This is a genomic window from Nocardiopsis codii, from assembly GCF_036327455.1.
Lineage (GTDB): Bacteria > Actinomycetota > Actinomycetes > Streptosporangiales > Streptosporangiaceae > Nocardiopsis > Nocardiopsis codii.
Genome location: NZ_JAUZMY010000007.1, coordinates 170,413 through 228,083, shown reverse-complemented (window position 1 = coordinate 228,083; position 57,671 = coordinate 170,413). Strand labels below are relative to the sequence as shown.

Annotated in this window: 50 protein-coding genes (2 of these 50 only partly in view); 32 read left to right on the top strand and 18 right to left on the bottom strand. The window is 73.8% G+C overall.

Annotated features, from left to right (window positions below; genetic code table 11):
- Positions 1-689: the 3' portion of an AraC family transcriptional regulator gene (locus Q8791_RS09865; protein WP_330091317.1), read on the top strand. 298 nt of this gene lie to the left of the window's left edge; the window shows 689 of its 987 coding nt (coding positions 299-987); its start codon lies off the left edge, out of view; it ends in the stop codon at positions 687-689.
- Between the two features lie 247 nt (positions 690-936).
- Positions 937-1,290, top strand: coding sequence for a hypothetical protein (locus tag Q8791_RS09860; RefSeq protein ID WP_330091316.1), 354 nt, complete (start codon positions 937-939; stop codon positions 1,288-1,290).
- Between the two features lie 142 nt (positions 1,291-1,432).
- On the opposite strand, the gene Q8791_RS09855 is transcribed toward Q8791_RS09860, so the two are convergent.
- Positions 1,433-2,365 (bottom strand): LysR family transcriptional regulator ArgP, encoded by a 933-nt coding sequence (locus Q8791_RS09855; RefSeq protein WP_330091315.1) that lies wholly within the window; start codon positions 2,363-2,365, stop codon positions 1,433-1,435.
- A gap of 72 nt (positions 2,366-2,437) precedes the next feature.
- Between Q8791_RS09855 and Q8791_RS09850 the strand changes: the two genes are divergently transcribed.
- The 5 genes from Q8791_RS09850 to Q8791_RS09830 all read left to right on the top strand — a co-directional run bounded on the left by Q8791_RS09850 (position 2,438) and on the right by Q8791_RS09830 (position 9,834).
- On the top strand, positions 2,438-3,058 hold the full coding sequence (locus Q8791_RS09850) for a LysE/ArgO family amino acid transporter (RefSeq protein WP_330091314.1): 621 nt from the start codon (positions 2,438-2,440) through the stop codon (positions 3,056-3,058).
- A 251-nt stretch (positions 3,059-3,309) separates the two neighbouring features.
- On the top strand, positions 3,310-4,488 hold the full coding sequence (rhaI, locus tag Q8791_RS09845) for an L-rhamnose isomerase (RefSeq protein WP_330091313.1): 1,179 nt from the start codon (positions 3,310-3,312) through the stop codon (positions 4,486-4,488).
- On the top strand, positions 4,476-6,572 hold the full coding sequence (locus Q8791_RS09840) for a bifunctional aldolase/short-chain dehydrogenase (protein ID WP_330091312.1): 2,097 nt from the start codon (positions 4,476-4,478) through the stop codon (positions 6,570-6,572). The genes rhaI and Q8791_RS09840 overlap by 13 nt, the downstream gene beginning before the upstream one ends.
- Positions 6,569-8,083: a rhamnulokinase gene (locus tag Q8791_RS09835; protein ID WP_330091311.1), complete on the top strand. Its 1,515-nt coding sequence runs from the start codon at positions 6,569-6,571 to the stop codon at positions 8,081-8,083. The genes Q8791_RS09840 and Q8791_RS09835 overlap by 4 nt, the downstream gene beginning before the upstream one ends.
- 353 nt (positions 8,084-8,436) lie before the next feature.
- A complete protein-coding gene (locus Q8791_RS09830) occupies positions 8,437-9,834 on the top strand; it encodes a condensation domain-containing protein (protein WP_330091310.1) in 1,398 nt (465 codons plus the stop codon).
- Positions 9,835-9,928: 94 nt separating this feature from the next.
- Here Q8791_RS09830 and Q8791_RS09825 read toward each other — a convergent pair whose 3' ends face one another.
- The 3 genes from Q8791_RS09825 to Q8791_RS09815 form a co-directional block, all read right to left on the bottom strand.
- The gene (locus Q8791_RS09825; protein ID WP_330091309.1) at positions 9,929-11,584 is read right to left on the bottom strand and encodes a serine/threonine-protein kinase; all 1,656 of its coding nucleotides are present in this window, start codon (positions 11,582-11,584) and stop codon (positions 9,929-9,931) included.
- 230 nt (positions 11,585-11,814) lie between these two features.
- Positions 11,815-12,519 (bottom strand): helix-turn-helix domain-containing protein, encoded by a 705-nt coding sequence (locus Q8791_RS09820; RefSeq protein ID WP_330091308.1) that lies wholly within the window; start codon positions 12,517-12,519, stop codon positions 11,815-11,817.
- A 314-nt stretch (positions 12,520-12,833) separates the two neighbouring features.
- The gene (locus Q8791_RS09815; protein WP_330091335.1) at positions 12,834-14,474 is read right to left on the bottom strand and encodes an MFS transporter; all 1,641 of its coding nucleotides are present in this window, start codon (positions 14,472-14,474) and stop codon (positions 12,834-12,836) included.
- Between the two features lie 219 nt (positions 14,475-14,693).
- Between Q8791_RS09815 and Q8791_RS09810 the strand changes: the two genes are divergently transcribed.
- The 6 genes from Q8791_RS09810 (at position 14,694) to Q8791_RS09785 (ending at position 21,217) form a co-directional block, all read left to right on the top strand.
- Entirely contained in the window at positions 14,694-15,212 is a 519-nt protein-coding gene (locus Q8791_RS09810) for a TetR family transcriptional regulator (RefSeq protein ID WP_330091307.1), read from the top strand.
- A gap of 119 nt (positions 15,213-15,331) precedes the next feature.
- Positions 15,332-16,075: a creatininase family protein gene (locus Q8791_RS09805; protein WP_330091306.1), complete on the top strand. Its 744-nt coding sequence runs from the start codon at positions 15,332-15,334 to the stop codon at positions 16,073-16,075.
- 182 nt (positions 16,076-16,257) lie between these two features.
- Complete coding sequence (locus tag Q8791_RS09800; RefSeq protein WP_330091305.1) at positions 16,258-16,923, top strand: hypothetical protein; 666 nt, start codon at positions 16,258-16,260, stop codon at positions 16,921-16,923.
- 567 nt (positions 16,924-17,490) lie between these two features.
- Entirely contained in the window at positions 17,491-19,737 is a 2,247-nt protein-coding gene (locus Q8791_RS09795; protein ID WP_330091304.1) for a polyprenyl synthetase family protein, read from the top strand.
- A 14-nt stretch (positions 19,738-19,751) separates the two neighbouring features.
- Positions 19,752-20,420 carry an ABC transporter ATP-binding protein gene (locus tag Q8791_RS09790; RefSeq protein ID WP_330091303.1) on the top strand — a complete coding sequence of 223 codons (669 nt, stop codon included), beginning with the start codon at positions 19,752-19,754 and terminating at the stop codon, positions 20,418-20,420.
- Positions 20,417-21,217 carry an ABC transporter permease gene (locus tag Q8791_RS09785; protein WP_330091302.1) on the top strand — a complete coding sequence of 267 codons (801 nt, stop codon included), beginning with the start codon at positions 20,417-20,419 and terminating at the stop codon, positions 21,215-21,217. The genes Q8791_RS09790 and Q8791_RS09785 overlap by 4 nt, the downstream gene beginning before the upstream one ends.
- Before the next feature lie 205 nt (positions 21,218-21,422).
- Here Q8791_RS09785 and Q8791_RS09780 read toward each other — a convergent pair whose 3' ends face one another.
- The 8 genes from Q8791_RS09780 to Q8791_RS09745 all read right to left on the bottom strand — a co-directional run bounded on the left by Q8791_RS09780 (position 21,423) and on the right by Q8791_RS09745 (position 28,773).
- Entirely contained in the window at positions 21,423-22,502 is a 1,080-nt protein-coding gene (locus tag Q8791_RS09780; RefSeq protein ID WP_330091301.1) for a lysylphosphatidylglycerol synthase transmembrane domain-containing protein, read from the bottom strand.
- 313 nt (positions 22,503-22,815) lie between these two features.
- A complete protein-coding gene (locus tag Q8791_RS09775; protein WP_330091300.1) occupies positions 22,816-23,604 on the bottom strand; it encodes a class I SAM-dependent methyltransferase in 789 nt (262 codons plus the stop codon).
- The gene (locus Q8791_RS09770; protein WP_330091299.1) at positions 23,601-24,683 is read right to left on the bottom strand and encodes a glycosyltransferase family 4 protein; all 1,083 of its coding nucleotides are present in this window, start codon (positions 24,681-24,683) and stop codon (positions 23,601-23,603) included. The genes Q8791_RS09775 and Q8791_RS09770 overlap by 4 nt, the downstream gene beginning before the upstream one ends.
- Positions 24,680-25,063 carry a 6-pyruvoyl trahydropterin synthase family protein gene (locus Q8791_RS09765; protein WP_330091298.1) on the bottom strand — a complete coding sequence of 128 codons (384 nt, stop codon included), beginning with the start codon at positions 25,061-25,063 and terminating at the stop codon, positions 24,680-24,682. The genes Q8791_RS09770 and Q8791_RS09765 overlap by 4 nt, the downstream gene beginning before the upstream one ends.
- Positions 25,064-25,113: 50 nt before the next feature.
- On the bottom strand, positions 25,114-26,094 hold the full coding sequence (locus Q8791_RS09760) for a zinc-dependent alcohol dehydrogenase (RefSeq protein WP_330091297.1): 981 nt from the start codon (positions 26,092-26,094) through the stop codon (positions 25,114-25,116).
- On the bottom strand, positions 26,091-26,825 hold the full coding sequence (locus Q8791_RS09755) for a CDP-alcohol phosphatidyltransferase family protein (RefSeq protein ID WP_330091296.1): 735 nt from the start codon (positions 26,823-26,825) through the stop codon (positions 26,091-26,093). The genes Q8791_RS09760 and Q8791_RS09755 overlap by 4 nt, the downstream gene beginning before the upstream one ends.
- The gene (locus tag Q8791_RS09750) at positions 26,818-27,522 is read right to left on the bottom strand and encodes a GTP cyclohydrolase II (protein WP_330091295.1); all 705 of its coding nucleotides are present in this window, start codon (positions 27,520-27,522) and stop codon (positions 26,818-26,820) included. The genes Q8791_RS09755 and Q8791_RS09750 overlap by 8 nt, the downstream gene beginning before the upstream one ends.
- A 201-nt stretch (positions 27,523-27,723) precedes the next feature.
- On the bottom strand, positions 27,724-28,773 hold the full coding sequence (locus tag Q8791_RS09745; RefSeq protein ID WP_330091294.1) for a LacI family DNA-binding transcriptional regulator: 1,050 nt from the start codon (positions 28,771-28,773) through the stop codon (positions 27,724-27,726).
- A 326-nt stretch (positions 28,774-29,099) separates the two neighbouring features.
- Here Q8791_RS09745 and Q8791_RS09740 point away from each other — a divergent pair, with 326 nt between their 5' ends.
- The 5 genes from Q8791_RS09740 to Q8791_RS09720 all read left to right on the top strand — a co-directional run bounded on the left by Q8791_RS09740 (position 29,100) and on the right by Q8791_RS09720 (position 34,223).
- Positions 29,100-30,617 carry a sugar ABC transporter ATP-binding protein gene (locus tag Q8791_RS09740; RefSeq protein ID WP_330091293.1) on the top strand — a complete coding sequence of 506 codons (1,518 nt, stop codon included), beginning with the start codon at positions 29,100-29,102 and terminating at the stop codon, positions 30,615-30,617.
- Positions 30,617-31,666: an ABC transporter permease gene (locus tag Q8791_RS09735; RefSeq protein ID WP_330091292.1), complete on the top strand. Its 1,050-nt coding sequence runs from the start codon at positions 30,617-30,619 to the stop codon at positions 31,664-31,666. Before Q8791_RS09740 ends, Q8791_RS09735 begins: the two co-directional genes overlap by 1 nt.
- Entirely contained in the window at positions 31,650-32,774 is a 1,125-nt protein-coding gene (locus Q8791_RS09730) for an ABC transporter permease (protein ID WP_330091291.1), read from the top strand. The genes Q8791_RS09735 and Q8791_RS09730 overlap by 17 nt, the downstream gene beginning before the upstream one ends.
- Entirely contained in the window at positions 32,771-33,835 is a 1,065-nt protein-coding gene (gene rhaS, locus Q8791_RS09725) for a rhamnose ABC transporter substrate-binding protein (protein ID WP_330091290.1), read from the top strand. The genes Q8791_RS09730 and rhaS overlap by 4 nt, the downstream gene beginning before the upstream one ends.
- Before the next feature lie 70 nt (positions 33,836-33,905).
- Positions 33,906-34,223, top strand: coding sequence for an L-rhamnose mutarotase (locus Q8791_RS09720; protein ID WP_330091289.1), 318 nt, complete (start codon positions 33,906-33,908; stop codon positions 34,221-34,223).
- A gap of 46 nt (positions 34,224-34,269) precedes the next feature.
- Here Q8791_RS09720 and Q8791_RS09715 read toward each other — a convergent pair whose 3' ends face one another.
- Complete coding sequence (locus tag Q8791_RS09715; protein WP_330091334.1) at positions 34,270-34,905, bottom strand: hypothetical protein; 636 nt, start codon at positions 34,903-34,905, stop codon at positions 34,270-34,272.
- Positions 34,906-34,937: 32 nt separating this feature from the next.
- Between Q8791_RS09715 and Q8791_RS09710 the strand changes: the two genes are divergently transcribed.
- On the top strand, positions 34,938-35,249 hold the full coding sequence (locus Q8791_RS09710; RefSeq protein ID WP_330091288.1) for a hypothetical protein: 312 nt from the start codon (positions 34,938-34,940) through the stop codon (positions 35,247-35,249).
- A gap of 403 nt (positions 35,250-35,652) precedes the next feature.
- Entirely contained in the window at positions 35,653-36,522 is an 870-nt protein-coding gene (locus Q8791_RS09705; RefSeq protein WP_330091287.1) for an amidohydrolase family protein, read from the top strand.
- Positions 36,523-36,574: 52 nt separating this feature from the next.
- On the opposite strand, the gene Q8791_RS09700 is transcribed toward Q8791_RS09705, so the two are convergent.
- Positions 36,575-37,993: an SLC13 family permease gene (locus Q8791_RS09700; protein WP_330091286.1), complete on the bottom strand. Its 1,419-nt coding sequence runs from the start codon at positions 37,991-37,993 to the stop codon at positions 36,575-36,577.
- A 329-nt stretch (positions 37,994-38,322) separates the two neighbouring features.
- Here Q8791_RS09700 and Q8791_RS09695 point away from each other — a divergent pair, with 329 nt between their 5' ends.
- The 3 genes from Q8791_RS09695 (at position 38,323) to Q8791_RS09685 (ending at position 43,362) form a co-directional block, all read left to right on the top strand.
- Positions 38,323-39,489, top strand: coding sequence for a pyridoxal-phosphate-dependent aminotransferase family protein (locus Q8791_RS09695; protein ID WP_330091285.1), 1,167 nt, complete (start codon positions 38,323-38,325; stop codon positions 39,487-39,489).
- Positions 39,490-39,553: 64 nt separating this feature from the next.
- A complete protein-coding gene (locus Q8791_RS09690) occupies positions 39,554-42,520 on the top strand; it encodes an FAD-binding and (Fe-S)-binding domain-containing protein (RefSeq protein WP_330091284.1) in 2,967 nt (988 codons plus the stop codon).
- A 59-nt stretch (positions 42,521-42,579) separates the two neighbouring features.
- Entirely contained in the window at positions 42,580-43,362 is a 783-nt protein-coding gene (locus tag Q8791_RS09685; RefSeq protein WP_330091283.1) for a GntR family transcriptional regulator, read from the top strand.
- 109 nt (positions 43,363-43,471) lie between these two features.
- Here Q8791_RS09685 and Q8791_RS09680 read toward each other — a convergent pair whose 3' ends face one another.
- Both Q8791_RS09680 and Q8791_RS09675 read right to left on the bottom strand, forming a co-directional pair.
- Positions 43,472-44,143, bottom strand: a complete 672-nt coding sequence (locus Q8791_RS09680) for an SDR family oxidoreductase (RefSeq protein ID WP_330091282.1) — start codon at positions 44,141-44,143, stop codon at positions 43,472-43,474.
- A gap of 77 nt (positions 44,144-44,220) precedes the next feature.
- Positions 44,221-44,652, bottom strand: a complete 432-nt coding sequence (locus tag Q8791_RS09675) for a VOC family protein (RefSeq protein ID WP_330091281.1) — start codon at positions 44,650-44,652, stop codon at positions 44,221-44,223.
- Positions 44,653-44,745: 93 nt separating this feature from the next.
- On the opposite strand from Q8791_RS09675, the gene Q8791_RS09670 reads away from it, so the two are divergent.
- A complete protein-coding gene (locus tag Q8791_RS09670) occupies positions 44,746-45,447 on the top strand; it encodes a GntR family transcriptional regulator (RefSeq protein WP_330091280.1) in 702 nt (233 codons plus the stop codon).
- 111 nt (positions 45,448-45,558) lie between these two features.
- On the opposite strand, the gene Q8791_RS09665 is transcribed toward Q8791_RS09670, so the two are convergent.
- The gene (locus tag Q8791_RS09665; protein WP_407941978.1) at positions 45,559-45,765 is read right to left on the bottom strand and encodes a ferredoxin; all 207 of its coding nucleotides are present in this window, start codon (positions 45,763-45,765) and stop codon (positions 45,559-45,561) included.
- Between the two features lie 41 nt (positions 45,766-45,806).
- Complete coding sequence (locus tag Q8791_RS09660) at positions 45,807-47,012, bottom strand: cytochrome P450 (RefSeq protein ID WP_330091279.1); 1,206 nt, start codon at positions 47,010-47,012, stop codon at positions 45,807-45,809.
- Between the two features lie 138 nt (positions 47,013-47,150).
- On the opposite strand from Q8791_RS09660, the gene Q8791_RS09655 reads away from it, so the two are divergent.
- The 8 genes from Q8791_RS09655 to Q8791_RS09620 form a co-directional block, all read left to right on the top strand.
- Complete coding sequence (locus Q8791_RS09655; RefSeq protein WP_330091278.1) at positions 47,151-47,786, top strand: TetR/AcrR family transcriptional regulator; 636 nt, start codon at positions 47,151-47,153, stop codon at positions 47,784-47,786.
- Positions 47,787-48,378: 592 nt separating this feature from the next.
- Entirely contained in the window at positions 48,379-49,698 is a 1,320-nt protein-coding gene (locus tag Q8791_RS09650; RefSeq protein ID WP_330091277.1) for an ABC transporter substrate-binding protein, read from the top strand.
- Positions 49,699-49,937: 239 nt separating this feature from the next.
- Positions 49,938-51,419: an ABC transporter substrate-binding protein gene (locus Q8791_RS09645; protein WP_330091276.1), complete on the top strand. Its 1,482-nt coding sequence runs from the start codon at positions 49,938-49,940 to the stop codon at positions 51,417-51,419.
- The gene (locus tag Q8791_RS09640; RefSeq protein ID WP_330091275.1) at positions 51,419-53,281 is read left to right on the top strand and encodes an ABC transporter permease subunit; all 1,863 of its coding nucleotides are present in this window, start codon (positions 51,419-51,421) and stop codon (positions 53,279-53,281) included. Before Q8791_RS09645 ends, Q8791_RS09640 begins: the two co-directional genes overlap by 1 nt.
- Positions 53,278-54,351 carry an ABC transporter ATP-binding protein gene (locus Q8791_RS09635; protein ID WP_330091274.1) on the top strand — a complete coding sequence of 358 codons (1,074 nt, stop codon included), beginning with the start codon at positions 53,278-53,280 and terminating at the stop codon, positions 54,349-54,351. Before Q8791_RS09640 ends, Q8791_RS09635 begins: the two co-directional genes overlap by 4 nt.
- A gap of 65 nt (positions 54,352-54,416) precedes the next feature.
- Positions 54,417-55,241 carry a dipeptide/oligopeptide/nickel ABC transporter ATP-binding protein gene (locus tag Q8791_RS09630; RefSeq protein ID WP_330091273.1) on the top strand — a complete coding sequence of 275 codons (825 nt, stop codon included), beginning with the start codon at positions 54,417-54,419 and terminating at the stop codon, positions 55,239-55,241.
- Positions 55,238-56,560: an MFS transporter gene (locus Q8791_RS09625; RefSeq protein WP_330091272.1), complete on the top strand. Its 1,323-nt coding sequence runs from the start codon at positions 55,238-55,240 to the stop codon at positions 56,558-56,560. The genes Q8791_RS09630 and Q8791_RS09625 overlap by 4 nt, the downstream gene beginning before the upstream one ends.
- A 304-nt stretch (positions 56,561-56,864) precedes the next feature.
- Positions 56,865-57,671, top strand: the 5' end (the start) of a protein-coding gene (locus tag Q8791_RS09620) for an ATP-binding cassette domain-containing protein (protein WP_330091271.1). Its footprint extends 870 nt past the window's final position; only the first 807 of its 1,677 coding nucleotides appear in the window; its start codon is at positions 56,865-56,867; its stop codon lies off the right edge, out of view.

Here is a 57,671-nt window from a genome sequence, read left to right as displayed (position 1 = left end):
ACGTCGGGGCGAACGAGATCAACGTCATCGACACCTCGACCCCCTTCCGTATCCGCGCCGGGGCGGGGTTTCCCCGACAGGTGGGGATCGGCCTCGAAGTCCCCAGGAAGAGGCTGTCGATCCCGGAGGGCAGCGTCGAGCCCCTGGTGGGCAGCAAGCTCTCCGCCGCCAGCGGCTACGGTGTCCTCCTCCGCCAGTTCCTCGCCCATCTGGCGGAGGACAGCGCGTCCTACCGGCCCTCCGACGGCGACCACCTCTCCTCCATCGTGTGCGACCTCGTCTCCGGCCTGTTCGCCCGCTCCCTGGAGGTGGACGACCGGCTCCCTCCCGAGAGCCGTAGGAGGACACTGCTGATGAGCGTCAGGAACTTCATCAGGAGCAGGCTGGGGGACCGGTCGCTGACACCGCGGACCGTGGCCGCGGCCCACCACATCTCGACCGCCTACCTGCACCGCGTCTTCCGCGAACAGGGCACCACCGTCGGTGCGTGGATCCGTGAACAGCGCCTGGCGAACGCCCACCGCGACCTGGCGGACCCGAACCTGGACTCCGTGCCGGTCCACCGGATCGGGGAGAAGTGGGGGTTCTCCAGCGCCCCCGTCTTCAGCAGGGCCTACCGCGACGTCTACGGGGTCTCGCCCCGGGACACGCGCGGTGAACGCGGGACGCCGGCGTCCCGACCCTCCTGAACACCCACCGCGCGCCCGTCCGCTTGCGCGCCGACCTGTGCCGACCGGCGCTGTCCGGCGCTGTCCGGCGCTGTCCGGCGCTGTCCGGCGCAGTGCGAGCCGGGTCCGTTCCGGGAGGGTTCACCCTGGGTCAAGGATGTGGCGATTCCTCGTCATGGCCGGGAGCCCGGGTTCCTGGAAGGCTCGACCGTGGAGAGGGGCCGTGCACGCCGTTCACGGTCCGGTACTCGTGCGACCAGGAGGATCCTTGAGGCTCAAGGCGATGTTCTCGGCCACCGCGGTCTGTGCCGCAGCCCTGGGCGCGACCGTCGTGTCGGCGGCTCCGGCGCTGGCCGCCGGGGCCGTACCCGGTACGGTGGTGGCGGTCCCGCACCAGCAGGAGACGCTGCTCGTCCGCTGTCAGGGCGACCCGGCCCGGACCGCCGCGTTCCGGTGGACCGACACGACCCTGCGCTACGACAACCCCTGCACGCACCAGGTGTCCGTCCGGGTGGACACCTGGGACGGCCCCTTCGTGTGCGTGCGTGCGGCTCCCGGGCGGACCGGGACCGTGACCTTCGCGGGTTCGGGCGGCATAGCCCAGGTCCGCCCGGGCTGCTGACGGACCTGCCCGGCCGCCGCCCCGGCACCGGAAGGACGGTCCGGTGCCGGGGCGGTGCCGGGCAGCCCCGGCCCTCCCGCGGCGCGGCCCCTCGTGGACGCCGCCCGGCCGGAGCGCCGGAGGGCAGCGCCCGGCCCCCGGTTCAGAACGCGTGCAGGCGGTCGGCCGCGCCGGCGCGGACCACCTCGGAGATCCGGTCCAGCGCCGGTGACCTCAGGTTCCACCGCTGCCAGTACAGCCGCACGTCCACCGGGTGCCCCGGGGCCAGCTCCACGAGCCGCCCCGCGGCGATCTCCGAGGCGCACTGCCGCTCCGGCACCACGCCCCACCCGAACCCGAGCAGCACGGTCCGGGCGAAGTCCTCCGACGCCGGGATGTAGTGCCGCGGTCCGGTCGGCTCCCGCCTGGCGGACTCGCGCACGAACCGGTCCTGGAGGTCGTCCCGGCGGTCGAAGTTGACCACCGGCGCCTGCGGCAGCAGCTCCGGGTCGGCGCGCCCGCCCAGGTGGCGGGCGTCGAACTCCGGGCTGCACACCGCCCGGTAGCGCATCGCGCCGAGCCCTGCCACGGTGCACCCCTGGACCGCCTCCGGGGTCGAGGTGACCGCCGCCATCACCGTCCCCGACCGCAGCAGCGACGTGGTGTGCTCCTCGTCCTCCCGGTGGATCTCGAACACCGCGCCCAGCTCGGCGGGCAGGTCCGCCAACGCGTCCAGGAACCAGGTGGACAGGCTGTCCGCGTTCACCGCCAGCGGCACCGACACCCGGCCCGCGCCGCCCCCGCCGCCGTCCGGGTCGCCGCCGTCCGGGTCGCCGCCGTCCAGGCGCAGCTCGGCTGCCGTGTCCGCGTCGAGGAGCAGGACCTGGCGCGCGTAGCGCAGCACCACGTCCCCGGCGTCGGTGGTCCGCACCGGGTTCGTCCGCTGCACCAGGACCTTTCCCGTGCTCTGCTCCATCGCCCGCACCCGCTGGGAGACCGCCGACGCGGTCACGTGCAACCGCCGCGCCGCCGCCTCGAAGGTGCCCTCGTCGATCAGCGTCGTGAGGGTGTGCAGGTGGTCGAACTGGAACGGCATCTTAAGCCTCCCTTAGGGGTTCTAAGAAAGTTTAGCTTTACTGCACGCGGTCCCCGACCTAGCGTTCTGACGGTGAACGACACACTTCTCCCCGCCCTGCTCGGATTCGGCACCGGGCTGGCGCTCATCGTGGCCATCGGCGCACAGAACGCCTACGTCCTGCGGGTCGGCATCGACGGCCGCCCGAGCACGGTCCTCCCCGTGGTGCTGGTCTGCGCCCTGTCCGACGCCCTGCTGATCGCCGCCGGCGTCCTCGGCGTCGGCGCCGTCCTCGGGGCGGCCCCCGGCGTCGTCGTCGCGGTCCGCCTCCTCGGCGCGGGGTTCCTCGTCGTCTACGGGCTGCTCGCCGTGCGCCGCGCCGTGCGGCCGGGTGCGCTCGTGGTCGGCGGCGCAGCCGGGGACGGCCGCAGGGCCGCGGTGGCGACAGCGCTGGTGCTCACCTGGCTCAACCCGCACGTGTACCTGGACACGGTGGTCTTCCTCGGCACCCTCGCCAACCAGCAGGCCGGGGACGCCCGCTGGTGGTGGGCGGGCGGAGCGCTCGCGGCGAGCCTCACGTGGTTCTTCGGACTGGGGTTCGGGGCGCGGCTGCTGCGGCCCTTCTTCGCCAGACCGGGGTCCTGGCGGGTCCTGGACGCCCTCATCGCCGCGGTCATGCTCACGCTCGGCGTCCGGATGGCCCTCGGGGCCTGATCCGCCCGCCTCCGGCACCCTCCCCGCCGGCGGCCCGGACCTCGGGGTCCGGGCCGCTGGCCTCGTTCAGTGAATGCTGGCCATAAAACGTTTCAAGATCGAGGGCCTGCCCGCTCTTCCCCTGGTCACGCGGGGATATTGACATGCGAGAAGAGCTGGAGGTAGTTTCAGCGAAACCTGAGTGAAACGATTCAATCGCGCTCGCTCGCCGGTCCGACCGGCAGGTCCGCCCTCCCCGAACGGAGCCCCCCGTGGCAGCACCCACCGACCGCCGCGCCGACGCCCTGGACGTCCTGCGGCGCCAGCACATCGAACTCCCCTCCTGGGCCTTCGGTAACTCCGGCACCCGGTTCAAGGTGTTCGCGCAGCCCGGGGTCCCCCGCGACCCCTGGGAGAAGATCGCCGACGCCGCCCAGGTCCACCGGCTCACCGGCGTCGCGCCCACGGTCGCCCTCCACATCCCCTGGGACCGGGTCGACGACTACTCCGCCCTCGCCGCCCACGCGCGCGACCTGGGGGTGGGCGTCGGCACCATCAACTCCAACGTCTTCCAGGACGACGACTACCGGCTCGGCAGCGTCACCAACCCCGACCCCGCCGTCCGCCGCAAGGCTGTCGGCCACCTGCTCGACTGTGTGGACGTCATGGACGCCACCGGCTCCCGCGACCTCAAGCTGTGGTTCTCCGACGGCACCAACTACCCCGGCCAGGACGACCTGCGCGCACGGCAGGACCGCCTCGCCGAGGCACTGTCCGAGGTCTACGACCGGCTCGGACCCGACCAGCGGCTCCTCCTGGAGTACAAGCTCTTCGAGCCCGCCTTCTACGCCACCGACGTCCCCGACTGGGGCACCGCCTACGCCCACTGCCTCGAACTGGGCGAGAAGGCGGTGGTCTGCGTCGACACCGGCCACCACGCCGCGCACACCAACATCGAGTTCATCGTCGCGTTCCTGCTCAGGGCCGGAAAGCTCGGCGCCTTCGACTTCAACTCGCGCTTCTACGCCGACGACGACCTCATGGTCGGCGCCGCCGACCCCTTCCAGCTGTTCCGCATCATGTACGAGGTCGTGCGGGGCGGCGGGACGGCCGAGGACACCGAGGTCGCGTTCATGCTCGACCAGTGCCACAACATCGAGCCCAAGATCGCCGGGCAGATCCGCTCGGTGATGAACGTGCAGGAGGCCACCGCCAAGGCCCTGCTCGTGGACGCCGACGCGCTCGCCGCGGCCCAGCGCGACGGCGACGTCCTCGCGGCCAACGCCGCCCTGATGGACGCCTACGACACCGACGTCCGCCCCCTGCTCGCCGGGCTGCGCGAGGACCAGGGGCTCGACCCCGACCCCATGGCCGCGCACGCCCGCTCCGGCTACATGGAGCGCGTCGTCGACGAGCGCAAGGGCGGCAACCAGGCCGGGTGGGGCGCGTGACCGAGCCGGACGCACCCACCGACCACAGCACCCCTCAGGGAGACACCGTGTCCGACTCCGTCGTCGACCAGCTCATCGCCCGCAGCAACGCCCTCGGCGCCGACCCGCGCAACACCAACTTCGCCGGGGGCAACACCTCGGCGGCGGGCACCCGGACCGACCCCGTCACCGGCGGCCCCGTCGAACTCCTGTGGGTCAAGGGCTCCGGAGGCGACCTCGGCACCCTCACCGAGGACGGCCTCGCCGTCCTGCGCCTGGACCGGCTGCGCTCCCTCGTCGACGTCTACCCGGGCGAGGAGCGCGAGGACGAGATGGTCGCCGCGTTCGACCACTGCCTGTTCGGCAGGGGCGGGGCGGCCCCCTCCATCGACACCGCCATGCACGCACTCGTCCGCGCGGCCCACGTCGACCACCTGCACCCCGACTCCGGCATCGCCCTGGCCACCGCCGAGGACGGTGAGCGCCTCACCCGCGAGTGCTTCGGCGACCGCGTCGTGTGGGTGCCCTGGCGCCGCCCCGGCTTCCAGCTCGGCCTGGACATCGCCCGCATCGCCGAGGAGAACCCCGACGCCATCGGCGCCGTCCTCGGCGGCCACGGCATCACCTCCTGGGCCGACACCAGCGAGCAGTGCCAGGCCAACTCGCTGGAGATCATCCGCACCGCCGAGGCCTTCCTCGCCGAACGCGGACGCCCCCAGCCCTTCGGCCCGCCCCTGCCCGGCTACGGCGCCCTGCCCGCCGCGGAGCGCCGCGAGCGCGCCGCCGCCCTCGCCCCCGTCCTGCGCGGCCTGGCCTCCACCGACCACCCCCAGGTCGGCCGCTTCACCGACGCCGACGTCGTCCTGGACTTCCTCGCCGGAGCCGAGCACCCGCGCCTGGCCGCCCTCGGCACCTCCTGCCCCGACCACTTCCTGCGCACCAAGGTCCGCCCCCTCGTCCTCGACCTGCCGGCCGACGCCCCGCTTGACGACGCCGTCACCCGCCTCCGTGAACTGCACGAGGCCTACCGGGACGACTACCGCGCCTACTACGAGCGCCACGCCGACCCCGACAGCCCCGCCATGCGCGGCGCCGACCCCGCGATCGTGCTGGTCCCCGGCGTGGGCATGTTCTCCTTCGGCAAGGACGCGAAGACCGCCCGCGTCGCGGGCGAGTTCTACGTCAACGCCGTCAACGTCATGCGCGGCGCCGAGGCGGTCTCCACCTACCGGCCCATCGAGGAGTCGGAGAAGTTCCGGATCGAGTACTGGGCCCTGGAGGAGGCCAAGCTCGCCCGGCTGCCGAAGCCCAAACCGCTCGCCACACGGGTCGCCCTCGTCACCGGAGCCGCCGGCGGGATCGGCCGGGCCATCGCCGCCCGGCTCGCCGCCGAGGGCGCCTGCGTGGTCGTCGCCGACCTCGACGCGGACAGGGCTTGCGCCGCCGCAGCCGAACTCGGCGGGACCGACGTCGCGGTCGGGGTGGCCTGCGACGTCAGCGACGCCGACGCGGTGGCGCGGGCCTTCGCCGAGGCATCCCTGGCCTTCGGGGGCGTCGACCTGGTGGTCAACAACGCCGGGCTGTCCATCTCCAAGCCCCTCCTGGAGACCACCGAACGCGACTGGGACCTCCAGCACGACGTCATGGCCAAGGGCTCCTTCCTGGTCTCCCGCGAGGCGGCCCGGGTGATGACCGCCCAGGGCATGGGCGGCGACATCGTCTACATCGCCTCCAAGAACGCCGTGTTCGCCGGACCCAACAACGTGGCCTACTCCGCCGTCAAGGCCGACCAGGCCCACCAGGTGCGCCTGCTCGCCGCCGAACTCGGCGGCGAGGGCATCCGCGTCAACGGCGTCAACCCCGACGGGGTCGTGCGCGGCTCCGGGATCTTCGCCGGGGGCTGGGGCGCCCAGCGCGCCAAGGTGTACGGGGTCGAGGAGAAGGACCTGGGCGCGTTCTACGCCCAGCGCACCATCCTGGGCCGCGAGGTGCTGCCCGAACACGTCGCCAACGCCGTGTTCGCTCTCACCGCCGGGGAGCTGTCGCACACCACCGGTCTGCACATCCCGGTCGACAGCGGTGTGGCCGCCGCGTTCCTGCGATGAGCGCCCCCCGCACCCCCGGGGCGGGGGCGCGCGTCCACGCGGCCGTCGACCTCGGCGCCTCCAGCGGCCGGGTCATCACCGGCCGCCTGGAGGGCGGCCGACTCCACACGGAGGAGGTCGCCCGCTTCCCCAACGGCCCCGTCCCGGTGCCCTCGCGAGGGCGCGACACCCTGCACTGGGACATCCTGTCCCTGTACAAGGGGGTGCTGGAGGGGTTGCGCCTCGCCGCCGAGCCCCACGGCGGACTGGCGTCGGTGGGCATCGACTCCTGGGCCGTCGACTACGGGTTGCTCGACGGCGGCGGCGCCCTGCTCGGCAACCCGGTGCACTACCGCGACGCTCGGACCGCGGGCGCCCCCGAGCGGGTGTTCGAGCACCTGCCCGCCGCCGGGCTGTACGCGGTCAACGGCCTCCAGGTCCAGCCGTTCAACACGGTGTTCCAGCTGGCCGCCGCGTCCGACGACGACCAGGTCACAGCTCTGGCCCGCGACCTGCTGCTCATCCCCGACCTGCTGGGGTACTGGCTGACGGGGGAGCGGGTGGCGGAGCTGACCAACGCCTCCACCACCGGACTGGTGGACGTGCACGCCCGAGCCTGGGCCGACGTGTGCCTGGACGTGCTGGAGGGGCCCTTCGGCGTGCCGGTGCGCCGACTGCTGCCGCGCCTGGTCGAGCCGGGCACGGTCGTGGCGCCCCTGCGGCGGCGGGACGCGGTGGGTTCGGCCGCCGGTGCGCCCCTGGTGGCGGTGGGCTCCCACGACACCGCCTCGGCGGTGGTCGCCGTGCCCGCGGCCACACCGAACTTCGCCTACGTCTCCTCGGGGACGTGGTCGCTGGTCGGCGTGGAGCTCGACGCCCCCGTCCGCACCGAGGAGAGCCGGGCCGCCAACTTCACGAACGAGCTCGGCGTGGACGGCACCGTCCGCTATCTGCGCAACGTGATGGGCCTGTGGGTGCTCCAGGAGTGCCTGCGCGCGTGGCGCGGTCAGGGCAGGGACGTCGACCTGGCCGACCTGCTGGAACGCGCCGCCGAGGTGCCCGCCCTGTCCTGCGTGGTGGACGTCGACGACCCGCGGTTCCTGCCGCCGGGCGACATGCCCGCGCGCGTCGCCGCGTTCGCCTCCGAGACCGGGCAGACGCCCCCGGCGGACGACGCGGAGACGGCCAGGTGCGTCCTCGACTCCCTCGCACTGGCCTACCGCAGGGCCGTCCACCAGGCCGCCGACCTGAGCGGTCGGCGCGTGGACGTGGTCCACGTCGTGGGCGGGGGAGCCAACAACGCCCTGCTGTGCCGGCTCACCGCCGACGCCGTGGGCCTGCCCGTCGTCGCGGGGCCCGCGGAGGGAGCTGCCGTCGGCAACCTGCTCGTGCAGGCCCGGGCGGTCGGCGAGGTCGAAGGCGGACTCGCGGATCTGCGCCGGATCGTCGCCGACTCCACCGAGACCGTCCTCTACGAGCCGAGCGGCCCCGTCGGTCCGTGGGAGGCCGCCCAGCGGCGCCTCCGGAGGTAGGGCCGGGGCGGACTCCCGGCCCCGGCCCGACCCGTGCGGGGCGGGAGGCGGTCACGGGGCCGTCGTGTGTCCCCCGAGGGGCTGTGGTCCGGCCGCGCCTTGGGGGACACGTCGCGGGGACACATGCACCCTACTAGGTGTAATAGTGAAGTAACTCATGGTTATAATCTAGGTCAAGGATGCGCGGTTCGCGATCGAACCCCGTCCCTGGTGCGAGTGAGCCGCCTTGCCCCCGGCACGACGGACCTCCCTGCCCCGGCGAGACGGCCCGCCCCCAGGCCTTTCGGCTCCTGTCGGCCCCGGTGGCCCAGCGCGCGCCAGCCACAAGGCAGCCGACCACAGGAAAGGCCGTTGTGCTCCAGATTCCCATCGACGAGTTGCGGATCGCGCCCGGGTACGCCGTGGAATGGACGATCTCCTTCCCGACGCACGGCGGCGACACGGACCCCGGACCGCAGCGCCGCCCCGCCTCCTACATCCAGGACAAGCACTTCGCCGTCGCCCGCCACATGGAGCAGGAGGACATCACCTGCCCCTCCTACCTCGGCGGATCGTTCGAGATCCGGGGGCGGCTCGACCGCGCGGCGCTCGACGACGCGCTGCTGCACTTCGTGCGGCGCCACGAGGTGCTGCGGTGGGTGTTCCAGGAGTCCGCCGAGGGCCTGGACATCAGAGTCCTGGACCCCGAGGAGGTCAAACTCGACGCCGTCGACGTGGGCCCCGTCGCCACGTCCGCCGCCGCACGCGACTACGTGCACCGGTTCCTCCAGGGAACCGACACGCTCCGCGGGCCCTGGTTCGTCATGGGAGCGATGATCGGGGAGGAGTCCACGACCCTGTACTTCGCCTGCGACCACCTGGTGTCGGACGGGGTGTCCACTCCCATCGTCGTCCGGGACGTCTGCACCGCCTACGAGGCCTTCGCCGCCGGGCGGCCGGTCGACCTGCCCGAGACGGGCGGCTACGGGGACTACGCGGACAGGGAGCGCCGCACGGGCCGCTCCATCGGCCCCGACGACAGCCGACTGGACTACTGGAAGGGGTTCGTGGCGCGCAACGGCGGCGTCTTCCCGAGGTTCCCGCTCGAACTGGGGGTGGAACCGGGCGTCCTCCACCCCGTGGTCAACGAGGTGCACGCGCTGCTGACCGGCGAGGACGCCGACGCCTTGGAGGACCGCTGCCGGGCGGCGGGCAGCGAGCCGACCGCCGGGGTCCTGGCCGCCGTGGCGGTCAGCCTCGCGAAGGAGGGCGGGCCGCAGGTCTACCGGGCGCTCCTTCCCGTCAGCCGCCGCAACCGCGTCGCCCACACCCACAGCATGGGCTGGTTCGTCAACACGCTTCCGATCGAGTTCTCCGTGGAGGGCGGAGGGGACTTCGAGGAGGTCGTCTCCAGGGTGCGGGCGGCACTCCTGGTGATGCTGAGGAGCGTCAACGTCCCGTTCGACCGCGTCGTCGAGGTGATGACGGAGCAGGGCGAGGACCCCGGGGGCTGGCCCTACCCCGTCAACTTCTTCTCCTACCTCGACTTCAGGAGGACCCCCGGCGGAGCCGCGCACGTCGCGCGCAAGGCGTGCGGGCACGTGTGGGGCTCGCACAGCGACGGCATCTTCTTCTGGTTCTACCGCAACGACGGGGGACTGTACGTCAACACGGTCTTCCCCGACACCCCGCAGGCGCGGAGCTCCACGCGCGGCTACCTGCGGACGCTGGGCAGGACCCTGGTCGCGGCCACCCGCGACGGCGCCTTCTGACAGGGGCGGGTCCCCCGCCGCACCGGGCGGGGGACCCGCGACACTGCGGGCCCCCGCCCGCCGGGGCTGTGGGGGCGGTCGTGAGACGGCCCCGTCAGAACCCCCGGCCCGGGGAGTTCACCACGCCCTGCCACTCCCGCAGGAGCGCCCTCGTCCGGGCCGTGTCCTCGTGGTCGGGCCCCAGGACGCGGGCCTGGTCCGAGAGCAGCGGGAGCAGCAGGCCGACCGCGCCGTGCGGGTCCCCGACCCACCCGCTCCAGTGGGCGACGTACGCACGGCACCGCAGGGTCTCCGCGTGGTCGGGCCCCAGCACGCGGAGCATGTCCTCCAGGAGTACGCGCAGCGACGCGAGCGCGCCCGCGTGGTCTCCGCCCGCGGCCTCCCAGTGGATGATCCTGAACCGCAGGGACAGGGTCTCCGGGTGGTCCGGGCCGAGCACGCGGGACTGGTCGTGCAGGAGGGGTTCGGCCAGCAGGAGGGCGCGGTCGTGCCCCTGCGTCCGGTCGACCAGGTAGGCGGCGTGACGACGGGTCCGCAGCGTCTCGACGTGCTCGGCCCCCAGGACGCGCTCCGTCTCCACCAGCAGCGCCTCGTACCCGTGCTGCGCGTCCTCGACGTCACCGCGCGCCCCCGTCCAGTGCGCGATCTCCCGCCGGGTGGACAAGGTGCCGTGGTGGTGCGGTCCCAGGACGCGCAGCTGCTCCAGGAGCAGCGCCCGGTGGGCGCGCAGGGCGGACGCGGGCTCCCCGGCCTGGGCCGCCGCCCGGGCCCTGTCCTCCAGCGCGGTGAGCGCGTCCGACCGGGTGCCCGGGGCGGCCGTGTCGGGCGGCGGCAGCGGCGCGGGCGAACCGGTGGGAGGCGCCGTCCCCGGACCGGGGACCCCGGTGGGCGGCGGTACCGACCCCTGCCCCGGGCCGGTCAGGTGCGGCGGGGGCCAGGCCCCGCTGAGGTCGTCGTCCCCGAACAGCGAGAGGATCTCCGCCGGGGCGGGCCGGCTCGCGGGGTCGTGCCGCCAGCAGGCGGCCACCAGTGCCCGCAGGTCGCCGGGCACCCCGTCCGGCTCCGGCGCGGGGCCGATGAGCCGCCGGATGACGGCCGGCACGGACGGCGCCGCGAACGGGTTCGTGCCGGTGGCCGCGTAGGCGAGCACCGTCCCCAGCGAGAACACGTCCGAGGCGGGCCCCACCACCGTGCCCTCGGTCTGCTCGGGGGACATGTAGGAGGGGGTGCCCACCGGCATGCCGGTGAGGGTCACCCGCGCGGCGTCCGGGGCGCGGGCGATACCGAAGTCGATGATCCGCGGCCCGTCCGACGCGAGGATGATGTTGTCGGGCTTGAGGTCGCGGTGGGTGAGCCCGCAGGCGTGGATGGCCTCCAGCCCCTCGGTGAGCCCCGCGGCCAGTGCGCGCAGGGCCTCCTCCGGCAGCGGCCCGTGCTCGCGCACCGCCCGGCCCAGGGAGGGGCCGGGGATGAACGCGCTCGCGATCCAGGGCGACTCCGCGTCGGGGTCCGCGTCCACCACCGGGGCCGTGTGGAACCCGCCGACGCGGCGTGCGGCCTCCACCTCGCGGGCGAACCGGGCCCGGAAGTCGGGTTCGTCGGCGTACTCGGTGAGGACGACCTTGACGACGATCCGCCTGCTGGCCGGGGTGAGGGCGAGGTACACGCGGCCCATGCCGCCCGCGCCCAGGCGGTGGGTGAGCCGGTAGCGGCCGACACGGGCGGGGTCGGTCGGGTGGAGTGGTTGCACTATCCGTCGGCTTTCCGGACGCGGGAACAGGAAGGGTGGGGGTGCGAAGAAGTATCCCAGCCCGCGCCGTCCGCCCGCTCCGGTTCCGCCGCGTCACGGGACGCGCGGAGTCCGTTCCGGGCCGGTGCCCCGCCGGCCCTCGGCCCCGCCTCACGGGTGCCGGCGCCCCCCGGTCGCCCACGACGGCGTCGCCCGTCCCGGTCGGCTCGCGCTCCGCGGGGGCGTACCGGTCAGCTCCGCAGTCCGTCGGGCAGCGCGCCCAGCCCCGCGGCGAACTCCCATCGCTCGGACGCGGACAGGACGGCGTAGACGGGCTCGTCCCGCCGGTTCGTGTCCGCCTCGATCCGCTCCCACAGAGGGCCGCCGGTCAGGTTCCGGGCCTCGTCGACGGAGAGGCCCTCCGCCGCCCACGCGGCACGGTGCGCGTCGCCCCGGTGGTGGCGCAGCGCGCTGAGCCGCGAGGTCAGGACCAGGGCCGCGCCCGCCCCCTCGGGCTCGTGCGGCGGCGCCATCGCGCCGAACGCCGGGCCACCGGTGTCCGCGCCCGCCTCCAGGAGCCGCCCGGCCAGCTCGCACAGCCGGTCCGGGGACGGCCGCCCCGGCGGGATGTCGATCGACCACAGCTCCTCGGCCGCGGCCCCGATGGTCTCCTGCACGGCCAGGGCGACCTCGCGGCCCAACGGGGTGAGCGTCCGGTTCCCGTCGGCGTCGGTGTCCGCGATCTCCGGTGCGATGGGCTTGCGGTTGTACACGGAGGCGGCGGCGAACGCGGAGGCGCTCATCGGCCGGGCCAGCAGCCCGGCGTACAGGCTCGTCTCGAAACCCGGCTCGCGCCCCCACCGGTCGTAGAGCGGGCGCAGCCGGGGGAGCGCGGCGGCGCGCACACTCATGTGGACCCGGTCGATGACCGGCCGGACCAGACCCGCGTAGCTCATCGGTGCCCCTCGCCGTGGGTGCGGACAGGATGCGCGCCATGCTGCCACACGGCCCGGCGGCCCCGCAGCGGAACGCCCCGCCGGACGCGGTTTCCGCTCGGAGCAGGGCGTCCCCGGACAGCGGGACGAGGGGTGATCGCGGACGGGGAGCAGGCATCCCGGACGTCATCGGGGAGGCTCCGTCCCCGGGCCCGCGGTAGCGCCGGTCGCCGCCCCTGCCCTCGTCGGACCGGCACGACGGAGGGGCGCCCTCCCCGGCGATCCAGGGGAGGGCGCCCCTGTGGCGCGCGGCGCGCCGGACGTTCCGGACGGGCTCAGTCCGTCCCGTCCTCCGTCTTCGCGGCCCGGACGACCCGGGCGGCCTGCACCCGGGTGACCGGCGTGCCCGGGGAGTCCCCGACCGGACGCGCGGGGTCCGCGGCCCGGTCGGGTGCGGGATCGGCGATCGCGCCGACCGCCGGGTCCTCGTCGGTACCGGGCAGGTCCAGGGTGTCGCGGAGCCGCACCTTGGGCAGGAAGAGGCTCACGACGAGGCCGAGCACCGCGATGCCCGTGGCGACGAGGAAGATGTCACCGGTCGAGGAGCCGTACGCCGACTCCACGATCTCCCGGACGAACGGCGGCATGGCGGCCAGGTTCAGGGTCCCGCTGCCCGCCGACGCGGAGGTGTCGACACCGGCCCCCGCCAGCCCGTCGGAGATGTTCGTGCTGACCCTGTTGGCCAGAACCGCGCCCAGCACCGAGACGCCCATGGTGCCGCCCAGGGAGCGGAAGAAGGTGATGGCCCCGCTCGCCGCACCGAGTTCGCTCAGCGGGACGGAGTTCTGCACCACGAGGACCAGGTTCTGCATCGACATGCCCACGCCGACACCCACCAGGACCATCCCCGCCGACACGAGGAGCAGCGAGGTGTCCCTGTCGATGGTGGACAGCACGAGGAAGCCCAGGGTCAGGGAGACCAGGCCGGTGACCACGTACGGCTTCACCCGGCCGGAGTTGGACACCATGCGCCCGGACACGGTCGAGGAGACCATCACCCCCAGCATGAGGGGGGTGGTCAGCAGTCCCGCGGCGGTGGGGGAGTAGCCGCGCGCGAGCTGGAAGTACTGGCCGAGGAAGACGGCCCCGCCGAACATGGCCATGCCGACCGCGATGCTGGCCAGGATGGCGATGGCGGTCTCACGCCGCACCACCAGGTGCAGCGGGATGACGGGGTGCGAGACCCGCGACTCCACCCACACGGCCAGGCCGAGCAGGACGGCGCTGCCGGCGACCATGGCCGCGGACGGCCAGGAGATCCAGGCGAAGTCGTTGCCGACGAAGGTGACCCACAGCAGCAGGGTGCTGACACCGGCCGCGATCAGGAGCGCCCCCGCGTAGTCGACCTTGGTGTCGGGGCGGCGGATGTCGGTGAGCTTCAGGGTCCGGCCGAGCACGATGAAGGCGGCGACCATGAACGGCACGCCGATGAAGAAGCACCAGCGCCATCCGAGCCAGGAGATGTCGGTGATGGCACCGCCGATGAGCGGGCCGCCGACGGTGGCGACGGCCATGATGCCGCCGATGTAGCCGTTGAAGCGCCCGCGCTCCTTGGGGCTGATCATCGTGGCGATGATCACCTGGACCAGGACCTGGGAGGCGCCCATGCCGAGGCCCTGGACGGCGCGGAACGCGATCAGCTGGCCTGTGGTCTGCGCGAACCCGGCCAGCAGGGACGAGACGACGAACAGGACGATCGACAGCTGGAGCAGCTTCTTCTTGTCGAACAGGTCGGCGAGCTTGCCCCAGACGGGCGTGGAGGCCGTCGACGCCAGCAGGGTCGCGGTCACCACCCACGTGTACTGCGACTGGGTCCCGTTGAGGGAGCCGACGATCTGGGGAAGGGCCACCGACACGATGGTGCCGCTGAGCATCGTCACGCCGAGCACCATGAGCAGTCCGCTCAGGGAGCGCATGATCGGTGGTTGCCCGGTGTCGGGTGAGGAACGCGTAGTGCTCAAGGAAAGACCTCTGCGAGAACGGAAGCGGCCTCGGCGGGCCGCGAAGACTGCTCAGAAGGCAAAACTGCATGATGGGCATTTTTGCACTCCGTGTAGAATAACACCGTGGACAGGACACAGGGTCTGCGGGAACGTAAAAAGGCCGAGACGAGACGAGCGGTACACACCGCGGCCGTGCGCCTCACAGTCGAGCGCGGGTTCGACCAGGTCACAGTCGAGGCCATCGCCGAGGCGGCCAACATCTCCCGCCGCACGTTCTCCAACTACTTCGCGTGCAAGGAGGAGGCGCTCCTGCACGGCGAGCGCCTCTACATCGACGCCTTCGCGCGCCACCTGCGCGAACGCCCTCCGGAGGAGGCGGCCTGGACCGCCCTGCGCGGGGCGGTGCGCGCCCTCTACTCCTCCTGGGGCAGGCCGATGGACCGCGAGTGGGCGGCGCGCACCCGCCTGGCCCGCGACCACCCCTCGCTCCTGGCCCGCCAGCTCGCCAACCAGTCACGGCTGGCCCAGGACCTGGAGGAGGCCCTGGAGGAGAGGGTGGGGCCGCCCGGGGTGCGCCACGGCGTGCTCGTCGCGGTGTTCCTCGCCGGGCTGCGCGTGGCGGTCTCCGCATGGAACGAGCAGGAGGGGTGCGACCTCCTGACGGTCGTCGACGAGGTCCTGGACGAGGTCGGGGCCCCCTTCGACGGCTGAGGGCGGGAGAGCGGCGCCCCCCACGAGGGGGGCCGGCGCGGTGACGCCCCGGCCGCCGGTCCGGCGAAGGGCCGCGCCGTGCCCCGGTGCTCCCGAGTGCGGCCGGGATACTGGGCCCCATGGACGACCTCACGCGATCCCTGCTGCCCCTGACCACCAGCGAGCAGGAGGGGAAGCGGGCCGCGCGGGTGGCGCTGCTGCCCGTCGGCAGCCTCGAACAGCACGGCCCCCACCTCCCGCTGGTCACCGACACCGTCGTCGCCTGTGTCCTGGCCCGCGCCCTCGCCGACGCCCACCGGGTGCGCGTCCTGCCCCCGGTCACCATCGGCTGCTCCCACGAGCACGCGGCCTGGCCCGGCACCGTCAGCATCTCCGCGCCCACCCTGCACGCCGTCGTCACCGACGTCGCCGCGTCCCTCGGCGACACCCGGCTCGTGCTGGTCAACGGCCACGGCGGAAACCACGTGCTGGCCAACACCGTCCAGGAGTCCGGAGGGCGGATGGCGCTCTTCCCCGGCCTCCACGACTGGGCGGCAGCCCGCACCGCCGCAGGGATGGCCACCGGCAACGACGACGACATGCACGCCGGTGAACTGGAGACCTCCGTGCTCCTGCACGCAGCCCCCGACCTGGTCCGCGAGGGCTACGAGCGAGCCGACCACGTCACCCCGCCGCGCGAGCACATGCTCACCGTGGGCCTCGCGCCTTACACGGCCTCGGGCGTCGCCGGCAGGCCGTCACTGGCCACGGCGGCCAAGGGACGCGACCTCCTGAGTGCGCTCAGCGGCGTCTTCGGGGGCTACCTGAGGGCGCTGGACGGGGCGCTCCGCCCGGACTCCGGCGCGGCCCGCGGTCCCGCCTGACCTGGCCGGGCCCATGGGCGCGGGCCCCGCACGCCGTGCGAGGAGGCGGGGAGCGGGCGGGGCCGTGGACGGGCCCTGGCCGACCGCGGCCCCGCCGGGGTCGGAGCCGGAGGGAGTTCGGCCCCCTTGGAGAGAAATATTCGGATTGCTAGTATCTCGAAAAACGAGATAGAAAGGCTCCGATGACCTCCCTCGTCTTCGCCGTGTTCGCTCTGGCGCACCTGTGCCTGACCGTCTGGCTGGTGGGACTGGCGATCACCCGGCACTCCACCCACACCTGGATGGTCGCGCTCGTCGCGGCCGGCCTGGTGTACGACAACGGGATCGTGGCGATCGGCTCCAGCATCGGGGCGGGCGACCTCCTGTACGCGCTGAACGTGCCCCGGTTCCTCGTGCACGCCCTGGTCACCCCCCTCCTGATCGTCTTCGCCGTCGGAGCGGCCCGCGGCCTCGGGCTCGCCTGGGCGCGCTCACGCGCGGTCCACGCCGCGTTCTGCCTCCTGGCGACCCTGCTCATCGCCTACGGCCTCGCCACCGAAGCCGTCGGCCACACCCTCGTGCCGGGCCGGGAGGGCGACGCGTTGCGCTACTCCGCGGCCGAGGCGACCGCGCCGATCCCGTCCGTCGCGGCCATCCTGGTGCTGATCCTGGTCGGGGTCGCGCTGCTCGTCCAGGCGCGCAGCCCGTGGATGCTGGTCGGGTCGGTGCTCATGTTCGCCGCCGCCGCGGCGCCCTCCGCGCCGTTGGCGGTGGGAAATCTGGGAGAGGTGGCCCTGATCGGGGGGCTCGCCCTCACCGTGCAGAGGGCCGACCGTACCGCTGTTCGCACGCCGGCGGGATCCGCATGAGTGCAAATTCTTACGATAATTCGCAATTGCACTGATATTGCCCACGGTGGTCGGGGTCGTCGCGGGAGATGTCCGTCCTCCGGGAATCCTCCGTGTCGGAGTGAGGTGCGTCCCCTTTTCCTCGGGGAAAGGGGGCGCACCCTCCGGTCGGATCGACGGGCCGCCGTTCCCGCATCGGTGGACCGGTCGCTCCCTCCCCGCCGCTCCCTCGGTCGGTCCGTCGGCCGTGCGTGGCCTGTGGCCGGACTCGGCGGCCGTGGTGAACGTTCGAGGCAAGACCCATTTATTCATGATTCTGAGGGAAAAACCTTTTTGCGACATAGGTAAACGTGTGCCACGCATTGCTCCTTGTCGGTGCTTTGCGTCGTCAGGGCCCGCCGTTCGGAGGGTCGTCCCGGCGGAAACAGGAAAGAAGGACTCCGCCCACGCGATAGGTTCGCGAGTGGACCGACTCCCGGGTTGCCGGGCATGTGGCGATGCCTGTTCTCATGTCATGTGCTTTTCCGGGGAGAATTGTCCGTTCGGAAAGCAAGCAGACGTCTGTTGACCGTCCGTGAGGAGAGACGTGTGAGCCTGGCGACGACGCCCGAGGACGACACGGATCGGCGAGTGCGCGCCGACGCCGCCGAGCGCACTCCGCCGTGGACGGAGCATGACGAGGGCTACTGGCGGTTCGTCACCTGGCTGGACGACGGCGGCGCCACGGTCGGCCTCACGGTCCACGTGGCCCGGTACAGGGTCGAGGGCGCGGACGGGACCGCGACGTACGCCCACGCCGCCACCTGGCACGTCCGGCACCGGGCCGCGGCGAGCCGCGCCGACACCTCCTGGACGGACACGGGGTTCCTCGACCTGGCGCGTGCCGAGGCCGAGAACGACCCCCTCCTGGACCGCAGCGTGCGCGCCGCGATGCTGGACCTCCTCAAGCCCGGCGACGGCCTGTACCCCGACCGTGATCTGCCCGGGCCCGTGGTGGCGGCCGAGGACGGACTCGACCTCGACTACGGCGGTGTCGTCCACCTGCGCGCCGTCGGGGAGCACCTCCTCCTCGACCTCCGAGGGGAGGGGGGCGCCTGGCGTCTGCGTCTCACCCCCGGAGCGCCCGCGGTCCCCCACACGGCCGTGGACGGTACCCCCTCGACGCGGCGGTCCCGGGTCGTGCCGCGTGTCGTCGTGGAGGGAATCCGTGACGATGCCGACGGTGAGCGGCCCGTGCTGGGCACGGGCTGGTACGAGCGGGTCCTGCCGGACGCTCCCCACCGCGCGGTCGGGCCGCTCCCGGACAGCGAGCCCGTGTGGACCCGTGCCGTGGCTCTTCTGGACGACGGCTGGACCGTCACCGCCACGCGGCGCGGCCGGGTGGACGCACTCACGGGGGAGACCCGCACCGATCCGGTGGAGGTCCTGCTGCACTCGCCGGAGGGGGAGTGCACGACGGCGCGGGCGAGCGTGTCCGAGGCCGAGACCTGGACGTCCCCTGCCAGCCTGCGCACCTACATCACCGAGTGGGTGGTGGAGGCCCCCGGAGGTCTGCGCCTGCGGGTGCGGGCGTGGTTCCCCTCCCAGGAGTCCCGTGCCCTCCTCCACGGCACCGGTACTCTCGTCGCGCACGCCGACGTCGAGGGCGTCCGGGACGGCGTGCCCGTCCACGGGAGCGGCCACCTGGAGTCCCGTCCGGCCGGCAGGGTCACGCGCTTCGAGCCCCACATGCGAGGTGTGGAGTCCATGGTGCGGGAGGAGTTGGGGCGCGTCTACCCCGACCGTCCGGACCGGGACGCCATGACCGCCCTCGCGGGGCTGGAGGGGCGTCCCGAGGCGCTCGACGCCCCGGTGGCGGACGCCCTGCACGCCGCACTCGTCCGACCGGTCCGCCACACCACGGACGGCGCGGGCAAGGGCATGCGGACCTACCTGTGGTTGCAGATCGTGGACCTGTACGGGGGCGACCCCGAACGGCTCAGGCCCATGCTCGCGGTCATCGAGGGACTCCAGACGGGCAACCTCATGATCGACGACATCCAGGACCGCTCACCCATGCGCAGGGGCCGGCCCGCCGCCCACACGGTGTTCGGCGACGCGTTGACGATCAACGCGGGGACGGACGCCTACTTCCTCGTCGACCAGGTGCTCCCTCCGATCCTGCAGGGCGACGAGCGGCTGCTCCTGTCCGTGTACCGGGTCGTCATGGGCATCATGCGCGTCGGGCACGCGGGGCAGGCCCTGGACATCACCGGCCACGCCACCGCGATGGACGAGGCCGTGCGCACCGGTGACGCCGGCCCCCTCCTGGGGCGGATCCGTACCGCCCACCTCCTCAAGACGGCCCTGCCCATACGCGGCCTGGCCGAGATCGCCGCGCTCCTGTCCGGGGCCTCCGAGAAGCAGGTCGGAGCCGTCCGCTCCTACGGCGAGAAGGTGGGCCTGGCCTTCCAGATCGGGGACGACGCGCTGGACCTGCGCGGGGTCACCGTGCGTGCCGCCTCCGGAACGCTGGCGTCCACCAAGCTCCGGGCCGAGGACCTGCGGGAGGGCAAGGTGACGATGCCCCTGGCCCACGCCGTCGCCCTCCTGCCCCCCGATCGCGTGCGCGCGCTGTGGGAACGGGTGCGGGAAGGCGTGGCGGACGAGGCGGAGGCCGCGAGGATCGCCGACGAACTCATCGCCTGCGGCGCCGTTCGGGCCTGCGAGGACGAGTGCCGCGCGCTGGTCACCCAGGGGTGGGACCGGTTGCGGACGACCCTGCCCCGGAACTGGTCGGCGATGGGGCTCCACGCCCTGGGCGCCTGGGCCGTCGACCGGAACGCGGAGTGGTGAGCGTGGTACGTCCCGTGTCACCGCACCCGGAGGGGGCGGCCGGCACACCCGCCTCCGGCGCGTCCCCGCTGCGTGTGCGCGGAGTCCACAAGTCCTACGGCGACCACCGCGTGCTCAGCGGCGCCGACCTCGACCTTCCTCCGGGGTGCCTGGGCGGTGTGGTCGGCGAGAACGGCTCCGGCAAGTCCACCCTCCTGCGGATCCTCGCCGGCCAGCTGGCGCCCGACCGGGGAGCCGTGACCTACGCCGGCCGGCTGGGGTACTGCCCCCAGCACACGGTCCTCAACCCGTCCTTCACGGTGGAGCAGCACCTGCGGTTCTTCCAGGTCGCCTACGACCTGCCGGACCTGGCGCTGGCCCACGAGCTCATGGACGTCCTGTCGTTCTCCGCGTACCGGCGCCACCGCGTGAGCACCCTCAGCGGAGGGACCCAGCAGAAGCTCAACCTCACCCTGGCCCTCATGCACGATCCGCCCCTGCTGCTCCTCGACGAGCCCTACCAGGGGTTCGACTGGGACACCTACGAACGTTTCTGGGATCTGGCCTCCCGCCTGCGCGACCGGGGCAGATCGGTGCTGGTGGTCTCCCACATCGCCTTCGACACGACCCGCTTCGACCGCCTGTGGCGCCTGGAGCAGGGCCGTCCGGTACTCGTGTCCACGGGCGGGGGAGAGGAGCGATGAACGTGCGTCGGGCCTGGAACCGCTACCGGACCGCGACGGTGTTCGCGATCACCGAGCACCTGCGCAACCGCCTGGCCCTGATCCTGGTCCTGGGCTTCGTGCCCCTGTGGATCACCCTGGTCCACCTGGTGATCGCCGACGGCGACGTCACGTTCCTGCTGCGCGCCAGCGGCGAGTACCTGACGGTGAACGGCAACCACATCAGCCAGATCTCGGGGGCGGTCAACGCCGTCACGCTCATCGTCGGCTTCATGATGTTCATCGTGACGTTCCGTTCGGTCGGCTTCGACCAGAGGCTGGTGCTGGCGGGCTATCCCCGCGGATACCTCATGGCGGCCAAGCTCACCGCGCTGATCCTGGCCACGGCGGTGGTGTGCGCCTACGCCACGGCGGTGATCGCCGTGTACTGGGTTCCCGAGCGGCCGGTGGTGCTGTGGGCGGCGCTGTGCGGGGCCGCGCTGGCGTTCGGCGGGATCGGAATCGCTCTCGGCGTGACCCTGCGCGGGGAGCTGGAGGGCATGTTCGTCGTCATCATGCTCAGCATCATCGACATGGGGCTCCAGAACCCTGTGGCCAACCCGGCCGCCGACAGCGACGTCGTGCGCTACCTGCCCTCGTACGGGAGCATGCAGTCGGGCACGGCGGCGGGGTTCGTGGAGGGCACCCCCTGGGCCCACATGGCGCTGGGACCGCTGTGGTTCGTGTGTGCCGTGGTGGTGGCGGGCACGGTGTTGTGGATGCGCACCCGTGACCGCCGCACACCTCTGGCCGGGCTGCGCAGGAGCGTTTCGGGGTGACGGACGACCGGCCCCCTCGGTTCCGCGGGCGGGAAGCCCACGGAAGCCGCACCCCACCGCCCGCCCAGGGGTCGCCGCGGTCCGGCCACGCCGACACGGTGGGGTCGGCCAGGGCCGGGGACGCGCGGACGCGTGTGGCGGCCTGCCGGACCTGACGGCCCGGCAGGACATCCGGTCGAGGCGGCCCTCGCCGGAGGGCCCGGCCTCACCGCGCGCCGGAGGGGAGGCCCTCCGGCGCCGGTCCCCGCGGTCGGTGCACGGGGGCGGTGGCGCCCGTGGCCCCGGAGGCTCCGGCCCGGCGGTGGCGCAGGAGGCGCACCAGGAGGACCGCGGCGCCCGGCAGCGCCGCCACCAGGGCGAGGAGCCCGTAGACCACCGACGCCGTCAACCCCGTCGCGGCTCCCAGCCCCGCCGCGCCGAACGCCAGCGCCGTGACCGCCTCACGCGGCCCCCAACCGCCGACGTTCACCGGCATACTCATCGCCAGCAGCGCCAGGACCAGCAGCGGGACCAGCTGGGGGAGCGGGGCGGCGGAACCGGCCAGCCTGGCGGCCAGCACGAACAGGGACACGTGCCCGGCCAGCGCCGCCGCCGACAGCGCCACCAGGAGCGACCCGTGCGCGAACACTCCCGCGCGGGCGTCGGCCACGGCGGTCCGCAGAGCCCGCCACCAGCGGGACCCGCGGGCACGGCCCGCCCACAGGCCGACCGCGACCGCCAGGGCGACCACCGCGATCACCCCCGCCGACACCCCCACCGTCCGCAGCCCCGGGCCGAGCAGGGCGGTCGGCAGGGCGAAGAGCAGCACCGCGCCCGCCGCGGCCAGGACCACCTGCCCCACCGTGCGCTCCAGAACCACCGCGCGCACGCCCCGCCCGAGGTCGCCGCTGTACCGGCCGTGACCGACCGCGCGGTTCACGTCGCCGAGCACCCCGGCGGGCAGCACCGCGTTCAGGAACACGGACAGGTAGTAGTCGGCCACCGCGCGCCGGAGCGGCAGACGCAGGCCCACCCCGCGCGCCACCACCCGCCAGCGGACCGCGCACAGGACCGTCGTCGCCGCGCCGACCCCCAGCGCCGCCAGGGCGGAACCGGGGTCCACCGCGGAGAAGGCGTCGGTGAACGCCTCACGCGGGTACCACCACACCACCGCCGCCAGGACCGCGACCCCGGCCAGGGTCCGCGCCCACGCCCTCCACCGCGGGGCCCCACCGGTCACGGCGGGGGCCGCGGGACCGCCGGAGTCCGGCTCGTCCCGCAACCCCCGTGCCGTCGTCGTGGTCATGTGCTCGTCGCCCCTCGAACGGCGCCGCGCGCCGCCGGTTCGCCGTAGGTGACTGTGTTCCCCGTCGGGCCGCTCCGGCAAACGCCGCGAGGCCGCCCGATCCGTGTGTCCGCGTCCGCAGGGACGCGCCGACCACGGGGGACGCACGCGTCCCGCGATCCGTGCGGCGCGACCGGGACCGTCCTCCCGCGCAGGACGCCCCGGGGGTGACGATGCCCGGACCGGCGCGCGGTCCGTGGCGTGCGCCCGGGGCCGCGTCCGGTGTCCGGGGAGCACCGGGCGCAACCGGCCCCCGCGGCCGGCCGCGGAACCCTCACGCGGATTCCGGAGGGCTCGGGAGCACCAGGAGGTCGGTGTGGTCCACCGTGACCGCCAGCTCCCCCCGCGAACACTCCGCGAGGCGGCGTTCCAGGTACGCGTCCCCGGGCAGGGAAGGGTTCTGGTCGACGGCGGCGTCCACCCACCCGCGCAGCCAGGCCCGGGTCAGCGCCGCGTCGCCGGGTCCGAGACGCCACGGGCTCGGGAACGACCGCACCTGTCGGCCCAGGCCCTCGAACGCGGCGGCCGTGAACGCGGCCGCCTCCGGCCCCAGCCGACCGTCCCGCCGCTGGTGCGCGTCGAACGCCTCCGCGAACGCCGCGTCCGACGGGTCCCCGGGGGACAGTTCCACCCGGCCGACCACCGTGAGCGAGAACAGCGCCGGACATCCCGCGGCCGACACCGTCCCGGCGAGCACCTCCGCCTCCGCCCCGGTGAGCAGGTCGAGCAGCGCCGAGGCCACCACCAGGGTCACCCCCTCCAGGTCCGTGGCCCGCAGCGACGCCAGGTCCAGGCGCCGCGTCCGCACCGACGCGGCGGGCACACGCCCCCGCGCGGCCTCCAACAGGGCCGGATCACGGTCGAACAGGATCCACCGCTGGGGACCGGTCAGGCGCGGCCCCAGCCAGCGCCCCATCGAACCCGTCCCGCAGCCCAGGTCGGCGACGACCCGGCCGTGGCCGCGCAGGAGCGCGGGCGGTGCGGTGGCGCGCGCCCGGGCGTCCGCGCCCTCCCGCAGGGCCAGCCACTCCGGTGCGAAGGCCGGAACCCCGGTCGTGCTCAACGCGCCTTCTCCTCCCCGTCGAGAACGGCGGCCATGCCCCGGGCCGCCTCCTCCCATCCTGCCAACCCCTCCCGCCGCGCGCGGGCCGAACGCCGCAGCCGGTCCCGGAGCGCGGAGTCGGTGAGCCAGCGCCGCAGGGCGACCGCGAGGGCGACCGGGTCCCCGGGAGGTACCAGCATCCCCGGGCGCCTCCCGTCGGCGTCGAGGCCGAGAGCCTCGGGCACCCCGCCCACCTCCGTCGCCGCGACCGGGATCCCCCTCGCCAGGGCCTCGGTCACGACCATGCCGTAGGTCTCGGCCCGGGACGGGAGGACGAGCAGGTCGGATCCGGTGTAGGCGGCCTCCAGGGCGTCCCCCGTGAGGGGACCGGCGAACTCCACCCGTGCGGCGAGACCGTGCGCGCGCACCAGGCCGCGGAGCCGTTCCGCGTGGGCCTCCGGCCCGGACCCGGGGGCGGAGAGTCCGGGGGCGGCCCCCGGGCCGACGCACACGCACCGCCAGGGCAGGTCGGCCAGCCCGGCGAGCGCGGACAGGAGGACGTCGTGGCCCTTGCGCGGGGTCACCGAGGCCACGCACAGCAGGCGGGAGCCGTCACCGGCGGGGGAGAGGGGAGCGGGTTCCACACCGGGTTCGACCACGTGCACCCCGCCGATCCCGTGGTGGTCCGCCACCCGCCGCGCGGCCCACCGGCTCGTGGCCACCACGGCGGAGGCGGCCCGCAGGACGGTTCGCTCGCGGCCGTCCAGTGCGGCGGCCCGCGCCTCCGGCAGCCCCGTCTCGTCGGCCAGCGGAAGGTGCACCAGGACGACCAGCCGCAGGCGGGACGCGTGGGGGAGCAGCACCTCCGGCACCCCGCAGGCGACGAGCCCGTCCAGGAGCACCGCTGTGCCGTCCGGGACGCCCGCCAGCACGCGGGAGAGCCCGGCCCGCGACTCGGGGTCCGGGTCCGGCCAGGCGCCGGGGACCGCGGCCTCCCGCACCGGCCGACCCAGGACCGCCAGGGCGTCGCGCAGGCGGCGGTCGTAGGTGCCGCCGCCGCTGGGCGCTCCCCCGTCCGGGACGACGAGGACGGTCCTCACAGCTCGCGCTCGTAGCTCGCCCAGGCCACGTGCGACTCGTGCAGGGTGACCGTGATCGCGTCCAGGCCCCGCGCCTTGGCGTCGATCCGTTCGACCAGCCGGTCCGCGACCACCCGGGCCAGGAACTCCGTGGTGGTGTTCACCCCGGCGAAGTCCGGCTCCTCGTCCAGGTTGCGGTAGTTGAGCTCGGCGACCAGGGAGCCCAGTTCACGGGTGGCCAGGCCGATGTCCACCACGATGTTGTCCGCGTCGAGGATGCGGCGGCGGAAGGTGGCGTCCACGAGGAACGTCGCGCCGTGCAGGCGCTGCGCGGGACCGAACACCGCGCCCCGGAAACTGTGGGCGACCATGAGGTGGTCGCGGACGGTGACGCTGTACATCGGTGTGCTCCTCGGCTGTCGAAAGCGGTCGTGTCGGGCATCCGCCCCGGTCAGGGCTCCGGGTAGACGATGCGGTGGCACAGGGAGGGAAGGCTGCCGTCGGCGAGGCGCGGCATCACCCGCGGGAGCTCCTCGAACGGGCTCTCCCCGGTGACCAGCGCGTCGAAGGCGGGGTCGGCCAGCAGCTCCAGCGCCAGGTCGAGCCGGTCCCCGTAACCGCGCGAGCTCCTGCGCGCGGGCGACACCATGCCCACCTGCGCGGCGCGCACGGTCAGGCGGCGCGAGTGGAAGTGCTCGCCCAGCGGCACGTCGATCCGCCGGTCCCCGTACCAGCTCATCTCCACCACCTCCCCCTCCGCGCGGACCAGTTCCAGCGAGTGCTCCAGCCCGGCCGCGCTCGCGCTGGTGTGGAAGACCCGGTCGCGTTCGCCGCCCGCGTCCGGGGGAAGCGCGAACTCCACCCCGAGCCGCTCCGCGACCTCGGCGCGGGACGGGTCGACGTCCACCAGCTGCACCCGCACCCCGGGCACCCGGGACGCCAGGCGGGCCACGGCGCACCCCACCATTCCCGCGCCGACCACCGTCAGCCGGTCGCCGAGCAGCGGCGGTGCGTCCCACAGGGCGTTCACCGCCGTCTCCACCGTCCCCGCCAGGACCGCGCGCTCCGGCGGAACGCCGTCGGGAACCGGGCGCACCGCCGCGGCCGGGAGCACGAACCGCGTCTGGTGCGGGAAGAGGGCGAACACCGTCGCGCCCACCAGGTCCGGCGCCCCCTCCTCGACCACCCCGACGTTGAGGTACCCGTACTTGAACGCGGTGTCGAAGTCCCCCTCCTGGAACGGCGCCCGCATCACCTGCCGCTGGCTCGGCGGAACCCCGCCCCGGAACACCAGGGCCTCGGTCCCCCGGCTCACCCCCGAGTACAGGGCGCGCACCACCACCTCGCCGGGGGCGGGGGCGGACAGTTCGCTCTCCCGTATCTCGCCCTCGCCCGGCGACCCCACCCAGAACGCCCGTGCCGTACGACTCATACCCCTCCTCCGTGCCGTGTGCCCGCCGCGGGCCCGACGGCCCCGGTGCCCGCCGTTCCGCGACCGGACCTCCACAACCCCGCGACGTCGCGACCGAACGACCACGTCAGCGACGCCAGGGCGGCCGCGACCACCGCCGCCGCGCCCCAGGCGGGGACCACCGGGGCGGCGGCGGCCACCAGCGCCACCCCCTGGACGGCGGCCACCACCTTGCGCGCCCGGCTCGGCGGCAGCGGACCGCCCAACCACGGTGCGGCCGGCGTCGCGGCGACGAACACGTACCGCATCGCGCCGATCGCCAGCACCCACCACCCCAGCTCGGACGCGACCCGCACGCTCAGTACCAGGATCAGGAAGGCGTCCGCCTCCATGTCGAACCGTGCCCCGAAGGACGACTCCGTCCGGGTGCTCCGGGCGACGAGGCCGTCCACCAGGTCCAGGGCCAGGGCCGCCGACGCCAGGACGACCAGGGGCCACGCGGGCCCGCCGTCCGCGACCAGCGCGACCACACCGCCGATGAGCACCGACCGCGCCAGCGTCACCCGGTCGGCCGGCCCCAGGCGTTCACGGCCGCACCGCCGCGCCGCCCACACCACGATGGCCGTTCCCGCCAGCAGGTAGACGGCCCCGGCCGCCCAGCCCGCCGGGCCGAGCCCCACCGACAGCCCGAGCAGCGCCAGCAGCGCCGTCTGCGCGCAGGCGGCTGCCCCGAGGGCGGCGGGATCACCCACGCGGCCCGTCCAGGTGCGGGAGGTCGTGGCCCAACCGGTCCCGCTTGGCGGTCAGGTACGCGGTGTTCTCCCTGCGGGCGGGCATCAGCAGGGGAACACGCGAGGCCACCTCGGTCCCGTGCTCCCGGAGCGCCCGCACCTTGTCCGGGTTGTTCGACAGGAGCCGGACCGACCGCACCCCCAGGTGGGCCAGGATGCGTGCGGCAGGACCGTAGTCGCGCACGTCCACCGGCAGGCCCAGCGCGGTCGCCGAGTCCACGGTGTCCAGCCCGTGCTCGTCCTGGACGGCGAGGGTGCGCACCTTCTCCAGCAGTCCGATGCCCCGGCCCTCGTGCCCGCGCAGGTACACCACCACCCCCCGCCCCTCGGCGGAGATCAGGTCCAGGGCGGCCTCCAACTGGTCACCGCACTCACAGCGCAGCGCCCCGAAGACGTCGCCGGTCACGCACTCGGAGTGCGCCCGCGTCAGTACGTCCTCGCCCTCGCGGACCTCGCCCAGGACCAGCGCGGCGTGCTCCTCGCCGTCGGTCGGGTCCCGCAGCGCCAGGACACGGAACCGTCCCCGCCTGGTGGTGAGCTCGGCCTCGGCCACGGCCCCGGGCCCCAGCCCCGGACCGCTCACGTCCACCCCCTCCAGGACCGCTCGGTCCGCGTCCGGACGGTCCTCGCCCGGCCCGCCCGCGCCCTGACAGCTCATAAGCCCCCTCGTTCCGAGTCGGGACAGCGGCCACACACGCCCGGTGCCCGCCGTTCCACTGGGGAAAACCTCGCACAGGTCGGGCGCGGGACAAAGGAGGGCGCGGACCACGGCGGTGCCTGTTCCCGCCGGCCCCGCCGCCTCCGGCAGGAGACGGGACCGCGGGTGTCCGTCCGGCCGGGGCGGGGGACCGGTACGGGGTCAGGGCCGGTAGGCCGCCGTGGAACCCCGCACCACGAGCTCGGGGGTGAACAGCACCCGTTCGTGCCGGTGGCCGGGGTCGTTGAGCTCCGAGCCGAGCAGCCGCATCGCCGTGCGGCCCAGGTCGTACTTGGGCTGGGCGACGGTGGTCAGCCCGGGGTGGACCAGGTCGGCGAGGTCGACGTTGTCGTAGCCGACCACGGAGATGTCGTCCGGTACCCGCAGGCCGCGCCGGCCCAGCCCCTTCATCAGGCCGAGTGCGAGCTGGTCGTTGGCGCAGAACACCGCCTGGGGGCGCTGGCGAGGCCCCCCGGCCAGCACGGTGTCCACGGCGCGCTCGCCCTGCTGGGGGTTGAGCATCGGCTGCTCCACCACCCGCACGTGGGCGTCGGGGTCCATCCCCGCATCGGTGAAGGCGTCGCGCAGCCCCTCGTGGCGGCGCCGTACCTGCTCGATGGCGAAGGGCCCGGTCAGGAAGGTGATCCGTTCGTGGCCGAGTCCGATCAGGTGCCGCCCCGCGGCGAGGCCGCCCGCGTGGTTGTCGACGCTGACGCTGCACCCGACGTCCTCGGCGACGTCGCCCCGGTCCAGCGCGACCCAGGAGGTGCCCTGGTGGCTCAGCCACAGCAGGTCGGACAGGTCGTCGTCCACCGGCATCACCACGGCGCCCGCGGCGCGCTGCTCGGCGAGCAGGCGCACGTTGCGCCGCTGCCGGTCCTGGGACTCGGCCGAGTTGAGCAGCACCACGGCCAGTCCCGCCTCGGCGGCCTCGTCCTCCACACCGCGCGCGACCCCGGTGAAGAAGGGGTTGGTGACGTCCAGGACGAGCAGCCCCACGGAGTCGCTGCGGCCGGACCGCAGGCTGCTGCCGGAGGAGTTGCGCACGTAGTCGAGCTCGCTGATGGCGGCCTCGACCTTGAGGCGTGTGGCCTCGGCGACGCGCTCGGGGCGGTTGAGGACGTTGGACACGGTGCCGGGGGAGACCCCGGCGCGCCGGGCCACCTCGGTGATGCCCACCGCGGGGCGGGTGGATCGGGGCCTGGTGGACAAAGGAGCTTCTCCCGGGGCGTGTTCGGACGGTCATCGGGGGGCTGCGCGAACGCATGCTGCCGATCCGGCCCCGATGCGCGGGGGAACATGCTCACACCCGGATTGAAACGTGTCAACAACCCTCCCGCGCCAGGGTCCCGGGACGGGTCGGTATCCGGGGTGTGCCGGAGACCGCCCCGAGGTCGTTACCAGGGCGATACCTGGGATTTCCATGGTGATCCTCTTGACGAGGGTGTGTGTGCCATTTAACATCCACTTCATATTAAAACGTTTTTGTCATGTTCGGCGGAACGCCGTCGAACCGGCACCGGAGAAGGAGGGCGCACGTGGACCCGACAGAGGTCCCTCCACCCCTCGCGCTGGTGGACGTCACCAAGTCCTTCGGGAGCGTCAGGGCCCTGCGGGGACTGTCCCTGGAACTGCGCTCCGGAGAGATCCACGCGCTGGTCGGAGAGAACGGGGCCGGTAAGTCCACCCTGGTCAAGACCATCGCGGGCGTCCACCGGCCCGACGGCGGACAGGTCCTGGTCGACGGCACGCCGACCCGCTTCACCGCGCCCGCCGACGCCCAGCGCGCCGGCGTCGCGGTCATCTACCAGGAACCCACCCTGTTCCCCGACCTGTCGGTCGCCGAGAACATCTTCGTCGGCCGCCAGCCCCTCACCCGCCTGCGCACCATCGACCGGGGGCGCATGCGGCGCGACACCGAGGAGGCCTTCGCGCGCCTCGGCGTGCACATGGACCCCGACCGGCCCGCGCGCGGCCTGTCCATCGCCGACCAGCAGCTCGTCGAGATCGCCAAGGCCCTCACCCGGCGCGCCCGGGTCCTGGTCATGGACGAGCCCACGGCGGCCCTGTCCGGGGTGGAGGCCGAACGCCTCTTCACCGTCGCCCGCACACTGCGCGACTCCGGTTCGGCCCTGCTGTTCATCTCCCACCGCTTCGACGAGGTCTTCGCCCTCTGCGACCGCATCACCGTCGTCCGCGACGGCGGGTTCGTCTCCTGCGACCCCGTCCGCGACCTGGACGTGGACACCGTCGTACGGCGCATGGTCGGCCGCGACGTCACCAGCCTCTACCCCAAGGAGGACGCCGACCACGGGGACACCGTCCTGGAGGTCGACGGGCTCACCCGCCACGGGGTGTTCGCCGACGTGTCCTTCCGGGTGCGCGCCGGTGAGATCGTCGCCCTCGCCGGACTCGTCGGCGCCGGTCGCAGCGAGGTCGTCCGCGCCGTCTTCGGCGTCGACCGCTACGACGAGGGCACCGTCCGCGTCCACGGCACGCCCCTCCCCGCCGGCCGGCCGCGCGCCGCCATGGCCGCCGGCATGGCCCTGGTCCCCGAGGACCGACGCCAACAGGGGCTGGTCATGGAGTCCTCCATCGAACGCAACGCGACCGCCACCCGCCGCGGGCCGCTCAGCCGCTTCGGCATCCTGCGCCCGCGCGCCGAACGCGACTCCGCCCGCGAGTGGGGCGAACGGCTCGAACTCCGGTTCGGCAGCATCGACGACCCCGTCTCCACCCTCTCCGGCGGAAACCAGCAGAAGGTCGTCCTCGCCAAGTGGCTCTCCACCGACCCCGGGGTGCTGTTCGTGGACGAGCCCACGCGCGGCATCGACGTCGGCACCAAGGCCGAGGTCCACCGCCTGCTCTCCACCCTCGCGGGTCGGGGCCTCGCCATCGTCATGGTCTCCAGCGAACTCCCCGAGGTCCTCGGCATGGCCGACCGCGTCCTGGTCATGCACGAGGGCAGGATCACCGCCGAGATCGACCGCGCCGACGCCGACGAGGAGTCCGTCATGTACGCGGCCACCGGACAGCGACCGAACGAGGCCGCCTGATGAACGCACCCTCCACCACCCCCGAAGCCTCCACGGCGGGGGCACCGCCCCAGCCCTCCGGCCGCCCGGCCCGGCGAGTGCGCCAGTTCCGCGAACTCGGCGTGCTCCTCGCGGTCGTCCTGCTCATCGCCGCCACGTGGCTGTACAACCCCGGATTCCTGTCCACCCAGGGCGTCCGCGACCTGTTCCTGGGCGCCACCGTCCTCGCCGTCCTCGCGGTCGGCCAGGCCCTCGTCCTCATCACCAAGAACGTCGACCTGTCGGTCGGCTCCGTGATGGGTCTGTCGGCCTTCGGTACCGGGGCCCTCTTCGTCGCCCTCCCCGGTCTGCCCGTCCCCGTGGCCATGCTCGCCGGGATCCTCATCGGCCTCGCGTGCGGCCTGGTCAACGGCCTGCTCGTCACCACCGCGCAGGTCCCCGCCCTGGTCGTCACCCTGGGCACCCTCTACGCCTACCGCGGGTTCGGCCACTGGTGGGCCGACGGCGGACAGGTCAACGCCACCGACATGCCCGCCGCCTTCCTGCTGCTGGGCCGCGTCAGCGTCCTCGGCGTGCCGCTGCCCGCCGCGATCGCCATCGTGGTGGTCGCCGCCGTCGGCTTCTACCTCGCCAACTACCGGTCGGGCCGCGAGCTGTACGCCATCGGCTCCGACGCCGACGCGGCACGCCTGTCCGGCATCCCCTCCGGGCGCCGGATCATCCTGGCCTTCGCCGTCAACGGAGCCCTGGCCGGGCTCGCCGGAGTGCTGTTCGCCGCCCGCTACGGCACCGTCGACTCCACCGTCGGCAGCGGGATGGAACTCCAGGTCGTCGCCGCGGCGGTCGTCGGCGGAGTCGCCATCGCCGGAGGGGTCGGCACCGTCTACGGCGCCGCCCTCGGCGCCGTCCTGCTCACCACCATCACCGCGGCCCTGCCCATCTGGCAGATCAACCCGTTCTGGCACCAGGCCGTGGTGGGCACGCTCATCCTGGCCGCCATCGGCCTGGACCGGCTGCTCGCGCTGCGCACGGCACGCAAGCTTCGAGGAGGAGGTGCCCGTGGCGCCTGAACGCACCGTCACCGCCCCGGCCCCGGACACCGCCCCCGGCGGAGCCCCCGACCGGCGTTCGGCCGGCTTCCGGATCAGGGCACTGCTCTCGGCGCGGGAGGCCCCCGTCGTCGGAGCGCTCGTGGTCGCCCTGCTCGGCGCCGGGATGTTCGTCGACATGTTCGCCACCGGCCGCAACATCGACTTCCTCGTGCTGAGCATCGCCGCCATCGCCCTGATGGCCCTGCCGATGACGCTCATCGTCATCACCGGCGAGATCGACCTGTCCGTGGCCAGCACCCTCGCCCTCACCAGCGCCACCATGGGCGTGCTCTGGGAGTCCGGGATCCCCATCGAGACGGCCCTGTGGATCTGCCTGGCCGTGGGAGCGGGCCTGGGCGCCCTCAACGGGGTCCTGGTCACCGTCTGCGGGCTTCCGTCCCTGGCCGTCACCATCGGCACCATGGCCCTGTTCCGCGGCCTGGCCTACGTGCTGCTCGGGGACCGCGCCGTGGCCAGCTACCCCCGCGACTGGGTCAGCGGCGCCCGCGCGCCCTTCCTCGGCGTCGAGGGGCTGCCGTGGATCGCCGTGGCGGTCCTCGTCCTGGCGGCTGCCTTCGCGGTCCTGCTGCACGCCACCGGGATCGGCCGGTCCCTGTTCGACATCGGCAACAACGACGAGGCCGCCCGCTTCGCCGGGGTGCCCGTCAAGTGGACCAAGTTCTGGCTGTTCACCCTCAGCGGCGTCGTCGCCTCCGGAGCCGGGATCTTCTGGACCCTGCAGTACGGCACCTCCCGCGCCGACACCGCCTTCGGACTGGAACTCCAGGTGGTCGCCGCCGTCCTCCTCGGCGGAGTGTCCATCTTCGGCGGCATCGGCTCGATCCTGGGCGTCATGAGCGGTGTCGTGCTCCTCGGCACGATCCGCAACGCCCTCCAGCTGTTCGGCATCAGCAGCGAGGTCCTCCAGATCGTCACCGGCCTCATCCTCATCGCCTCCGTCGTCACCCCCAACATCGTGGCCCGGGTGCGCGCCGCACGCGCACCCCGCCCCGGGCCCGCGACGGAACCGGCGCGGCCCGCCGCGACCGCCCCCGTGTCCGCCCCCACCAAGGGAGAACCCACATGACCGACCCCCGCCCCCGCCACCTGCTGCTGGCCGCCTCCGCGTTCGCGGTGCTGATGACCGCCGCCTGCGGCGGCACCACCATCGACGACGCGCAGGAGGAGGACACCTCCGGCCCCACCGGCACCGCCGACCCGGACGCCGAGATCCCCGAGGGCCTGAAGATGGACTTCCTGCCCAAGCAGCTCAACAACCCCTACTCCGACATCGTCAACGAGGGCGGCGCCGTCGCCGTGGAGGAACTGGCGGGGGAGTTCACCGAACGGGGTGGCACCGAGCCCACCGCCGACTCCCAGGTCGAGTACATCAACGCCGCCAGCCAGGCGGGCAGCGACGTCATCGTCATCGCCGCCAACGACCCCGACGCGGTGTGCCCCTCGCTCGACCAAGCCAGGGACAACGGCGCCGCCATCGTCGGCTACGACTCCAACGCCAACTGCACCGACATCTTCGTCAACCAGTCCTCCGACGAGCTCATCGGCCGGACCCTGGTCGAGATGATCTCCGAGCAGATCGGCGGCGAGGGCACCTTCGCCGTCCTGTCCGCCACCCCCAACGCCACCAACCAGAACGCGTGGATCGCCGCCATGGAGGAGGTCCTGGCCGAGGAGGAGTACGCCGACCTCGAACTGGTCGACACCGTCTACGGCAACGACGACGACCTCCAGTCCTTCCAGGAGATGCAGGGGCTCATGCAGTCCCACCCGGACCTGGACGGCGTGGTCTCCCCGACGACCGTCGGCATCGCCGCGGCGGCCCGCTACGTCAGCGACTCCGAGTACAAGGGCGAGGTCGCCATCACCGGTCTGGGAACCCCCAACCAGATGCGCGAGTTCGTGGAGGACGGCACGGTCGACTCCTTCGCGCTCTGGAACCCCGAGGAGCTCGGCTACCTCGCCGGGTACGCGGGCGCCGCGCTCAGCGCGGGACGGATCACCGGCGCCGAGGGCGAGACCTTCGAGGCCGGGGACCTGGGCGACTACACCGTCGAGGCCGACGGCGAGATCGTCCTCGGCCCGCCGACCGTCTTCGACGCCGACAACATCGACGACTTCGACTTCTGACCCCGAACCGCCGTCCGGAGCGGGTGGAGCGCACTCCACCCGCTCCCCCCACCCACCGGAGGTCCGCACCGTGCAGCGTGTCTGCTTCATCCTCAAGGTCCGCCCCGGCCGCCTCGCCGAGTACCGGGAGCGGCACGCCCGGGTCTGGCCCGAGATGCGCGAGGCGCTCACCGCCACGGGCTGGCACAACTACTCCCTCTTCAGCACCGACGAGGGCATGGTCGTCGGCTACCTGGAGACCGACGACTTCGAGGCCGCCCGGGAGGCGATGGCGCGCACCGACGTCAACGCCCGCTGGCAGGCCGAGATGGCGCCCTTCTTCGAGAACCTGCCCGGTCGTCCCGACGAGGGCATGGTCCCGCTCGCCGAACTCTTCCACCTGCCCTGACCCTCCGCGGGCGTCACCCCTGGGCCCGGTGCGGCCGGACGACGGGTCAGTCGGCGGGGAGCTCCACGCGGATCTCCCCGCCCAGGGACGCCCCGCCCTCCAGTTCGAGGTCGTCGCCGCTCCAGAACCGCCCCGGATCGTAGTAGCCGGGGCGGCGGCTGCGGGGCAGCAGGCCCATCTCCTCGTAGGTCAGGGCCATCACCTCCGCGCAGTAGGCGGTCTCCAGGGCCCGCTCGCGCGAACGGCTCCCGAACGGGAGCCTGCGCAGGGGCAGGCGCCCGCGCGCCCACCGCGCGGCCAGCTGCGCGGTGGAGGGGAAGGGGGTCCCGTTGAGCCGGGCCACGGTGCGCAGGGCGGCGTCCTCCATCCCCCGGGTCGCCACGGGGTCGAGTTGGCGGACCCAGCCCTGCTGGCCGTACTTACGGCCCCACACCAGGACGGCGTCGCGGAGGTCGTGCAACTGCACGCCGCGCTGGTGGCTCCCCGTCCACATGTCGGGCAGGGAGCGGCCCAGCTCCGCGTGCCACATCAGCGGTGGGAGGTCCTCCACCACGATGGACATGCCGACGTGGTTGACGGGGCTGTTGGTGGTGATCTGGATGGCGCGGTCGGGCACGCTCGTGCCCCGGAAGACCCACACGTCACCGGTCCGGGTGAGCTCCAGCGCCTCGTTCAGGGACATACTCGTGTCTGCCACAGGGATAGCCTAGGCACATGCGATGGTGGAAAGTCCTGGGAGTAGCCGCTTTCGTGGGCGTCGCGGCGACCGGCGTGGTGATCGCGCGCGCCGAGCGACAGCGCCGCGCCTACACACCCGAGCAGGTCAGGGACCGTCTGCGCGAACGCCTCGCCGAGGCCGAGGCGGCGCAGGGCCCCGCCCTCGCCGACGGGGCGGCCCCCGAACCCGAGGCCGACCCCGGGATGCCCGCCTGGCGCCAGATGCTGCTCGCCGCCCTGCACCGGGAACCCCGGGTGGACCGCGGCCCCGGCCACGAACCCTGTGGCGGCGGGTCCGGCCGGAACTGACGCCGGCTCCCCCTCCACGGGGCCGCGTCCGCCGCCCCCGGCGTGCTGCTGGTGCCCGACCCGCCAGAGCCCTCGTCCGCGCCCTTACCGCCGTACCTCTCCCACCGTGATCCGGAGCCCCGGGAGCCCCCGGGGCCATTCCGGCACCCCTGCCGCGCCCGAACCGAGCCGTACCGCGCTGCCGCGCCCGTGTGCGGCCTCCGTCGTGTCCGGGGCCGTGTGCGGTGCGACGCCGGTCCCCGGCCCCGAGGCCCGCGGGCCTCCGCCGGGAGGGCGACCCGCGTCCGGGGAGGCGCCGCCCGGGGGATGAAGGAGAACCAGCAGGTCTCCTCTTATCGCCTATTGCCTAGCGAACTATTGTCTACAATTCAGGTTCCGGCATCTCTGGAGCAAGGAGCCCCCCATGGAACCCGTCTCCGCCACCCCGCCCGCCCCCGTCGCTGTCGACGCGCACCAGCACTTCTGGCCCGTCGGCGTCCGCCCGCGCGACCCCAGGACGGCCGTGCTCGAACGGGCGTTCACCCCCGCCGACCTGGAACGGGAGCTGCTCGGTGGAGAGGTCGGGCGCACGGTCCTGGTCCAGTGCGCGGCCGGTCCCGAGGAGAACGACCGGCTCGTGGCCTACGCGCGCGACTTCGCCCCGGCCGGAGCCCTCGTGCTCTGGCTGCCCCTGGCCGACCCGGACGCGGCCCGGCGCGAACTCGGTCGCGTGAGCGCCCTGTCCGGCCTGGTCCGGGGGTTCAGGGCGGGCGTGCCCCGGGACACCCGGGCCGACCCCGCGCTCCTGCGGACCATGGAGGCGGCCGAGCGGGCCGGTCTCGTCTGGGAGCTCGTGGTGACGTCCGGGTCGCACGTCGCCCTGGTGGAGGAGGTGGCCGCCGCCCGGCCGGACCTGCCGATCGTTGTGGACCACCTGGCCACCCCGCCGCTGGCCGCGGGCGCGAGGGACGTGTGGGAGGGGTGGATCGACCGCCTGGCCGCACTGCCCTCGGTCGCCGTGAAGGTCTCCGTCGGGGGCGACGTCCTCGTCGGCTGGGAGTGGGAACCCGACCGCCTGGCCCCCTACGTCGGCCGGGCGCTGGACGCCTTCGGCGCACACCGGTCGATGCTGGCGGGCAACTGGCCGGTCGTCCGTCTGGCCGCGGACCACGCCACGGCCTGGCGGGCGCTGCGCGCGGCCGTCGCCGCGAACGGCGCCTCGGAGACGGAGTCCGCGCTGGTGGCCGGGGGCAGCGCCCGCCGCTGGTACCGCATCGGGGAGGACGGGAACTGAACGGTGCCGGGGGCGGGGGGGCGTCCCCCCCCCCCCCCCCCGGCACCCGCGCCTACAGCCAGCCGGGGAGGACGAAGATCCCCCAGGTCAGCAGCGGCGCCACCACGATCATGCTCATGCCCCAGAGCATGAGCTGCCGGAAGACGCGGTCGCGCTGGTCCGCGCCGGAGTTGGCCACGACGAGGGCCCCGCTGGTGGAGAAGGGCGAGGAGTCGACCACCGAGGAGGAGATCGCCAGGGCGGTGATCATCCCGATCGCACCGACCTCGCCGGCCAGCAGGAAGGGCACGGCCAGCGGGATCAGGGCGCCGAGGATGCCGGTGGTGGAGGCGAACGCCGACACCGCGCCGCCGACCACGCAGATCACCAGGGCGGCCAGGAGCGGGATGCCGATGGCGGCCACGCTGCCGCCGAGGAAGTCGATCGTCCCCATCCGCTCCATCAGGCTGACGTAGGTGACGATCCCGCAGATCAGCAGCACGGTGGGCCAGGCGACCTGGTTGACAACCCCCTTGGCGCTGCTCGGGGAGATGATGCTCAGCACCACGGCCACGCTGATCGCGGTGAGGCCCACGTCGAGGTCGAAGGCGAGCGCGCCCACGCCCAGGGCGACGATGCCGAGCAGGGTCAGGACGCGGTCCCGGGTCAGGGCGACCTGTTCCACCTCCTCGGCCGCGGCGGTCCCGCCGCCGTCGGTCCTGGTCGCGGCGCCCGGCCTGTCCACGGTGACGGTCGGCCCGGGGGACCTCCGGGAGGCGCCGGCCGCGGCCGTGCCCCCGCCCGCCCGTGCGGGCGGTTCGCCGTGCGGTCCGCCCCCTCCGCCCCCGCCTCCGGAGTCCCGGTCGGCGTCGTCGCCCTCGCGGCGGCCCAGCAGGGAGCGCCCGCCGAAGAGGAAGAAGACGGCCACGCTGAGCAGCAGGTTGAAGGCGAACGACGCGGCGAAGAGCATCAGCGGGGAGCCGTCCAGCCCGTTGCGCGCCACGACGCCGTTGGTGATGGTGCCGAAGATGCTGATGGGGGAGAAGCCTCCCGCGCTGCCGCCGTTGATGATCAGCAGGCCCATGAGCACGGGGTTGATCCTGAAGCGCAGGGCGAAGCCCAGGCCGATCGGGGCGACGATCGCGATGGCCGCGGGGACCACCGCGCCCGCCGCGGTCAGGGCCGCAGTGACGGCGAACATCACCCACGGGATGAGGGCGATGCGCCCCCCGACACTGCGGACGGCCACCTGGACCAGCCAGTCGACGGTGCCGTTGTTCCTGGCCAGGGCGAACAGATAGGTGACGCCCACGAGGACGACGAACAGGTCGCCGGGGAAGCCTCCGAACACGTCCTCGGTGCTCTCGCCCGCCACGGCGAGGGCGACGACGAAGGCGGCGAAGAGGGCGAGGGCGCCCATGTGGACGGAGGTGAGGGTCGCGATGAGGAAGACGAGGACGAGGACGACGATCGAGATGACTTCTGCTGGCACGTGGCCTCCTGTGAAGGCTCGGCGGCGGAGAGTCGGACGGGGGGCCTGACGGGGCCGGGATGCGTCGAGGGATCGCGTTCCGGGGGATGTGTGGGGGGCGACTGACGCATCGCTGCATTCCACTATTCCGCAATGTGGAATGTTAATTCTGTTTGGCAGAAGTATGTCTGCTGAGTCTTCCGACGTCAACCATTGTCTGAGATGTGAGTCACAGTAAAGTGGGGGATCGGATGGCGACAAGGGGGTTGTGGTGATCATGTGGAGGCTCTTAGGATCCGTTTAGCGGAATCAAAATTCCACTATGCGGATATTGCATTGAGAGGATCATCATGGATGACGCCACCGGCCGCCACTTCCTCCAGATTCCCGGTCCCAGCAACGTTCCCGACGAGGTCCTGCGTGCCATGTCCGCGCCGACCATCGACCACCGCGGGCCCGACTTCAGCGCCCTGATGACCGGGCTCCTGCGCGACCTGCCCCCCGTGTTCGGCACGACAGGCCCGGTGGTCGTCTACCCCTCCTCCGGGACCGGGGCGTGGGAGGCCGCCCTGGTCAACACCCTCTCCCCGGGCGACCGCGTCGTCTGCTTCGAGACCGGCCACTTCTCCACCCTGTGGAGCGAGATGGCCGACAGGCTCGGCCTGGACACGGAGGTCGTCCCCGGGGACTGGAGGCGCGGGGCCGACCCCGACCGGCTCGCCGAACTCCTCGCCGCCGACACCGGGCACGGCATCAGGGCCGTGTGCGTGGTCCACAACGAGACGTCCACGGGCGTGGTCAGCCGGATCGCGGAGATCCGCCGTGCCATGGACGCCGCCGGACACCCGGCGCTGCTGCTCGTCGACACCATCTCCTCCCTCGGGTCGGTGGACTACCGGCACGACGAGTGGGGCGTCGACGTCACCGTCTCCTGCTCGCAGAAGGGCCTCATGCTCCCGCCCGGGCTCGCCTTCAACGCCATCGGCCCCAAGGCCCTGGAGGCGTCCCGCACCGCGCGCATGACCAGGTCCTACTGGGACTGGGCGCCCATGCTGGAGGCCAACGCGCGCGGGTTCACCCCCTACACCCCGGCGACCAACCTCCTCTACGGACTGCGCGAGGCGCTCCGCATCCTGAACGCCGAGGGCCTGCCCGCGGTCTTCGCCCGCCACGACCGGTACGGCAGGGCGGCCCGGGCCGCCGTCCGGGCCTGGGGCCTGGAGGTCCTCTGCGCCGACGACCGCGAGTACTCGGGGGTGCTCACCGGGGTGCTCGTGCCCGAACACCACGACGCCGACCACGTCAGGAAGGTGATCCTGGACCGCTACGACATGTCCCTGGGCGCGGGGCTCGGCCGACTGGCGGGCCGCGTCTTCCGGATCGGCCACCTCGGCCACACCAACGACCTCACCATCGCCGGCGCCCTCGCCGGAGTGCAGATGGGGCTCGGCCACGCCGGGGTGAAGATCGCCGACGACGGGCTGGCGGCGGCCCTGAAACTGCTGGACGAGCACTGAGACGGACCCGACGACCGACCCGACGGCCCCCGGAGAGGGGCGGACGCGAGCGATGGAGGCGGCGATGACCAGCACGACCGAGACGAGCGGGACGAACGGCGCGAGCGGGGAGGCGGCGGACACCGGGCTCGCGGCGGAGGCCGAGGACCTGCTCCGCCGCGAGGGGGTGACGGACGCCCGGTTCGACGACTACTCGCGCCACCTCTTCTCCAGGGACGCGAGCATGTACGCGATCACGCCGCTCGGGGTCGTTTTCCCGCGCGACGCCGACGAGGTCGCGGCGATCACCTCGGTCGCCGGCCGCCTCGGCGTGACACTGACCCCGCGCGGCGCGGGCACCAGCCTGGCCGGGCAGACCGTGGGCGCCGGGCTCGTCGTGGACATGTCCCGGCACATGCGGGCCATCCGCTCCCTCGACCCCGAGGCGCGCGTGGCCCGCGTGCAGCCGGGCGTCGTCCAGGACGAGCTCAACGCGGCGGCGGCGCCCCACGGCCTGATGTTCGGCCCGGACACCTCCACGAGCAACCGCGCCACCGTCGGCGGGATGATCGGCAACAACTCCGCGGGCAGCGGATCCCTGCGCTACGGCATGACCATCGACCACGTGCGCGCGCTGGACGTGGTCCTGGCCGACGCCTCCCGCACCACCCTGCGCCCCTACTCCGACGCCGAGCGCGCCGCACTCGCGGCCCGTCCCGGACTGGAGGGCGACATCCACCGCGGCCTGGCCCGCGTCCTGGAGGAGAACGCCGGGGCCATCGCCACCGGCTACCCGGACTTCTGGCGGCGGGCGTGCGGCTACCGGCTGGACCGGCTCGCGGAGGACCCCTCCTTCGACCTCGCCAAGTTCGTCGTCGGATCCGAGGGCACCCTCGCGCTGGCCACCGAGGCGGAGGTCGACCTCGTTCCCAAACCCGCGCGGACCGTCATCGCCGTCGGACACTTCACCAGCGTCCCGGCCGCGATCGCGGCCACCCAGGACGCCCTCGCCCAGGACCCGGCCGCCGTGGAGCTGATGGACCGGACCATCCTGGACCTGTCCCGGCAGCGCATCGAGTACGCCTCGCTCGGCGACATCCTCCACGGCGACCCCGAAGCGCTGCTGTTCGTCTCCTTCACCGGGGACGACGAGGCCGAACTCGTCGACCGCCTGCACCGCCTCACCCGCACGTGGAAGGCGTCCGGGCACGGCTACCACACCCTGGAGGCGGTGACCCCGCAGCAGCAGGCCGCGCTGCTCAAGGTGCGCAAGTCCAGCCTCGGCCTGCTCATGGCGGCGGGCAGCGGCACCCGCCGCCCCCTCGCCTTCGTGGAGGACACCGCGGTCGACCCCGTCCACCTGGTCGAGTACACCACCCGGTTCAAGGACATCCTCGACCGCCACGGGATGGAGGCCGGGTTCTACGGGCACTGCTCGGTGGGCTGCCTGCACATCCGCCCCTTCGTCGACCTGGCAGTGCCCGGGGAGGCCGAGCGGATGCGAGCGGTCGCCGAGGAGGTCAAGGACCTGGTCACCGAGTACGGAGGGGTGAACTCCAGCGAACACGGCGACGGGCTGGCCCGCAGCGAGTTCAACCGGCAGATCTTCGGCCCCGAACTGTACGCGGCCATGCAGGACGTCAAACGGGTTTTCGACCCCGACAACCTCCTCAACCCCGGCAAGATCGTCAACGCGCCCCCGATGACCGACCACCTGCGCGACCCGGCCCTGCCCGAGGCCGCCCCCGTGCGGACCCGGCTCGCCTTCGAGGTGGTGGGCGGTATGCGCGGCGCCGCGGACCGGTGCATGAACATCGGACTGTGCCGCAAGAGCACCACGGGTGCGATGTGCCCGTCCTACATCGCCACCCGCGACGAGGAGCACGCCACCCGGGGACGGGCCAACGCCCTGGTCAAGGCGCTGTCCGAACCCGACCCGACGGCGGCCCTGGCCGACGAGCGCCTGCACGAGGTCCTCGACCTGTGCCTGATGTGCAAGGCGTGCAAGAGCGAGTGCCCCCTGGGCGTGGACATGGCCAAGCTCAAGAGCGAGACCCAGTCGCACCACCACGACGTCCACGGCGTCCCCCTGCGCACGCGGATCTTCGGAGCGGTGCGCACCCTGTACCGGCTCGGCTCTGCCACCGCCCCGCTCAGCGGGCTGCCCAACCGCTGGCCGGTGCTGCGGCGCCTCATGGAGAGGGCCACCGGCATCACGGCCCAGCGCCCCCTGCCGAGCTTCGAGCGGCAGAACCTGGTGCGCTGGTTCCGCCGCAGGGGCGCACCCGCCGGTGAGGCCCCCCTGGGCGACCTCACCTTCCTAGCGGACTCCTTCTCGACCTTCACCGAGCCGGGGATCGGGCGGGCCGCCATCGGGCTCCTGGAGCAGGCCGGATGGCGGGTCCGGCTGGAGAGCCGCGGGTGCTGCGGGCGCTCCAGCCTGTCCAAGGGGCTCGTCGACGACGCCAAGGCCAAGGTCGGCGGCCTGGTCGGGCTCCTCAGCGAGGGGAGCGCCGCCGACGCGCCGATCGTCGGCTGCGAACCCTCGTGCGTGCTCACCCTCAAGGACGAGGCCGCGTCGATGCTGCCGGGCGACCCCCGGGTCGCCGACGTCGCCGGACGGGTGCGCCAGGTCGAGGAGCTGCTCACCGAGGCGTTGGACGCGGGGCGGCTGACCCTGTCCGCGGACTCCTGGCCCGCCGGACGGCGCATCCTCTTCCACGGCCACTGCCACCAGAAGGCCGAGGTGGGGACGGGCGCCACCATGGAGCTGCTGCGCCGCATCCCCGGCGCGGAGGTCGTCGAACTCGACGCGGGGTGCTGCGGGATGGCCGGCTCGTTCGGGTTCGAGGCCGAGCACTACGAGATGTCCATGAAGGTCGGCTCCGACCGGCTGTTCCCCGCCATCGAGGCGGAGGAGCAGGACACCGTCGTCGCCGCCACGGGGGTCTCGTGCCGACAGCAGATCGGGCACGGGACCGAGCGCCGCGCCTGGCATCCGGTGGAGCTCGTCGCGGCGGCACTGGAGCCGGGGGAGTCCGCGCGACGGTGACAGTATGGAACGGCGGGGCCCCGTCCGGGGCCCCGCTCCGCGAGCACGAGGGAGGGACCATGGACCGGTCCGAGGCGGCCGGCACCGGGGCCGGGGGACAGGGCGACCAGAGGATCGTCAAGCCGCCGAGCATGGTGGACCTGGCGGCGCGCTCGATCCGGCGGATGATCCTGGCCGGGGAGCTGCTGCCCGGGGAGCGGGTGGTGGAGAACCGGCTCACACAGCAGCTCAGCATCAGCAGGCCGCCCTTGCGCGAGGCGCTGCGCCGCCTTGAGCACGAGGGGCTGGTGCGCCAGTCCCCGCACCGGGGAGCGGTCGTCACCCCGCTCACCCTGCACGACGTCTACGAGATCATGACCCTGCGCCACCAGCTGGAGAACATGGCCATCGACCTGGGCATCCCCGTGGTCGAGCCCCGAAGGCTCGAACGCTGCTGGGAGGCGCTGCGCCGGATGGAGGCCGCGGCCGACGCCCGGGACGAGGCCGAGCTGTCGGAGCAGAAGTTCGAGTTCCACACGGCGGTCGTCGGCCTGTCCGGGCACCAGCGCCTGGAGGAGACCTACCGGTCGCTGCAGCTGCAGATGAAGCTCTGCATGGTGCTCAACCGCCACGCGCGGGCCCACCGCAACGAGACGGCCTCCGCGAACGTGCTGCGGCACCGCCGCCTCCTGCGGGTCATCGAGGAGGGCGACCGCGAGGCCGTGCGCGCCGAGATGGCGCGGCACGGCGACCAGACCTTCCTGGACGACCTCCCCGGGGACCTGGACACCGGGAGCGAGCAGGCCGTGCGCTGGCTGAGGGGCGCACAGGAGGAGGGCGCGGGGACGGGCACCGCCGTCTGAGTCCGGGGCGCCCGTGACCGGGGAGCCCCCGTTCGCCGGGGCGGTGTTCCGGGAGGCCGCGGCCCGGCTGTGCCGCGCCGGACCGCCGACCGGCGGTCCGGCGCGGATCTCAGCGCCGTCGGGCGTCGGCGAGCGCGGCCACGGCCTCGGCGACGGGGGTGGGGCCGGAGGTGAGCTCCACGACGGTGCGGTTCAGGCCCGGCTCGTGCAGCGCGGCGTCGATGAAGGCCGCCACGTCGTCACGGGGCACGTCCCCGTACTCCAGGGCGGGGGCCGCGCTGACCCTGCCGGTCCCGGGCCCGTCGAGCAGGGTTCCGGGGCGCACGATCAGCCAGTCCAGGTCGCTGGCGGCCAGGTAGGCGTCGGCGGCCTTCTTGACCTTGGCGTAGTGCTCGAAACCCTCAGAGGCGCCCCCACCGCGCAGTGCCTCGGGGAAGACCGACACCAGCACCAGGCGCCGCACCCCGGCCTGCCGGGCCGCCCGCACGGTCTTCTCCAGTCCCTCGCCGTCGATGGCGGTGGTCATGTCCGTGCCGGTGCCGTGGGCCCCGGCGGAGAACACCACGGCGTCGTGCCCGGCGAGCTTGCGTGCCAGCTCGTCCACCGGGTCGCCGACGAGGTCGCCGGCGAGCGGGACCCCGCCGGAGGCGCGCACCGTCTCGGCCTGCGCCGGAGCGCGGTGCATGCCGGTGACCCGGTCACCGCGGGCGGTGAGCAGGGCGGTGAGGCGGCGTCCCACGCCACCGGCCGCGCCGATCTGGAACACTCTCGTCATCGTCATGGCTCCTTCCTCTCACGGAGGGCCCCGGTCCGTGCGCAACCCGCTCCGCGGCGCGGCGCTCGGACCGGGGCCCGGGCTCAGACGGCGAAGACCTGAGAGTCGTCCGCGAACGCCTTGAACTCCAGGGCGTTCCCGGCCGGGTCGAGCAGGAACATCGTCCACTGCTCGCCGGGCTGCCCCTCGAAGCGCACGTAGGGCTCGATGACGAACTCCGTCCCGGCCTCGCGCAGCCGTCCGGCGAGTTCGTGGAACGCGGGGACCGGCAGGATCAGGCCGAAGTGCGGAACCGGGACGTCGTGGCCGTCGACCGGGTTGTGGACGCGCTCGGACCGGCTCGGGGCCAGGTGCGTCACGAACTGGTGGCCGTGCAGGTTCCAGTCGACCCAGCTGTCGGAGCTGCGCCCCTGTGCGAGGCCGAGTACCTTGCCGTAGAACCGGCGTGCGGCGGCGAGGTCGTCCACCGGCACGGCCAGGTGGAACCGCGGGATCGGGGAGTCGAGGACGGTCATGGTTGTGGTCCGCCTTCCTTGAGGGACGGTCCCGGCATGTCACCGAGAGCGATTGTCGCAATGTTAACATTGCGACAAGTCAAGGAGGCAAGAGTGACGGAAGAACGGGGCACAGTGGGGCCCGCCCGCCGCAGGGGGCTGGCCGACGAGGTCGCCGACCGCGTCCGGGAGTCCATCTTCGGCGGGGTCTACGCGCCGGGCGCCCAGCTGCGCGAGGTGGAGCTGTCCCGGGCCCTGGAGGTCAGCCGCGGTCCGGTGCGCGAGGCCCTGCTCCGGCTGGAGCGCGAGGGGCTGGTCCGCAGCGAGTGGCACCGCGGCGCCACGGTCACGACCCTGTCCCCCCGGGACGTCGCCGAACTCGACAGCCTCCGGGGCGCCCTGGAGGAGCTGGCCGTCCGGCAGGTGGTCGACCACGCCTCGGAGGAGGACCTCGACGCCGTCGCGGAGATCGCGGCGCGAATGGACCGGGCCGAGGACGAACACGCCCTGGTGCGGTACGACATCGCCTTCCACGACGCCGTCTACGACGCCTCCCGGCACCAGCGCCTGCGGGAGGCGTGGCAGGCGATCAGGTCCCAGGTCCACCTGTTCCTCCTGACCAGGATCCGCGTCAGCGCGGCCGACTACCTCACGCACATCCCGGGGGAGCACCGCGAACTCGCCGCCGCCCTGAGCGCCCGGGACGCCGGGGCCGCCCTCGACCTCTTCGCCGCCCACCGGCGCCACGCCTTCGACGTGCTGTCCGGCCCGGGGACGGCCGCCGAGCCGGAGGGGACGCGGGACGACGCCTCCTGAGGGCCCGTCCCGCGCCCGTCCGGCGTCACACGGCAGGGGGCGGCGGGCTCCCCGCACGGCGGGCCGCCGCCCCCGCCGACCGCGCGGCGATCCGCGCACCCGGGGCGGCTCTCACGCGTCCTCGCGGACGCCGATCGCCGCGCCGGGGCAGACGGCCGCGGACTCCCGGACCTCCTCGTGCAGCCCTTCGGGCGGGGCCGGGTCCAGTAGGACCACGGTCCCGTCGTCCTCGCGCTGGTCGAAGACGTCCGGCGCCAGCAGCACGCACTGGCCCGAACCGCAGCAGCGGTCCTCCTCCACGCTGACCCTCATGCTCATGTCCTTCCTCCTCCGCGGGCGGCCGTGGCGACGCGCCCCCGCTACCAGGTGACCGGGAACTCGTGGATGCCGTAGACGATGGCGTCGTCCTTGAACGGGAGGCCGTCGACGGGCATCGCGGGTTCGAGTCCGGGGAGGCGGCGCAGCAGCGTGTCGACGACGATCTGGAGCTCCATGCGGGCCAGGTTCTGCCCGAGGCACTGGTGGGCGCCGTAGCCGAACGCCAGGTGGTTGCGGGCCCCGCGCCCCGCGTCGAAGGCGTCGGGGTCCGGGAAGGCCCGGGGGTCGCGGTTGGCCGCGTGGGAGAGGACCAGGACCCCCTCCCCGGCCCGGATGAGCTGCCCTCCCAACTCGACGTCCTCCGCGGCGACCCGGCCGACCGCCTGCTCGGCGATGGTGAAGTACCGCAGGAGCTCCTCGACGGCGTGCGGAGTGCCGCCCGGGTCCCGCCGGAGCGCCTCCCGGGCCTCCGGGTTCCGCGCCAGTTGCAGCACGGCCAGGGAGATCATGTTGGCCGTGGTCTCGTGCCCGGCGCTGAGCAGGAGGAAGGCCAGGCCGGTCAGGTCGTGGCGGTCGACGGAGCCCTTCTCCTCCCGCTGGCGGCCGATCTGCCTGCTCAGCAGGTCGTCGCCGGGCTCTGCCTCCTTCGCCCGGAGCAGGCCGTCCAGGTAGGCCGCGAGGTCGACCAGGGCCGTCTTCTGCTCCTCGTGCGACGCCGTGTGGCTCACGATCGAGGCCGACCTGCTCTGGAAGAACTCGTGGTCGTCGTAGGGCACCCCGAGCAGTTCGCAGATCACGAGGGAGGGGACCGGCAGGGACAGGGCGCGGACCAGGTCGACGGGGCGGGGGCCGGCCAGCATCGCGTCCACGTGCTCGTCCACGATCTCCTGGATGCGCGGCCGGAGGGCGTTCATCCGCTTGACCGTGAACTCTCCCAGGACCGCGCGCCGGGCCGGTCCGTGCTCGGGCGGGTCCATGCTGACCAGCATCCTCGGGAGGACGGAGGCGGACTGCTTGCTCCTCTCCTCCACCATGGGGAAGCCGGGACGGCTCCGGTCCGAGCTGAAGCGCGGGTCCGCCAGCAGCGTGCGAACGTCCTCGTGGCGGGTCACGGCCCATGCCTGCGTGCCGGTGGGCAGGGTGACCCTGCTGACGGGCTCCTCCTCGCGGAGCCGGACGTGCTCCTCCCGGGGGGCGTACGGGCAGGTGCGGGCGATGGGAAGGGCGGACGGCTGTTCTGCGGCCACGACTCTGCTCCCTTGATGCCATGCTTATGCGGACGAATTCCTTCCGCTTGTGTGAGTGACCGTATCAAGGCGGAGAGTGATCGTCCATCGGTTCGCGTGATGGACAATGGGGCGTCGGAGTCGGAGGGGAGTGGCGTGATGGTGGAGCCGCAGGCGCTGAGGGCCGACGCGAGGCGCAACCGGGACCTGATCATCGCCGCGGCCAAGGCGGTGTTCGCCGAGCGCGGCGCCGACGTGCCGATGGAGGAGGTGGCCCGTCGGGCGGGGGTCGGGGTGGGCACCCTCTACAGGCGCTTCCCCGACCGCGACGCGTTGGTCCGCGAGGTCGCCGGGGACAGCTTCGCGGTCCTGCTCGCCAGGGCCAGGGAGGCCGAGGCCGAGGGCGGTCGCGGCTGGGAGAGCTTCCTCGGGTGCCTCAAGGACATGCCGGAGCTGTGGTTCACCCTGCGCCTGACGCTCTTCTCTCCGGACGCCTGGCCCATCGTCCGGGACGACGCGTCGGTCCGCGTCACGGCCCGGGAGCTGCGGCTCGTGATCGACGGGCTGGTCCGGGTCGCGCAGGCGGAGGGGACGCTCCGCTCCGACGTGGGCACCGGTGACGTGCTGATGCTCGTCGCGCTCGTGGTCACCGGCATGCGCGCCTCGTCCGGGGCGCTGGGGGCGGTGGTCCACGAGCGGGTCCTGGCCCTGGCGTTGGACGCGCTGCGTCCCGGGTCGGCCGCGCCACTGCCCGGCCGCCCCCTCACCCCCGACGATCTGGAACCCCGCGTCTGACGGTCGTCCCGGTTCCGGGGTGGAGCCGGTGCGGGGCCCGTCTGTGCCGGTGATGGGCGTCACAGTATGGTAAACGCTTTCCGATCGTGATGGCAAGGGTGTCGGGGGAGGCGGTTCCGATACGCCCGGGTCGGGGTGGCCGCGACTGGAGCCGCCGGGCCTCGCCCCCTCCCGGTCGGGAGGCGGTCGCTGGCCGTGACGATGCTGGTGGCGGCGGGTTCGGTGAGTTTTCGACGGGAGGCGTCCGGATGTCCCGGTCGGAAACCGAGCGTTGACACCCGCGTGACGCGGTGCTAAAAAATGAACACTTAAGAACATGGATAGCGCTTACCAGCACGGTTGCCGTTGACCGGCTCCGTTCGTGACGAGACGCCCCGGCGCCCTCGACAGGGGAGGAACCACCGGTCGCCGTCACCGGCCGCCCCTCCGGCCCCGGGCCGCGACCACGGTCCCGGCCCCCAGTTCCCGCCGCGTGCGGCGGTCCACCCGGCCGCTCCACCGGCCCGACCCCCCCACTCCTTCCGACCGGACAGCAGTACCCCTCCAGGGCACAGCCGCCCCCGGACAGCAGTAGCCGAAGGGAAACACCACCATGCTCGTACCCCCCCGAGGTCGGCCCCGGGCCGGCCGTCGCGGCACCGCCCTCACCGTCTCCGCCGCCGCGACCGCGCTCGTCCTGGCCACCTCCGCGTGCGGAGGCTCCGGAGACGACGGCGACACCGTCGAGCTCCGCTTCTCCTGGTGGGGCTCCGACGAGCGTCAGACCACCATGCTCCAGGTCATCGAGAACTTCGAGGCCGACAACCCCGACATCCGGATCACGGGAGAGAGCACCGACTGGGGCTCCTACTGGGACCGGCTGGCCACGAGCACCGCGGCCAACGACGCGCCCGACATCGCCATGCAGGAGGAGCGCTACCTGCGCGAGTACGCGGACCGCGGCGCGCTGCTGGACCTCGACGAGGCCCCGGGTCTGGACCTGTCCGGCCTGGACCCCCTCATCGCCGAGAGCGGCGACCTGGACGGCCAGACCTTCGGCGCGGCCAGCGGCGTCAACGCCTACGCCATCCACGCCGACCCCGAGGCCTTCGAGGCCGCGGGTGTGGAGATGCCCGACGACGAGACGTGGACCTGGGACGACTACGTCGAGATCTCCGCGCAGATCACCGAGGGCACCGACGGCGAGTACGTCGGCACGCAGACCATGGGCTACAACGAGACCGGGTTCCAGGTCTTCGCGCGCCAGCACGGCGAGAACCTCTACGCCGAGGACGGCTCCCTGGCCTTCTCCGAGGAGACCCTGACCGCCTGGTTCGAGATCACCCAGGAGCTCCAGGAGAACGGCGGCCAGCCGAGCGCGGCCGAGGGCGTGGAGATCCAGGGCGGAGGCGTCGACCAGTCCGTCGTGGCCACCAACCGGGGCGCGATGGCGCACTTCTGGAGCAACCAGCTGGGCAACATGGCCGAGTCGTCCGGCCGCGACATCCAGCTGCTGCGCTACCCGGGGGAGACGGAGTTCGAGCGGACCGGCGGGTTCTTCAAGCCGGCCATGTTCTACAGCATCGCCGCGGGGACCGAGCACCCGGAGGAGTCGGCCCGCTTCGTCGACTACATGCTCAACGACCCCGCGGCGTCCGAGCTGCTCCTGGCCGACCTCGGACTCCCGGCCAACGTCGACGTGCGCGAGGCCATCGCCGACGACCTGCCCGAAGCCGACACGCAGATGGCCGAGTTCATGAGCGGCATCGAGGGCACGATCGTCGACGGCAACCCGCCGCCGCCGATCGGCGCCGGCCAGGTCGTGGAGATCAGCTCGCGGGTCACCGACAGCCTCGCCTTCGGTGACATCACCCCGGCCGAGGCGGCCCAGCAGTTCATGGCCGAGGTCGAGGCGGCCACCGGCGGCGCCTGACCGATCCGGGACACGGGCACGGGCCCGGGGCGCGGGGGATTCCCTCCGCGCCCCGGGCCCGCGTCATGGGCGCTCCAGGGGCCCCGACGGTCCGGGTCCGGGTGGTAAGCGGTCCCGTGTGTCATGGTTCGGGGCGGGGTGGGGGACAATAATGAAAACGGTTGTCATATGCTGTTTTGGCCGGTCGCGGTATGTCCGCGTGGCGGCCGTGCCGTCCCTCGAAACCAGGAAGAACCCCCGTGCACCTCCACACAACCCCGCCCGGCGCCTGCCTGGTCCTGGCCGTGTCCCTCCTGGTCACCGGCTGCTTCCCCGCCGGAGACGACACCGCGGAGGACGGGCGGATCTCGGTGGCGATGATGCAGCCGCCGCGCTCCGCGCTGTCCCCCCTGACCGACGACGCGTTCAAGCTCTCCCGGTGGAGCACCGCGGAAACCCTCATCACCCTCGACGAGGTCGGCGACCCGCAGCCGGGCCTCGCCACGGAGTGGTCCCGCGTCGACCCCACCACCTGGTCGTTCACCGTTCGCGACGGGGTGGGCTTCCACGACGGCACGGAGCTGACCGCCGCCGTCGCCGCCCACGCGCTGGAGTACGCCGCGCAGGCCTCGCCGAAGCCGCGCATCCTCGACGGCGTGGAGATCGAGGTGGCCGCGGAGGGCGACACCCTGACCGTCACCACCGCCGAGGAGGACCCGCTCGTCCCCCAGAGGCTGTCCTCCCCGCAGCTCTCGATCCTCGCCGAGAGCGCCTACGAGGGCGGCTCGGTCGACCCCGTCGGCACCGGCTCCGGCCCCTTCGAGCTGGTCCAGGTCACCGGCACCACCTCCGCACGCCTGGACCGCTTCGACGGCTACTGGGGCGAACCCGCCCTGGCGGCCGGCATCGACGTGGACTTCGTGCCCGACGGCACCGCCCGCGCCGCGGCCCTGCGCACCGGCGAGGCCGACATCGTCGAGTCCGTGCCCACGTCCCAGGCGTCGCTCCTGGAGGAGGACACCCTCACCGAGGTGCCGATGCCGCGCACCAACACCCTCTACCTCAACACGGAGGACGGGCCGTTCACGGACCCCGGCCTGCGCGCCGCCGCCCGCGACGCCATCGACCGGGAGTCCCTGGTCCAGGGCGTCTACGAGGGCCGCGCCGACGTGGCCGAGGGGCTCCTCGGCCCCGCGCTGCCCTGGGCCTCCGACCGGCCCGCGCGCACCGGCGCCACGGAGGCGGGGGACCCGGACGGCGCCGCCGTCACCCTGGCCACCTTCACCGACCGCGCCGAGCTGCCAGAGGTCGCGACCGTCCTCGAACAGCAGCTGGAGGACGCCGGGTTCGAGGTGGAGCAGGTGGTGCGCGAGTACGCCAACATCGAGGAGGACGCCCTCAGCGGCGAGTTCGACGCGTTCATCCTCTCCCGGGCGACCGTCCTCGACTCCGGGGACCCCGCCGCGTACATGACCAGTGACTTCTCCTGCGACGGCTCCTTCAACATCGCCCAGCTGTGCGACGAGCGGGTGGACGCGGCGCTGGAGGAGGCCGAGCGCGCGCCGACGGGCGAGGAGCGCCGCACCGCGATCCTGGAGGCCGAGGCGGCCGTCCTGGACACCGACGCGGCCATCCCCATGCTGCACGAGCGCGTCATCCAGGGCGACGCGGCCGGTGTCGTCGACTCGGCCAAGGACCCGCGCGAGCGCCTGCTCGTCACCTCGCTCACCCGGCTGGACTGATGGGAGCCGCACCCCAGGACGGGGCCGCACCCCAGGACGGGGCCGCGCCCCGGCGCCGCCCGTCCCTCCCCTCCGGGACCCTCGGCCCCCTGGTCTCCCGGCTGGCGGCCTTCGCCGTCATCACGGTCGTGGTCGGCCTGCTGCCCTGGTTGTCCGGCCGCGACCCGGCGCTGTCGGTGCTGCGGGCCCGCTCCGCCGAGCAGGAGCCGACGGAGGAGGCGCTGAACGCCATCCGCGAGGACCTGGGGCTCTCCGACGGACCGACGGCGATGTTCGGCCGCTGGTTCGGCGGGGTGCTCCGCGGGGACCTCGGCACCTCCTGGGTCTCCGACGCGCCCGTCCTGCCCGCGGTCGTGTCGGCCGCGGTCGTGTCCCTCACGGTCATGGCCGCGGCGCTCGCCGTGGCCCTGGTGCTGGCCGCCGCCCTGTGCGCGCCCGCGCTGGTGCGCGGGGCACGCGGCACCCTGCGCCCGGGAGGGTCGGGCAGCGGGGCGGTCGCCGCGATGTGCACGGCCCTGCCCGAGTTCCTGGTCGCCGTCCTGCTCATGGTGGCGCTGTCGGTGTGGCTGGGCTGGCTGCCGCCCTACGGCTGGCAGGGGCCGGTGCACCTCGTGCTCCCCGCCCTGGCGCTGGGCGTTCCGGCGGGAGGGCTGCTGGGGCGGCTGGTCGACGACGCCCTGCCCGCCGTGTTCGCGGAACGCTGGGTCGGGCTGTGGGCGGCCTCGGGGTGCTCCCCGGCCCTCATCGCCGCGGCCGCGCTGCGCCGGGCCACCCCCTCGCTCATCCCGCAGTTCGGGATGGTCGCGGTCGGCCTCACCGGCGGGGCGGTCGCCGTGGAGACGGTCTTCGCCGTCCCCGGGATCGGCCGCACCGCCCTGGGCGCGGCCCAGGCCCAGGACCTGCCCATGCTCCAGGGCGCGGTCCTCGGACTGGTGCTCCTCGGCGCCGCCGCCGGACTCCTCGCCCAGGCCGCGCGCCTGCGGCTGCTGGGCCCGGGCCTGCGCGACGCGGCCCTGTCCCTGTCACCGCCGCCCACGGCCCCGGCCGGTGCGGTGCGCCGCGCGGTGCCCGCCGCGTGCGCGGCCCTGCTCCTCACGGTGTGCCTGTGGGGCCTGACCCGGGACGCGATGACCGTCGACGTGGCCGCCCGCCTCGCCGCCCCCTCGTGGGAGCACCCGCTGGGCACCGACGCCGTCGGCCGCGACGTGCTGGCCAGGCTCGGCCACGGCGCCGTCTCCACCGTGGGCACCGCGGCGCTCGTGTGCCTGGTCAGCCTGGTCGTGGCGCTGCTGGTCGGGTTCCGTCCCGCGCTGGCGGCGGGCGCCGCCGACATGGCCAACGCCCTGCCCCCGGTGATCGCCGGGATCCTGGTGGCCGCCGTCATGGGCCCCGGCCCCCTCGGAGCCTCGGTGGCCGTCGCCCTGGTGTCCTGGCCCCCGCTCGCCGCGCACGCGGCGTCGCTCGTCCAGGAGACGCGCGCCGCCTCCTACCTGAACGCCCAGAGGGCCCTGGGCGCGGACTCCCGGTGGATCCTGCTGCGGCACGTCCTGCCCGCCGTCCTCGGACCGGTGGGCAGGAACGCCGTGCTCAGGCTCCCCGGCATCGCCCTGGCCCTCGCCTCGCTGGGGTTCCTCGGCCTCGGCGCCCGGCCGCCGTCCGCCGAGTGGGGGCTGAGCCTGTCCGAGTCCCTGCCCTACGTGGAGCGCGCGCCGCTGGCCGCGCTCGCCCCGGGCGCGATGCTCCTGCTGCTCGCGGCGTTCGCGGTCTCACTGTCCACCCTGCCCCCGGGGAGGCGGACCGCCCGGCGACGCCGGGCAGCCGCCCCCGCCGGAGCAGCGCTCCGGGAAGGAACCGGCCGATGAACGACGGCGCCCCTCACGACGACGGCCCGCACCGAGCCGCTCCGCGCGGCGGCGCCCCGGACGGGGCGCCCCTGCTGAGCGTCCGCGACCTGCGGGTTACCCTGCGCGGGCGCGGCCGGAGCACCGTTCCCGCGGTCCGCGGCCTGTCCTTCGACGTGCACCCCGGCGAGGTGGTCGCCCTCGTCGGGGAGTCGGGCGCGGGGAAGTCCCTGACCGCCCGCGCCGTCCTGGGCCTGGCGCCGTACGGCGCGGCCGTCACCGGCAGCGTCCTCCTGGGCGGGCGGGAACTGGTCGGCGCGCCCCCGTCCGTCCTGCGCTCCGTGCGGGGACGGCGGATGTCGCTGGTCCCGCAGGACGCGCTCACCGTGCTCAGCCCCGTCCACACCGTGGGCGGGCAGATCGCCCGCGCCGTGCGCTCCGTGCGGGGGACGGGCCGGGCCCAGACCTGGCAGCGGGCGGTGGACGCCCTGGACCGGGTCGGCATCCCCGACGCCGCGCGGCGCGCGCACGCCTACCCGCACGAGTTCTCCGGCGGCATGCGGCAGCGCGCGGTCGTCGCGATGGCCACGGTCAACCGGCCCGACGTCGTGTTCGCCGACGAGCCGACCACCGCACTCGACCCCGTCATGCAGGCGCGGGTCCTGGAGCTGCTGTGCGGGCTGCGCGAGGAGACCGGGACGGCGGTCGTCCTGATCACCCACGACCTGGGGGTCGTCGGCGGTCACGCGGACCGGGTCGTGGTCGTCTACGCGGGACGGCACGTCGAGTCGGGTCCGGTGGACCGGGTCCTCACCGACCCGAGGGCGCCCTACACCGCCGGACTGCTCGCCGCGCTCCCGCCCCGGGACGCGGCGGACCGCCGGCTCCCCGCCATCGCGGGGGCGCCCCCGTCGCCGGGCTCGCTCCCGGGCGGCTGCTCCTTCGCCCCGAGGTGCCCCCTCGCCGAAGCCCGCTGCCGCGCCGACGAGCCCGCGCCGGTCGTCGCGGGCGAACCCGGCCGGCTGGTGTCGTGCCACCGCTGGCGGGACCTCCCCGACCCCGCGAGCTCCCTGTTCGCGGTCGCGCCGTGACACCCCCGGCGCGGCGGCGCCCGACGGGCGCCCGCCCCGCCGCACACCCGACGAGGAAGGACGACATGACCCACTCCGCCCCGCCGCTGCTGGCGGTCCGCGACCTGGTGGTGCGCTACCCGGGCGGCACACGGCGGTCCGCGCCCGTGACGGCCGTCGACGGGGTGTCCTTCGACATCCGCGCGGGGGAGACGCTCGCCCTGGTCGGTGAGTCGGGGTGCGGCAAGTCCAGCACGGCCTCCGCCGTGATCGGCCTGCGCCGCCCCGACGCCGGTTCGGTGCGCTTCGAGGGAAGCGAGCTGACCACGATGGACGCGGCGCGTCTGCGCTCCCTGCGGCCCGCCCTCCAACCGGTCTTCCAGGACCCCTACGGGTCGCTCAGCCCCCGCCTGCGCGTCCGCGACGCCGTCGCCGAACCCCTGCGCATCCACGGGCGCTGGGACCGCGCCACCGGTCCCGGCCGCGTGGCGGCCCTGCTGGAGACGGTGGGCCTGGACGCCTCCCACGCTGACAGGCTGCCGCACGAGCTGTCCGGCGGGCAGTGCCAGCGCGTCGGGATCGCCCGCGCGCTGGCCTGCGAGCCGCGACTGCTGGTCCTGGACGAACCGGTGTCCGCCCTGGACCCCTCGGTGCGCGCCGGCGTCCTCAACCTGCTCACCGGGCTCCAGGACGACCTGGGACTGGGGTACCTGTTCATCTCCCACGACCTCGCGCTCGTCGGGCACGTCGCCCACCGCGTCGCGGTCATGCGGGAGGGACGGATCGTGGAGACCGGCCCCGCCCGCCGGGTCTGCTCCCGGCCGGCCGACCCGTACACGCGCGCACTGGTGGCGGCGGTTCCGGCGGCCGTCGGCGGCGCCCGCGCCCGCACACCCTCGACCGCGTCATGACCTCCGTCGACGACTCCCCGGAGCGGGCGGAGCACCCCGGACGGGCCGTCCGCCCCGACCGCGGGGGGCGCACGGGACCGCCGTCGGGGCGAACGGCGCAGGCCCTGCGCGACCTGCGGGGCCTGGCTCCGCTGACGCTGCTGCTGATCGGCTCGCAGTTCGCGTTCAACGTCGGGTTCTTCGCGGTCCTGCCCTACCTCGCCGACCACCTCGGGGGAGGGCTGGGCCTGGCCGGGTGGCTGGTCGGCCTCGTGCTGGGCCTGCGGACCTTCAGCCAGCAGGGCCTGTTCGTCGTGGGCGGCACGCTCACCGACCGGTTCGGGGCCCGGCCGGTCGTGCTGGTGGGCTGTGCGCTGCGCATCGCCGGGTTCTGCTGGCTCGGCTTCGCCGCGGACACCGCCTCGGTGATCGCGTCGGTACTGCTCATCGGGTTCGCCGCCGCGCTGTTCTCCCCGGCGGTCGAGACCGAGATCGTGCGCCAGGCGGTCCGGCACGAACGGACGAGCGGTACGCACCGGACGCGCGTGCTCGCGCTGTTCTCCGTCGCGGGTCAGGCGGGGACGCTCGTCGGCCCGCTCCTGGGCGCTCTGCTCCTGCTCGGCGGGTTCCGGGCCGCCTGCCTGGTCGGGGCGGCCGTCTTCGCGCTCGTGCTGGCCGGACACCTGCGGCTCATGCCCCGGGGGACGCCGGACGGCGCCTCCGGCACGGACCCGGGGGAGGGGCGCCCCCGGCTGCGGGAGGGGGTGCGGCTGCTGCTGGGCGACCGCCGGTTCCTGGGGCTGTGCCTGGCCTACAGCGGCTACCTGCTGGCCTACAACCAGCTCTACCTGGCACTGCCGGGGGAGGTGGAGCGGGCGACCGGCTCCCAGGCGGCACTGGGCTGGCTGCTGGCGTGGGCGTCGGTGCTGTACATCGCCGTGCAGTTCCCCGTGCTGTCCTGGGCCGCGACCCGGCTGACACGGCGCGCGACCCTGGTCTGCGGGCTGCTGCTGATCTCGCTGGGCTTCGCCTCCGCCGCCGTGCTGACACCGGTCGACGCCCTGGGCGGGCTCCTGCCCTCCGTGGCGTTCGTGACCGCGCTCACCCTGGGGCAGGTCCTGATCGTGCCGACGGTCCGCGCCTGGCTGCCCGACCTCGTCGACGACTCCCGCCTGGGCCTGTTCACGGGCGCGCTGTCCTCTCTGTCCGGCCTGGTGGTGCTCCTGGGCAGCGTGCCGGCGGGGGCGGTCCTCGACCTCGGCGGCCCGGCCCCCTGGCTCCTCCTGGCGGCGGTGCCGCTCGCCGCGGCGGCCCTGGTCCCGCGCGGCGACCGCCGCTGACCCCGCCCGGACGGCCCCGGGCCGCCCGGGCGGGGCACACGTGGTCCCTCAGCCGACGGCGGCCGGGGGCGGCCCGGAGGGGGCGGCGGAAAAACCCGTGGCTGTGTCCGTAATCGGTGGCTACCATGGGCGACGTGCATCTACCTCTCTACCTCTGAGCGCATCCCGAGCACCCGCCCCGACCGTCACGGTGGCCGCGGGTCCGCGACGTCTGCCATGACCCTCCAAGGGTCGTCCGTCAGCTCGGAGAGCTCTCGCCCCCCTCGCGTCCACCGCCGGGGCGGAGCTCTGTTCGGAGGAGAGAATGACCACCCTCAAGCCTGTGTCAGGCCTGCCCGCAGGAGAGCGGGCGCAGATCACCGTGTCCGGAGTCGGCATCGACCGCGGCGGCCGGACGGTCCTGTCCGGCGTCGACATGACCCTCACCCCGCGGTCGCGGTGGGGGATCGTCGGTGAGAACGGCCGGGGCAAGTCGACACTGCTGCACATCCTCGCCGGGACGCTCGCACCGGACGTCGGAACCGTCCGGCGCATCGGCACCGTCGGGGTCGCGGAGCAGGAGATGGAGGCGACCGGCGGCCGTACCGTCGGCGACCTCGTCGACATCGAGCTCGCCGCCGCCCGCGACGCCCTCGCCGCGCTCGACGCCGGTGCCGTGGGGCTCGCCGGCGGGGCGCCCGGCGCTGCCGGGAGGTACGCGGAGGCCCTGGCCGCCGCGGAGGCGCTCGACGCCTGGGACGCCGACCGGCGCGTCGACCTGGCCCTGGAGAACCTGGGAGCCGTCACCGACCGGTCGCGTCCCCTGGCGGAGCTGTCGGTCGGCCAGCGCTACCGCGTGCGCCTGGCGTGCCTGCTGGGCGCCTCGCACGACTTCCTGCTGCTCGACGAGCCCACGAACCACCTCGACGCCGCCGGACTCGACTACCTGACCGAGCGGCTGCGCGGCCACCACAACGGTGTGGCGCTCGTCAGCCACGACCGCGCCCTGCTCTCGGACGTGGCGACGACGGTGCTCGACCTCGACCCGAGCCGCGACGGCGGGCCCCGCGTGTACGGCGGGGGCCTCGTCGGGTACCAGGAGGGGCGGCGGGCCGAACGGGAGCGCTGGGAG

What these genes read in the sequence shown, in the direction of transcription:
- Q8791_RS09805 (WP_330091306.1), top strand. Translation starts at nt 15,332, where the DNA reads ATGGACGACCTCACGCGATCCCTGCTGCCCCTGACCACCAGCGAGCAG.
- Q8791_RS09820 (WP_330091308.1), bottom strand. Translation starts at nt 12,519, where the DNA reads ATGAGCTACGCGGGTCTGGTCCGGCCGGTCATCGACCGGGTCCACATG.
- Q8791_RS09735 (WP_330091292.1), top strand. Translation starts at nt 30,617, where the DNA reads ATGAACGCACCCTCCACCACCCCCGAAGCCTCCACGGCGGGGGCACCG.
- rhaS (WP_330091290.1), top strand. Translation starts at nt 32,771, where the DNA reads ATGACCGACCCCCGCCCCCGCCACCTGCTGCTGGCCGCCTCCGCGTTC.
- Q8791_RS09760 (WP_330091297.1), bottom strand. Translation starts at nt 26,094, where the DNA reads ATGAGTCGTACGGCACGGGCGTTCTGGGTGGGGTCGCCGGGCGAGGGC.
- Q8791_RS09705 (WP_330091287.1), top strand. Translation starts at nt 35,653, where the DNA reads ATGGAACCCGTCTCCGCCACCCCGCCCGCCCCCGTCGCTGTCGACGCG.
- Q8791_RS09650 (WP_330091277.1), top strand. Translation starts at nt 48,379, where the DNA reads ATGCTCGTACCCCCCCGAGGTCGGCCCCGGGCCGGCCGTCGCGGCACC.
- Q8791_RS09675 (WP_330091281.1), bottom strand. Translation starts at nt 44,652, where the DNA reads ATGACCGTCCTCGACTCCCCGATCCCGCGGTTCCACCTGGCCGTGCCG.
- Q8791_RS09765 (WP_330091298.1), bottom strand. Translation starts at nt 25,063, where the DNA reads ATGTACAGCGTCACCGTCCGCGACCACCTCATGGTCGCCCACAGTTTC.
- Q8791_RS09785 (WP_330091302.1), top strand. Translation starts at nt 20,417, where the DNA reads ATGAACGTGCGTCGGGCCTGGAACCGCTACCGGACCGCGACGGTGTTC.
- Q8791_RS09695 (WP_330091285.1), top strand. Translation starts at nt 38,323, where the DNA reads ATGGATGACGCCACCGGCCGCCACTTCCTCCAGATTCCCGGTCCCAGC.
- Q8791_RS09635 (WP_330091274.1), top strand. Translation starts at nt 53,278, where the DNA reads ATGAACGACGGCGCCCCTCACGACGACGGCCCGCACCGAGCCGCTCCG.
- Q8791_RS09835 (WP_330091311.1), top strand. Translation starts at nt 6,569, where the DNA reads ATGAGCGCCCCCCGCACCCCCGGGGCGGGGGCGCGCGTCCACGCGGCC.
- Q8791_RS09685 (WP_330091283.1), top strand. Translation starts at nt 42,580, where the DNA reads ATGGACCGGTCCGAGGCGGCCGGCACCGGGGCCGGGGGACAGGGCGAC.
- Q8791_RS09750 (WP_330091295.1), bottom strand. Translation starts at nt 27,522, where the DNA reads ATGAGCTGTCAGGGCGCGGGCGGGCCGGGCGAGGACCGTCCGGACGCG.
- Q8791_RS09815 (WP_330091335.1), bottom strand. Translation starts at nt 14,474, where the DNA reads ATGCGCTCCCTGAGCGGACTGCTCATGGTGCTCGGCGTGACGATGCTC.
- Q8791_RS09715 (WP_330091334.1), bottom strand. Translation starts at nt 34,905, where the DNA reads ATGTCCCTGAACGAGGCGCTGGAGCTCACCCGGACCGGTGACGTGTGG.
- Q8791_RS09855 (WP_330091315.1), bottom strand. Translation starts at nt 2,365, where the DNA reads ATGCCGTTCCAGTTCGACCACCTGCACACCCTCACGACGCTGATCGAC.
- Q8791_RS09625 (WP_330091272.1), top strand. Translation starts at nt 55,238, where the DNA reads ATGACCTCCGTCGACGACTCCCCGGAGCGGGCGGAGCACCCCGGACGG.
- Q8791_RS09680 (WP_330091282.1), bottom strand. Translation starts at nt 44,143, where the DNA reads ATGACGATGACGAGAGTGTTCCAGATCGGCGCGGCCGGTGGCGTGGGA.
- Q8791_RS09710 (WP_330091288.1), top strand. Translation starts at nt 34,938, where the DNA reads ATGCGATGGTGGAAAGTCCTGGGAGTAGCCGCTTTCGTGGGCGTCGCG.
- Q8791_RS09630 (WP_330091273.1), top strand. Translation starts at nt 54,417, where the DNA reads ATGACCCACTCCGCCCCGCCGCTGCTGGCGGTCCGCGACCTGGTGGTG.
- Q8791_RS09665 (WP_407941978.1), bottom strand. Translation starts at nt 45,765, where the DNA reads ATGAGCATGAGGGTCAGCGTGGAGGAGGACCGCTGCTGCGGTTCGGGC.
- Q8791_RS09690 (WP_330091284.1), top strand. Translation starts at nt 39,554, where the DNA reads ATGACCAGCACGACCGAGACGAGCGGGACGAACGGCGCGAGCGGGGAG.
- Q8791_RS09800 (WP_330091305.1), top strand. Translation starts at nt 16,258, where the DNA reads ATGACCTCCCTCGTCTTCGCCGTGTTCGCTCTGGCGCACCTGTGCCTG.
- Q8791_RS09640 (WP_330091275.1), top strand. Translation starts at nt 51,419, where the DNA reads ATGGGAGCCGCACCCCAGGACGGGGCCGCACCCCAGGACGGGGCCGCG.
- Q8791_RS09655 (WP_330091278.1), top strand. Translation starts at nt 47,151, where the DNA reads ATGGTGGAGCCGCAGGCGCTGAGGGCCGACGCGAGGCGCAACCGGGAC.
- Q8791_RS09780 (WP_330091301.1), bottom strand. Translation starts at nt 22,502, where the DNA reads ATGACCACGACGACGGCACGGGGGTTGCGGGACGAGCCGGACTCCGGC.